At 72.0% G+C, this 57,156-nt stretch carries 52 protein-coding genes and 1 pseudogene (1 of these 53 cut by a window edge); 11 read left to right on the forward strand and 42 right to left on the reverse strand.

Features of this window, described 5'->3' with window-relative positions; translation table 11 throughout:
• Positions 1 to 9: 9 nt before the first annotated feature.
• The 6 genes from FHS34_RS20350 to FHS34_RS20375 form a co-directional block, all read right to left on the reverse strand.
• The gene (locus FHS34_RS20350; protein WP_184967435.1) at positions 10 to 690 is read right to left on the reverse strand and encodes a SigE family RNA polymerase sigma factor; all 681 of its coding nucleotides are present in this window, start codon (positions 688 to 690) and stop codon (positions 10 to 12) included.
• Positions 691 to 1,013: 323 nt separating this feature from the next.
• On the reverse strand, positions 1,014 to 2,084 hold the full coding sequence (locus tag FHS34_RS20355) for an aspartate-semialdehyde dehydrogenase (RefSeq protein ID WP_184967443.1): 1,071 nt from the start codon (positions 2,082 to 2,084) through the stop codon (positions 1,014 to 1,016).
• A gap of 16 nt (positions 2,085 to 2,100) precedes the next feature.
• Entirely contained in the window at positions 2,101 to 3,372 is a 1,272-nt protein-coding gene (locus tag FHS34_RS20360) for an aspartate kinase (RefSeq protein WP_184967445.1), read from the reverse strand.
• Between the two features lie 168 nt (positions 3,373 to 3,540).
• A complete protein-coding gene (locus FHS34_RS20365) occupies positions 3,541 to 4,203 on the reverse strand; it encodes a DUF5063 domain-containing protein (protein ID WP_184967447.1) in 663 nt (220 codons plus the stop codon).
• Entirely contained in the window at positions 4,196 to 4,795 is a 600-nt protein-coding gene (gene recR / locus FHS34_RS20370; RefSeq protein WP_184967449.1) for a recombination mediator RecR, read from the reverse strand. The genes FHS34_RS20365 and recR overlap by 8 nt, the downstream gene beginning before the upstream one ends.
• 73 nt (positions 4,796 to 4,868) lie before the next feature.
• The gene (locus FHS34_RS20375) at positions 4,869 to 5,210 is read right to left on the reverse strand and encodes a YbaB/EbfC family nucleoid-associated protein (protein WP_184967451.1); all 342 of its coding nucleotides are present in this window, start codon (positions 5,208 to 5,210) and stop codon (positions 4,869 to 4,871) included.
• 261 nt (positions 5,211 to 5,471) lie between these two features.
• Between FHS34_RS20375 and FHS34_RS20380 the strand changes: the two genes are divergently transcribed.
• The gene (locus FHS34_RS20380; RefSeq protein WP_184968085.1) at positions 5,472 to 6,221 is read left to right on the forward strand and encodes an SLATT domain-containing protein; all 750 of its coding nucleotides are present in this window, start codon (positions 5,472 to 5,474) and stop codon (positions 6,219 to 6,221) included.
• Positions 6,222 to 6,345: 124 nt separating this feature from the next.
• On the opposite strand, the gene FHS34_RS20385 is transcribed toward FHS34_RS20380, so the two are convergent.
• Positions 6,346 to 7,875, reverse strand: a complete 1,530-nt coding sequence (locus FHS34_RS20385; protein WP_184967453.1) for a substrate-binding domain-containing protein — start codon at positions 7,873 to 7,875, stop codon at positions 6,346 to 6,348.
• Between the two features lie 142 nt (positions 7,876 to 8,017).
• Positions 8,018 to 10,252 (reverse strand): serine/threonine-protein kinase, encoded by a 2,235-nt coding sequence (locus FHS34_RS20390; RefSeq protein ID WP_184967455.1) that lies wholly within the window; start codon positions 10,250 to 10,252, stop codon positions 8,018 to 8,020.
• 232 nt (positions 10,253 to 10,484) lie between these two features.
• Here FHS34_RS20390 and FHS34_RS20395 point away from each other — a divergent pair, with 232 nt between their 5' ends.
• From FHS34_RS20395 to FHS34_RS20405, 3 genes are all read left to right on the forward strand, one after another.
• Positions 10,485 to 11,840 (forward strand): aspartate aminotransferase family protein, encoded by a 1,356-nt coding sequence (locus FHS34_RS20395; protein WP_184967457.1) that lies wholly within the window; start codon positions 10,485 to 10,487, stop codon positions 11,838 to 11,840.
• A gap of 155 nt (positions 11,841 to 11,995) precedes the next feature.
• Positions 11,996 to 12,691: a GntR family transcriptional regulator gene (locus tag FHS34_RS20400; RefSeq protein WP_184967459.1), complete on the forward strand. Its 696-nt coding sequence runs from the start codon at positions 11,996 to 11,998 to the stop codon at positions 12,689 to 12,691.
• A gap of 112 nt (positions 12,692 to 12,803) precedes the next feature.
• Positions 12,804 to 13,454, forward strand: coding sequence for a putative DNA-mimic protein (locus tag FHS34_RS20405; protein WP_184967461.1), 651 nt, complete (start codon positions 12,804 to 12,806; stop codon positions 13,452 to 13,454).
• 131 nt (positions 13,455 to 13,585) lie between these two features.
• Here the strand turns inward: FHS34_RS20405 and FHS34_RS20410 are convergent, their stop codons facing one another.
• The 5 genes from FHS34_RS20410 to FHS34_RS20430 form a co-directional block, all read right to left on the reverse strand.
• On the reverse strand, positions 13,586 to 14,350 hold the full coding sequence (locus FHS34_RS20410) for a hypothetical protein (protein WP_184967463.1): 765 nt from the start codon (positions 14,348 to 14,350) through the stop codon (positions 13,586 to 13,588).
• A gap of 11 nt (positions 14,351 to 14,361) precedes the next feature.
• Positions 14,362 to 15,024 carry a hypothetical protein gene (locus FHS34_RS20415; protein WP_184967466.1) on the reverse strand — a complete coding sequence of 221 codons (663 nt, stop codon included), beginning with the start codon at positions 15,022 to 15,024 and terminating at the stop codon, positions 14,362 to 14,364.
• Positions 15,025 to 15,115: 91 nt separating this feature from the next.
• Entirely contained in the window at positions 15,116 to 15,565 is a 450-nt protein-coding gene (locus tag FHS34_RS20420; RefSeq protein ID WP_184967467.1) for a hypothetical protein, read from the reverse strand.
• 126 nt (positions 15,566 to 15,691) lie between these two features.
• The gene (locus tag FHS34_RS20425) at positions 15,692 to 15,919 is read right to left on the reverse strand and encodes a hypothetical protein (RefSeq protein WP_184967469.1); all 228 of its coding nucleotides are present in this window, start codon (positions 15,917 to 15,919) and stop codon (positions 15,692 to 15,694) included.
• Between the two features lie 84 nt (positions 15,920 to 16,003).
• Positions 16,004 to 17,287 (reverse strand): adenylosuccinate synthase, encoded by a 1,284-nt coding sequence (locus tag FHS34_RS20430; RefSeq protein WP_184967471.1) that lies wholly within the window; start codon positions 17,285 to 17,287, stop codon positions 16,004 to 16,006.
• A gap of 197 nt (positions 17,288 to 17,484) precedes the next feature.
• Here FHS34_RS20430 and FHS34_RS20435 point away from each other — a divergent pair, with 197 nt between their 5' ends.
• The gene (locus FHS34_RS20435; protein WP_184967473.1) at positions 17,485 to 18,324 is read left to right on the forward strand and encodes a diacylglycerol kinase family protein; all 840 of its coding nucleotides are present in this window, start codon (positions 17,485 to 17,487) and stop codon (positions 18,322 to 18,324) included.
• Between the two features lie 126 nt (positions 18,325 to 18,450).
• A complete protein-coding gene (locus tag FHS34_RS20440) occupies positions 18,451 to 19,962 on the forward strand; it encodes an APC family permease (protein WP_184967475.1) in 1,512 nt (503 codons plus the stop codon).
• A gap of 29 nt (positions 19,963 to 19,991) precedes the next feature.
• On the opposite strand, the gene FHS34_RS20445 is transcribed toward FHS34_RS20440, so the two are convergent.
• The 19 genes from FHS34_RS20445 to FHS34_RS20535 form a co-directional block, all read right to left on the reverse strand.
• The gene (locus tag FHS34_RS20445) at positions 19,992 to 20,585 is read right to left on the reverse strand and encodes a Uma2 family endonuclease (protein WP_184967477.1); all 594 of its coding nucleotides are present in this window, start codon (positions 20,583 to 20,585) and stop codon (positions 19,992 to 19,994) included.
• Positions 20,586 to 20,672: 87 nt separating this feature from the next.
• Positions 20,673 to 21,893: a cytochrome P450 gene (locus FHS34_RS20450; protein WP_184967479.1), complete on the reverse strand. Its 1,221-nt coding sequence runs from the start codon at positions 21,891 to 21,893 to the stop codon at positions 20,673 to 20,675.
• Between the two features lie 194 nt (positions 21,894 to 22,087).
• Positions 22,088 to 22,753 carry a response regulator gene (locus FHS34_RS20455; protein WP_184967481.1) on the reverse strand — a complete coding sequence of 222 codons (666 nt, stop codon included), beginning with the start codon at positions 22,751 to 22,753 and terminating at the stop codon, positions 22,088 to 22,090.
• Entirely contained in the window at positions 22,750 to 24,102 is a 1,353-nt protein-coding gene (locus tag FHS34_RS20460) for a sensor histidine kinase (RefSeq protein ID WP_184967483.1), read from the reverse strand. The genes FHS34_RS20455 and FHS34_RS20460 overlap by 4 nt, the downstream gene beginning before the upstream one ends.
• Positions 24,103 to 24,218: 116 nt before the next feature.
• On the reverse strand, positions 24,219 to 24,899 hold the full coding sequence (locus FHS34_RS20465) for a response regulator (protein WP_184967485.1): 681 nt from the start codon (positions 24,897 to 24,899) through the stop codon (positions 24,219 to 24,221).
• Positions 24,896 to 26,272, reverse strand: a complete 1,377-nt coding sequence (locus FHS34_RS20470; protein WP_372478570.1) for a sensor histidine kinase — start codon at positions 26,270 to 26,272, stop codon at positions 24,896 to 24,898. Before FHS34_RS20470 ends, FHS34_RS20465 begins: the two co-directional genes overlap by 4 nt.
• Entirely contained in the window at positions 26,265 to 27,512 is a 1,248-nt protein-coding gene (locus tag FHS34_RS20475; protein ID WP_225817462.1) for an acyltransferase family protein, read from the reverse strand. Before FHS34_RS20475 ends, FHS34_RS20470 begins: the two co-directional genes overlap by 8 nt.
• Positions 27,505 to 28,641: an alpha/beta hydrolase gene (locus FHS34_RS20480; RefSeq protein ID WP_184967487.1), complete on the reverse strand. Its 1,137-nt coding sequence runs from the start codon at positions 28,639 to 28,641 to the stop codon at positions 27,505 to 27,507. The genes FHS34_RS20475 and FHS34_RS20480 overlap by 8 nt, the downstream gene beginning before the upstream one ends.
• A gap of 160 nt (positions 28,642 to 28,801) precedes the next feature.
• Positions 28,802 to 29,734 (reverse strand): alpha/beta hydrolase family protein, encoded by a 933-nt coding sequence (locus FHS34_RS20485; protein WP_184967489.1) that lies wholly within the window; start codon positions 29,732 to 29,734, stop codon positions 28,802 to 28,804.
• Between the two features lie 195 nt (positions 29,735 to 29,929).
• A complete protein-coding gene (gene kynU / locus FHS34_RS20490) occupies positions 29,930 to 31,123 on the reverse strand; it encodes a kynureninase (RefSeq protein ID WP_184967491.1) in 1,194 nt (397 codons plus the stop codon).
• On the reverse strand, positions 31,116 to 31,964 hold the full coding sequence (locus FHS34_RS20495; protein WP_184967493.1) for a tryptophan 2,3-dioxygenase family protein: 849 nt from the start codon (positions 31,962 to 31,964) through the stop codon (positions 31,116 to 31,118). The genes kynU and FHS34_RS20495 overlap by 8 nt, the downstream gene beginning before the upstream one ends.
• 281 nt (positions 31,965 to 32,245) lie before the next feature.
• Entirely contained in the window at positions 32,246 to 32,659 is a 414-nt protein-coding gene (locus FHS34_RS20500) for a DUF3151 domain-containing protein (protein WP_184967495.1), read from the reverse strand.
• Positions 32,660 to 32,900: 241 nt separating this feature from the next.
• A complete protein-coding gene (locus FHS34_RS20505; RefSeq protein ID WP_184967497.1) occupies positions 32,901 to 34,355 on the reverse strand; it encodes an MFS transporter in 1,455 nt (484 codons plus the stop codon).
• Between the two features lie 63 nt (positions 34,356 to 34,418).
• A complete protein-coding gene (gene fbaA / locus FHS34_RS20510; protein ID WP_184967499.1) occupies positions 34,419 to 35,441 on the reverse strand; it encodes a class II fructose-bisphosphate aldolase in 1,023 nt (340 codons plus the stop codon).
• 143 nt (positions 35,442 to 35,584) lie between these two features.
• Positions 35,585 to 36,133 carry an orotate phosphoribosyltransferase gene (gene pyrE, locus FHS34_RS20515; protein ID WP_184967501.1) on the reverse strand — a complete coding sequence of 183 codons (549 nt, stop codon included), beginning with the start codon at positions 36,131 to 36,133 and terminating at the stop codon, positions 35,585 to 35,587.
• 10 nt (positions 36,134 to 36,143) lie between these two features.
• Positions 36,144 to 36,932 carry an aldose epimerase family protein gene (locus FHS34_RS20520; RefSeq protein ID WP_184967503.1) on the reverse strand — a complete coding sequence of 263 codons (789 nt, stop codon included), beginning with the start codon at positions 36,930 to 36,932 and terminating at the stop codon, positions 36,144 to 36,146.
• 25 nt (positions 36,933 to 36,957) lie between these two features.
• The gene (locus tag FHS34_RS20525) at positions 36,958 to 37,821 is read right to left on the reverse strand and encodes an SRPBCC family protein (RefSeq protein WP_184967505.1); all 864 of its coding nucleotides are present in this window, start codon (positions 37,819 to 37,821) and stop codon (positions 36,958 to 36,960) included.
• 59 nt (positions 37,822 to 37,880) lie between these two features.
• Positions 37,881 to 39,497, reverse strand: a complete 1,617-nt coding sequence (locus FHS34_RS20530) for a polyamine aminopropyltransferase (protein WP_184967507.1) — start codon at positions 39,495 to 39,497, stop codon at positions 37,881 to 37,883.
• A gap of 99 nt (positions 39,498 to 39,596) precedes the next feature.
• On the reverse strand, positions 39,597 to 40,121 hold the full coding sequence (locus FHS34_RS20535) for a DUF2617 family protein (RefSeq protein ID WP_184967509.1): 525 nt from the start codon (positions 40,119 to 40,121) through the stop codon (positions 39,597 to 39,599).
• Between the two features lie 1,060 nt (positions 40,122 to 41,181).
• On the opposite strand from FHS34_RS20535, the gene FHS34_RS20540 reads away from it, so the two are divergent.
• Positions 41,182 to 42,366 carry a pyridoxal phosphate-dependent aminotransferase gene (locus tag FHS34_RS20540; RefSeq protein ID WP_184967511.1) on the forward strand — a complete coding sequence of 395 codons (1,185 nt, stop codon included), beginning with the start codon at positions 41,182 to 41,184 and terminating at the stop codon, positions 42,364 to 42,366.
• Positions 42,367 to 42,411: 45 nt separating this feature from the next.
• Here the strand turns inward: FHS34_RS20540 and FHS34_RS20545 are convergent, their stop codons facing one another.
• Together FHS34_RS20545 and clpB are read right to left on the reverse strand one after the other, a co-directional pair.
• Positions 42,412 to 42,945 carry a YbjN domain-containing protein gene (locus tag FHS34_RS20545; RefSeq protein WP_184967513.1) on the reverse strand — a complete coding sequence of 178 codons (534 nt, stop codon included), beginning with the start codon at positions 42,943 to 42,945 and terminating at the stop codon, positions 42,412 to 42,414.
• A 149-nt stretch (positions 42,946 to 43,094) separates the two neighbouring features.
• Entirely contained in the window at positions 43,095 to 45,692 is a 2,598-nt protein-coding gene (gene clpB / locus FHS34_RS20550) for an ATP-dependent chaperone ClpB (protein WP_184967515.1), read from the reverse strand.
• Between the two features lie 114 nt (positions 45,693 to 45,806).
• On the opposite strand from clpB, the gene FHS34_RS20555 reads away from it, so the two are divergent.
• A complete protein-coding gene (locus FHS34_RS20555) occupies positions 45,807 to 46,220 on the forward strand; it encodes a pyridoxamine 5'-phosphate oxidase family protein (protein WP_184967517.1) in 414 nt (137 codons plus the stop codon).
• A gap of 139 nt (positions 46,221 to 46,359) precedes the next feature.
• Here the strand turns inward: FHS34_RS20555 and FHS34_RS20560 are convergent, their stop codons facing one another.
• Positions 46,360 to 46,695 (reverse strand): hypothetical protein, encoded by a 336-nt coding sequence (locus FHS34_RS20560; protein ID WP_184967519.1) that lies wholly within the window; start codon positions 46,693 to 46,695, stop codon positions 46,360 to 46,362.
• A gap of 312 nt (positions 46,696 to 47,007) precedes the next feature.
• On the opposite strand from FHS34_RS20560, the gene FHS34_RS20565 reads away from it, so the two are divergent.
• Both FHS34_RS20565 and FHS34_RS20570 read left to right on the forward strand, forming a co-directional pair.
• Positions 47,008 to 48,018 (forward strand): helix-turn-helix domain-containing protein, encoded by a 1,011-nt coding sequence (locus tag FHS34_RS20565; protein ID WP_184967521.1) that lies wholly within the window; start codon positions 47,008 to 47,010, stop codon positions 48,016 to 48,018.
• Between the two features lie 18 nt (positions 48,019 to 48,036).
• Positions 48,037 to 48,708 (forward strand): annotated as a pseudogene (locus FHS34_RS20570) (helix-turn-helix transcriptional regulator); the annotation flags it as partial.
• Here the strand turns inward: FHS34_RS20570 and FHS34_RS20575 are convergent.
• From FHS34_RS20575 to FHS34_RS20605, 7 genes are all read right to left on the reverse strand, one after another.
• Entirely contained in the window at positions 48,671 to 49,714 is a 1,044-nt protein-coding gene (locus tag FHS34_RS20575) for a helix-turn-helix transcriptional regulator (RefSeq protein ID WP_184967523.1), read from the reverse strand. The pseudogene FHS34_RS20570 and the gene FHS34_RS20575 overlap by 38 nt on opposite strands.
• A 294-nt stretch (positions 49,715 to 50,008) precedes the next feature.
• Entirely contained in the window at positions 50,009 to 51,115 is a 1,107-nt protein-coding gene (locus FHS34_RS20580) for a sugar ABC transporter substrate-binding protein (RefSeq protein WP_184967525.1), read from the reverse strand.
• A 455-nt stretch (positions 51,116 to 51,570) separates the two neighbouring features.
• A complete protein-coding gene (locus FHS34_RS20585; protein ID WP_184967527.1) occupies positions 51,571 to 52,038 on the reverse strand; it encodes a heat shock protein transcriptional repressor HspR in 468 nt (155 codons plus the stop codon).
• 4 nt (positions 52,039 to 52,042) lie between these two features.
• A complete protein-coding gene (gene dnaJ, locus FHS34_RS20590) occupies positions 52,043 to 53,215 on the reverse strand; it encodes a molecular chaperone DnaJ (RefSeq protein WP_184967528.1) in 1,173 nt (390 codons plus the stop codon).
• A gap of 33 nt (positions 53,216 to 53,248) precedes the next feature.
• Positions 53,249 to 53,902: a nucleotide exchange factor GrpE gene (gene grpE, locus FHS34_RS20595; protein ID WP_184967530.1), complete on the reverse strand. Its 654-nt coding sequence runs from the start codon at positions 53,900 to 53,902 to the stop codon at positions 53,249 to 53,251.
• Positions 53,899 to 55,746 (reverse strand): molecular chaperone DnaK, encoded by a 1,848-nt coding sequence (dnaK, locus tag FHS34_RS20600; protein ID WP_184967531.1) that lies wholly within the window; start codon positions 55,744 to 55,746, stop codon positions 53,899 to 53,901. The genes grpE and dnaK overlap by 4 nt, the downstream gene beginning before the upstream one ends.
• 94 nt (positions 55,747 to 55,840) lie before the next feature.
• Positions 55,841 to 56,866, reverse strand: a complete 1,026-nt coding sequence (locus FHS34_RS20605; protein WP_184967533.1) for an MraY family glycosyltransferase — start codon at positions 56,864 to 56,866, stop codon at positions 55,841 to 55,843.
• Between the two features lie 200 nt (positions 56,867 to 57,066).
• On the opposite strand from FHS34_RS20605, the gene FHS34_RS20610 reads away from it, so the two are divergent.
• On the forward strand, positions 57,067 to 57,156 hold the beginning of the coding sequence (locus tag FHS34_RS20610; protein ID WP_184967535.1) for a (Fe-S)-binding protein. Its footprint extends 2,178 nt past the window's final position; only the first 90 of its 2,268 coding nucleotides appear in the window; the start codon lies at positions 57,067 to 57,069; its stop codon lies off the right edge, out of view.

Consider the following 57,156-nt stretch of genomic DNA (forward strand, 5'->3'; position numbering starts at 1 on the left):
CGTCGGTGCTCATGCCGGTGCCTCCATGGCGACCCGCAAGGCGGCGATGCCCCGCGAGCCGTACGCCTTCACCGAGCCCAGGGATATGCCGAGCGTCTCGGCGACCTGAGCCTCGGTCATGTCCGCGAAGTAGCGCAGCACGAGGACCTCGCGCTGGCGGCGCTGCAGGCCCTTCATCGCCTGGATGAGGTCCCGGCGCTCCAGCCGGTCGTAGGCGCCCTCCTCCGCGCTCGCCATGTCGGGCATCGGCTTGGAGAGCAGCTTCAGGCCGAGGATGCGCCGACGGAGCGTGGAGCGGGAGAGGTTGACGACCGTCTGCCGCAGATAGGCGAGGGTCTTCTCGGGGTCACGGACGCGCTTGCGGGCCGAGTGGACGCGGATGAACGCCTCCTGGACGACGTCTTCGCAGGAGGCGGTGTCGTCGAGGAGGAGCGCGGCCAGGCCGAGCAGCGAACGGTAGTGCGCGCGGTAGGTCTCGGTGAGGTGGTCGACGGTGGTTCCGGCGGCCTCGGTCGCCACGCCACCCGCGGGCTCCTCGGCACCGTCACGCTGGCTGGGTATGCGGGCGGGCCGCGCTGCGGGCATGGGCGCGATCACCGGCATGCCGCCGGCCACGCCGGGCCGGCGTGCTGCGCGGGGCCGCAGGGCCGTGCCGCCACGGGCCACACTGAGTTCGAGTACCTCTGCCACGCCAGTTGGACACGTTTCCCCCCTCGGGGGTTGTACGTGCCGGACGTCACATGTGCGACGACCGTCGGTACCTCAAGTGACGACATGCGTCCCGCTCTTCCCTTATGTCCTATTTGAACGGGCGTCCCCACGCCCCGATCACGGCGTCCCCACGCCAGGATCATCACGTCCCCAGGTCACGCAAGGGTGACCGCAAAGACGCTCCCCGCCCTCCGTACGGTTGCGGAGGGCGGGGAGAGAAATCCCCTGCTGCCAAGAGGGACGGTTCAAGAGATCTGGACCATGCTCCCGGCCACACTGCTTACGAAGATCCTACAAAGCCGTCAGGCGCGGCCGGGCGGCTCCGTGGTCTCCGCCGCGATCAGCTCCGCGAGCTGCGCGCAGTTCAGTGCGGCACCCTTGCGCAGGTTGTCGCCGCACACGAAGAGTTCGAGCGCGGTCGGATCGTCCAGCGCCCGGCGCAGCCGGCCGACCCAGGTCGGATCGGTGCCCACCACATCGGCGGGGGTGGGGAACTCGCCGGCCGCCGGATCGTCGCAGAGCACCACGCCCGGCGCGGTGGCGAGGATCTCGCGGGCGCCGTCGACGGCGACCTCGCGCTGGAAGCGGGCGTGGACGGTCAGCGAGTGCGTGGTGATCACCGGCACCCGTACGCAGGTCACGGCGACCGGCAGCCTCGGCAGGCCGAGGACCTTCCGGGACTCGTCGCGGACCTTCATCTCCTCCGACGACCAGCCGTCCTCCCGCAGCGACCCGGCCCACGGCACGACATTGAGCGCGACCGGGTCCGGGAACGGCCCGGTGTCGTCCCCGACGGCCCGCCGCACGTCCCCGGGCTTGGTGCCCAGCTCGGTGCCGGCCACCAGCGACAGCTGGGCCCTGAGCGTCTCCACCCCGGCCCGCCCGGCCCCGCTCACCGCCTGGTACGACGACACCACCAGCTCGCGCAGGCCGAACTCGGCGTGCAGCGCGCCCAGGGCGACGATCATCGTCAGCGTCGTGCAGTGGGGGCTGGCGACGATCCCGCGCGGACGGGACCGCACCGCGTGCGGATTGACCTCGGGCACCACGAGCGGCACCTCCGGGTCCATCCGGAAGGCGCCGGAGTTGTCGACGACGACCGCGCCGCGCGCGGCGGCGACCGGCGCCCACTCGGCGGCGACCTCGTCCGGGACGTCGAACAGCGCGATGTCGACCCCGTCGAAGGCGTCCTCCGCCAGGGCCACCACCTCGATCTCCTCCCCGCGCACGGCCAGCTTGCGCCCGGCCGAGCGGGGGGAGGCGATCAGACGGATCTCACCCCAGATGTCCGCGCGCTGGGACAGGATCTGGAGCATGACCGTGCCGACGGCACCGGTCGCTCCCACGACCGCGAGCGTCGGCTTGCCGGTCATCGGACCGCACCCCGGCTCATCGGCCGGTGCCTCCGTAGACGACCGCCTCGTCGGTGTCGGAGTCGAGCCCGAAGGCGGTGTGCACGGCACGGACGGCCTCCGGCACGTCGTCGGCACGCGTGACGACCGAGATGCGGATCTCGGAGGTCGAGATCAGCTCGATGTTCACGCCGGCGTTGCTGAGCGCCTCGAAGAAGGAGGCGGTGACGCCCGGGTTGGTCTTCATACCGGCGCCGACCAGGGAGATCTTGCCGATCTGGTCGTCGTAGCGCAGCGAGTCGAAGCCGATGCCGGAGCGGTTCTTCTCCAGTGCGTCGATGGCCTTGCGGCCCTCGGTCTTCGGCAGGGTGAAGGAGATGTCCGTCAGACCGGTGGAGGCGGCGGACACGTTCTGCACGACCATGTCGATGTTGATCTCGGCATCGGCGATGGTGCGGAAGATCGCGGCGGCCTCGCCCGGCTTGTCCGGCACGCCGACGACCGTGATCTTGGCCTCGGAGGTGTCGTGCGCGACACCGGAGATGATGGCCTGCTCCACCTTCTGGTCCCCAATCGGCTCACTGCTGACCCACGTGCCCTGCAGTCCGCTGAAGCTGGACCGGACGTGGATCGGGATGTTGTAGCGGCGGGCGTACTCCACACAGCGGTGGAGCAGCACCTTGGAGCCGGAGGCCGCGAGCTCCAGCATGTCCTCGAAGGAGATCCAGTCGATCTTCTTCGCCTTCTTCACCACGCGCGGGTCGGCGGTGAACACGCCGTCGACGTCCGTGTAGATCTCGCAGACCTCGGCGTCGAGGGCGGCGGCGAGTGCCACGGCCGTGGTGTCGGAACCACCGCGTCCCAGCGTGGTGATGTCCTTCTTGTCCTGGCTGACGCCCTGGAACCCGGCGACGATCGCGATGTTGCCCCTGTCCAGGGACTCGCGGATCCGGCCCGGCGTGACGTCGATGATCCGGGCCTTGTTGTGGACCGAGTCGGTGATGACGCCGGCCTGGCTGCCGGTGAAGGACTGGGCCTCGTGGCCCAGGTTTTTGATCGCCATGGCCAGCAGGGCCATGGAGATACGCTCTCCGGCGGTCAGCAGCATGTCGAATTCACGCCCGGCAGGCATCGGAGAAACCTGCTCGGCGAGATCGATCAACTCGTCCGTCGTGTCGCCCATCGCGGAAACGACGACGACAACCTGGTTGCCGTTCTTCTTCGCTTCCACGATCCGCTTGGCGACGCGCTTGATGCCTTCGGCATCGGCTACGGAGGAGCCTCCGTACTTCTGCACGACAAGGCCCACGTGCGCTCCTCGCTCGGTTCGTTTGTGTCGGCTCAGTCTATCGAGCGTCCGAATGCCACCACCGCGCTCCCGCATGGTGAGACGTCGGACGCCCGCGACCGGCACCTGCCCAGCCTTCGGCGGACCACTCGGCAAAGTGCCCCGGCTCACACCGCGCCGGGCCCGGCGCTACTCGCCCTGGCGGATGCCCAGCGGCGCGCCGATCTCCTGGGCCATCACCCGGCCCGCCTCGAACTCCAGGGTCTCGTCGCCTATGGCCGGCTGATCGGTGTCCAGGCCGTCCAGCTCCTCCAGGGGCTGGTTCAGGCGGACGTGGATGAGGACGGACTGGAGGGCGCGCAGCACGGCGGAGGCCGTCGGACCCCAGTTGGAGAAGTAGGAGAACTGCCACCACCACAGCGCCTCGGTGGTGCGGCCCGCGCGGTAGTGGGCCATGCCGTGGCGCAGGTCGGTGATGATGTCGGCCAGGTCGTCCGAGATCCGGGCCGGCACGGGCGCCTTGCGGGGCTCGTAGGGGTCGAAGACCTCGGAGTAGACGTCGACCGGGTCCAGCAGCCGGGCGAAGTTCTCGCGCAGCTGGTCCACGTCCGGCTCGGGACCCGGGTCGGGCTCGTAGCGCTCGTCGGGGACGATGTCCTCGTGGGCGCCGAGCCGGCCGCCGGCCAGCAGCAGCTGGGAGACCTCGAGCAGGAGGAACGGGACCGCCGATTCGGGTTCGTCGCCCCTCGCCACCTCTGTGACCGCCACCAGGAAGCTCTCCACCTGGTCCGCGATCTGGACCACGAAGTCGTCCGGGTTCTGCGTCGTGTCGTGCAGCGTGGCGTCAGACATCTAGCAGTCGTCTCCCCTCGAAGGCGCGGCCGAGGGTCACCTCGTCCGCGTATTCCAGGTCGCCACCCACCGGGAGGCCGCTGGCCAGGCGGGTGACCTTCAGGCCCATGGGCTTGATCATGCGGGCGAGGTACGTCGCCGTCGCCTCGCCTTCCAGATTCGGGTCCGTGGCCAGGATCAGCTCCGTGACGGTCCCGTCGGCCAACCGCGCGAGAAGTTCTCGTATACGCAGGTCGTCGGGTCCCACGCCCTCGATGGGGCTGATCGCGCCCCCGAGCACGTGGTAGCGGCCCCGGAACTCACGGGTCCGCTCGATCGCGACGACGTCCTTCGGCTCCTCCACCACACAGATGACGGCCGGGTCGCGGCGCGGGTCGCGGCAGATGCCGCACAGCTCCTCCTGCGCCACGTTGCCGCAGGTCGCGCAGAAGCGGACCCTGGCCTTCACCTCCAGGAGGGCCTGCGCGAGCCGCTTCACGTCCGTCGGCTCGGCCTGCAGGATGTGGAAGGCGATCCGCTGCGCACTCTTGGGACCGACGCCGGGCAGCCGCCCCAGCTCGTCGATGAGGTCCTGGACCACGCCTTCGTACAACGGACTGCCCTTCCTGGAGACCTTTCGGTACGTACCGTAGTTGTCTTCCGCCTCCGCCCGGAAGCCGGATGCGTCAGAACGGCAGTCCCGGGATGCCGCTGCCGCCGCCCAGGCCCTGGGCCAGCGGGCCGAGCTTCTGCTGCTGCAGCGTCTGCGCGTTCTCGTTGGCCGCCTGTACGGCCGCCACGATCAGGTCGGCGAGGGTCTCGGTGTCCTCCGGGTCCACCGCCTTGGGGTCGATCTTCAGCGCCCGCAGCTCGCCCGAGCCGGTGACGGTGGCCCGCACCAGACCGCCCCCGGCCTGCCCGTCGACCTCCGTGTTCGCCAGTTCCTCCTGCGCCCGCTGCAGGTCCTGCTGCATCTTCTGCGCCTGCTGGAGCAACTGCTGCATGTTGGGCTGGCCACCGGGGATCACGATCAGCTCCTCGCCGTTCTACGCGTCGTCGTCTCGTATGTTTTCTCCGTCGTCAACGAGCCTACGTGGTCCACGCGGCCACTGCCCCGCCACTCTTTCGAGTGAGAATGACGGCTGTCCTATACCTGATCAAGGCCCTCTTCCGAGCGGAAAAGCTGGGAAAGCTTCCTCTTCGCCACCCATTGGGCGGTAGGAAGGTGCCCGCGCGTCGGCATGGAATGTCACGCATCGTGACCGGTCGTGAGCAGTAGGGAGTGCCGGGTGGGTCAGCCGGAGATGCAGCCCGAGGGTCCGCCTCAGGACGGGCGGGGCGAGGGTGCGGCCGGGCTGCGGCCGGGCGATCTGACCGGGCGGGCCTTCCCGCTCGGGGACTGGGGCGAGCCGGCCGAGCGGCTGGACGAGCTGTACCGGTGGGTGGAGCGCCGGGCGCTGGAGACCGCCGACTGGTATCTGCGGGACCGGATCTGGAAGCGGCGCGGGGCGCGCGTGCTGCGGGTCGGGACGGCGGCCGGGGCCGTGGTGGGCGCGGCGCTGCCGCTGCTGGATCTCACCGGGGCGGCCGGCCCGGTGGCGCCCTGGGGCTGCCTGGCGCTGCTGCTCGCGGCGTCCTGCGTCGGCGTCGACCGCTTCTTCGGGGTGACGTCCGGCTGGATAAGGGACGTGGCCACGGCGCAGGCGGTGCAGCGGCGGCTGCAGGCTCTGCAGTTCGAGTGGGCGTCGGAGAGCGTGCGGGAGGTGCTGGGGCCGGCGGAGGGCACGGCGAGCGAGGCGGCCGAGCGGTGCCTGTCCGTGCTGCGGCGCTTCTCGGAGGACGTCACGGAGCTGGTGCGCACGGAGACGACGGACTGGATGGTGGAGTTCCGCACGGGTTCGGCGCCGCTGGGGATCCAGACGGCGGTGGCGGCGGTGCCGCGGCAGGAGGCCGGGGGTGCGGGTGGGCGGTTTCCGCTGCCGCCGGCGAACGGGAGCCGGCCGAACATGCCGCGGCAGCGGCCGCCGGAGCCGCGCTAGCGGTGTGCGGTGCGCGGTGCGCCTGGAGGCCGAGGTCGCTGCCGTGATGCTGTCGGGTGCGGGTGCGTTGTGGCTGGTCGCGCAGTTCCCCGGGCCCCTTTGGGGCGCCTCGTGTGTGGGGAGTTCAGGCGCACAGCTTCATGCCTTCCGGGGTCCAGCACGGTACGTGGCCGTGGGTGCGGATGATGCTCTGGCCGTTGCCCCGGGAGAGGTAGGTCAGGAAGCTGGAGGCCAGGGAGTCGGCGGGCGGGCTGCCGTAGGTGTACGCGTACTCGATCTCCCGGTACGGATATCCGCTGCGGCCGTGCTCGATGGCGTCCACGGACGGGGCGTCGCCGTCGAGGTTCAGCACCCGGACCCCCTTCGCCCGCGTGGCCAGGTTGAGCTCGCTGTAGCCGACCGCACCGGGCAGCTCGGCCACCTCCGCCAGCACCTGGTCGGTGGAGTCCAGCTCGCAGCGCGTCACCGGCGCCGACGGATAGTCCTTGCCGACGCAGTCGACGGACGAGTTCGCCATCTCGCCCTCCCTCAGCACCCGCCGCTGGAAGACCTGCCGGGTACCGGAGTTGGCGTCCCGGCTGACCAGATGGACCGGCACCGGACGCCCGCCCAGCTCGCTCCAGTCGGCGACGCGCCCCTGGTACAGCTCGCGCACATCGGCGGTGGACAGGTTCCGTACCCCCACATCGTCGTTGACGACGAGTGCGAACACGGACAACGCGACCCGGGTCTCCCGCAGTTCGGGCAGGTCACCGGGCTTGGGCCCGTCCGAGAAGGCGACGACGGCCGGTGCCCCCTTCCCCTTCGCTGCGACGCCGGCCACCGCCAGCTCCCGGATGCCGGCCGTGGATCCGTGCACGTCGACCTCGACGGCCGCCCCCGCACAGTCCTGCGCGTACTCCGCCGCCACCTCCCGGAGCACCGGCGCGAACGCCGTCGACCCGATCAGCTTCAGCCGGCCCTGCTCGCAGCCGACCGGCGGCGGACTGTCGTCACGGACCACGACGATGCCGGCGAGCGTCATCACGCACACCGTCAGCATGATGGTGATGAGCCGGGAGGCGCGGCTGAACAGGGGCGGCTTGTCGTCCGGCGTGGCACTGCGGTTGGGGTGCACCTCGCCCTCCCGGATCCCGCCGATCAGCCGGATCTCCCGGCCCACGTCACCGCCGGACAGCAGGACCAGCAGCTTGAAGTGGTCGCCGCGGTTGAGCGGGACGCGCGGGATGCGCAGGGTGTTGCCCTCGTAGCCGAAGCCGCGCTCGGCGGTGAAGTGGTCCATCAGATGGTCGGTGTCGGTCGGCTGGGTGACCGACACCCCTCGGATGGTCCGGTCGGCGAACACCGCGGTGAGACCGTGCCGTTCGGGGCTCGTGTAGTCGTCCCGGTCGATGCCCTGCGAGCCGTCGTTCTCGATGCGCAGCAGGACGAGCGTGGCGTCCTCCATGCCGGGCGCCTCCAGGAAGAGCCCGAGGCGCCGGTTGACGCGCCCCGACCGCACGTCGTCGCCTATCGGGTTGTCCGTCTGCACCCGATAGCCGATCCGCTTGCGCCGTGGCACCCGGCGCTCGTACCAGACCATGCCCGCGGACGCGGCGATACCCAGCACCGCGGTACCGACGGCGACGACGTTCTCCGCGCTCAGCCACTCCATGTGGGTGCCCCCGCCACTCCCCGGAGCCGGATGATGGTGGAGTCACGGTACGCGCGCGGAGGTGCGCCGGCGTGCGCCGCCCCCGAACGTTCGCCCGCCGTTCAACAACCTCATGTGCACCGGGAGCCGGACCCCGCCCCGGTCACTGCTTGTTGTACGTCAGGCTCTCCCCGCCGCTCGCCTTCGCCCGCTTCAGCCGCCCGTCCGGCAGCAGGGTGACCTCGGTGGCCTCGCCCGGGGTGCAGGAGGAGGCGGGTTCGCCGGTGGTGACGGTGGACGGCCCGATCTCCAGCGGGCCGTTCCCCGTGGGCTGTTCGGCCAGGTCCGCCTCGAAGACGCAGTGGTACGACCCGCCGCCCTCGGCCGGCCCGTCCGCGACCAGCGTCAGGACGCTGTCACCCACCTCGCCCTGCCGGATGGTCAGTTCGCGGGTGTTGTATCCGCCCGCGTTGTCGATGGTCGTCCGCCAGGTGCCCAGATAGGCGTCCGGGACCGCCCCGGCCCCGGTGGTGGAGGCGGACGGGGACGGCGCGGAGCCGGTCGGCGTGGGCTCGCCGGAGCCGGACGGCTGCCCGGAGGTGGCGGTGGGCGCGGGGCCGACGGTGCCGCCGCCCTTGTCGTCGGTGCCGCCGTTCCTCATCAGCGCGTAGACGGAGCCGCCGGCACCCAGCGCCACGATCAGGGCGATCACGATGAGCAGCGCGGTGGACCGGCCGCGCCGCTCGGGCTCCGCCGGCATCCCGGCGGCCGGCGGCCCGTACGGCGGGGTGGAGCCGAGCCCGCCGCCCGCGTAGGGGTTGTACGCCGGCTGTCCCGCGCCCCAGGCCCCGGGACCGGGCTGCTGCGGATACGCGTAGGCGGCGGCCTGAGGGGGCTGCTGGGGGTGCGGCGTCCCGTACGCCGCCCCCGGCACGGCCCCGTACCCGGGAGTCGCCGGCGGCACGCCGGGCGGCGGCGGAGCCTGTGCGGAAGCGACGGTGGGCAGACGGTCGACTCCACCGTCGGAAACGGCGGCATGCTCAGGAGACCCACCCAGCCCTCCGGCACCACCGGCAGCCCTCCCCCCACCGGCAGCCATCCCGCCACCCCCGGCACCACCGGGCACCCCGGCGGGCATCCCGGCACCCTCGGAGGACACCCCGGCACCCCCGGCCGGCACCCCCGCACCCCCGGAGCGCACCCCGCCCCCGGCACCACCCGCACCCGCCGGGCCACCGGCACCGGCCCCCGCCGAGACCCCCGCGGACGCACCCGCACCCGCACCCGCCGACGGCGCATGCCCCCCACCAGGGCCACCCGCACCCGACGACGCTTCCCGCACGGGTGGTGCGGGCGGGAGACCCTCCCCCGACGCACCCGCACCCGAAAACGCACCCGCACCCCCGGACACACCCTCACCCGAAGACGACGCCCCCTCACCCGCACCCGAGGCCCCGGCCCCCACCCCCCGCTCCGGGTCCTCCACCTCCAGCAACTGCACGGCATGCCGCCCCAGCTGCGCGACCAGCGAACTCGGCAGCCAGGGATCCCGCGACCGCCCCCCGGCCACGGTGTCCTCCACCCCCGTCCGCTCCAGGATCACGTCCAGCGAAGGCCGGCCCTCCGGGTCCTTGCGCAGGCACTCCCGCACCAGGTCGGCGATCCCCTCCGGCACCCCCGTCAGATCCGGCTCCTCCTGGGCGATCCGGAACATCAGCGCGTGGACGCCGCTGTGCGAGGTCCCGAACGGCAGCGCCCCGGTCGCCGCGTAGGCGAGGAGGGAGCCGAGGCAGAACACGTCGCACGCCGGCGTGATCCGGTCCCCGCGCACCTGCTCGGGCGCCATGAACCCGGGCGACCCGACGAGCGACCCGGTCCGCGTGAGCCCCTCCCCGCCGGAGGTCGCCGTCTGGCGTGCCCGCGCGATCCCGAAGTCGATCACGCGCGGCCCGTCGATGGTCACCAGCACGTTCGACGGTTTGAGATCCCGGTGCACGATCCCGGCCGCGTGGATGTCCTTCAGCGCGTGCGCGAGCCCCGCCGCCAAAATCCGTACCGACCGCTCGGGCAGCGCCCCGTGATCGTGCCCGACGACCTGTTGCAGACTCGGCCCAGCCACATACCCGGTCGCCACCCACGGCACGGCCGCCTCGGTGTCCGCGTCCAGCACGGGCGCGGTCCAGTACCCGCCGACCCGTCGCGCGGCCTGCACCTCCTGCCGGAAGCGGGCCCGGAACTCCTCCTGCTGGGCCAGCTCCTCGCGGACGAGCTTCACGGCGACGGTCCGCCCCCGGTCCGACCGGGCCAGATACACATGCCCCATGCCGCCGGCGCCGAGCCGCGCGAGCAGCCGGTAGGCCCCGATGCGCTGAGGGTCCCCCGGTCCCAGCTTCTCCATCCCCGTGCCGCCTTCCGCCCCCATAGTTCCGCGACGATCGAGGATAGTGGGCTGGTACGACCACCGCCCCGGGGCCGTGGTCTACGGTTCCGTAACAGGCCGGCCCGGGCCGCCGGCGCTGCCGCACGACCGGGCCCCGCCGCCCGCGTCGACAACCTGTCGCGGTTTACCCCCGTCCAGGGAACAAGACGCCGATGTCGCTTCCGCATCGCGGACATTTACCCTCACCGGCATGACCCCTCAGCCCAGCCCCGAAGCCGGCGCCGCAGTGAAGGCCGCGGACCGTGCGCACGTGTTCCACTCCTGGTCCGCCCAGGACCTCATCGACCCGCTCGCCGTCGCCGGCGCCGAGGGGTCGTACTTCTGGGACTACGACGGCACGCGGTACCTGGACTTCACCAGCGGGCTCGTCTACACGAACATCGGCTACCAGCACCCCAAGGTCGTCGCGGCGATCCAGGAGCAGGCCGCGAGGATGACGACCTTCGCGCCCGCCTTCGCCATCGAGGCGCGCTCGGAGGCGGCCCGGCTGATCGCCGAGCGGACCCCCGGCGACCTGAACAAGATCTTCTTCACCAACGGCGGCGCGGACGCCGTCGAGCACGCGGTGCGCATGGCCCGGCTGCACACGGGCCGCCCGAAGGTACTCTCGGCCTACCGCTCGTACCACGGCGGCACCCAGCAGGCGATCAACCTCACCGGCGACCCGCGCCGCTGGGCCTCCGACGGCGCCGCCGCCGGTGTCGTCCACTTCTGGGCGCCGTTCCTCTACCGTTCCCGCTTCTACGCCGAGACCGAGGAGCAGGAGTGTGCCCGGGCGCTGGAGCACCTGGAGACGACGATCGCCTTCGAGGGTCCGGCGACGATCGCCGCGATCGTCCTGGAGACCGTCCCCGGCACCGCCGGGATCATGGTCCCGCCGCCCGGCTATCTGGCCGGCGTCCGTGAGCTGTGCGACAAGTACGGCATCGTCTTCGTCCTGGACGAGGTCATGGCCGGGTTCGGCCGGACCGGCGAGTGGTTCGCGGCCGATCTGTCCGGTGTGATCCCCGACCTGATGACCTTCGCCAAGGGCGTGAACTCGGGCTACGTCCCGCTCGGCGGCGTCGCCGTCTCGGGCGAGATCGCGGAGACCTTCGGCAAGCGGCCGTACCCCGGCGGGCTCACCTACTCCGGCCACCCTCTGGCCTGCGCCGCCGCCGTCGCCACGATCAACGTGATGGCGCAGGAGGGCGTCGTCGAGAACGCCAGGCGGCTCGGCGAGAGCGTCGTCGGCCCGGCCCTCGCCGAGCTGGCCGCGCGGCACCCGAGCATCGGCGAGGTGCGCGGTGTCGGCATGTTCTGGGCGCTGGAACTGGTGCGGAACCGGGAGACCCGCGAGCCGCTGGTGCCGTACAACGCGACCGGCGAGGCGAACGCCCCGATGGCCGCGTTCGCGGCGGCCGCCAAGAAGCACGGCGTGTGGCCCTTCGTGAACATGAACCGCACGCACGTCGTCCCGCCGTGCAACGTGTCCGAGGCCGAGCTGAAGGAGGGCCTGGCAGCGCTCGACGCCGCGCTGACCGTGGCGGACGAGTACACCGTGTGACGACCGCCGCACGGCGTCACCGAGGGTGCCGGGGCCGAGCCTGCCGCCGGGCCCGTCCGAACGCGTAAGGTGACGTGCTCGTAAGCAAGAGGGCCCGCGGGAATCGCGAGTCCGTACGAGTACGTCCCCCGGACGTGTGAGGAGAGGCACGGACCATGCCCGGCAACGGCACCGTGACGCGCAGCACCCTGCGCCAGCAGATCGCGGACGCGCTCCGTGACGAGGTGCTGGCGGGACGGCTGCGCCCGGGCCGGGCGTTCACCGTCAAGGAGATCGCCGACCAGTACGGCGTCTCCGCCACCCCTGTCCGCGAGGCGCTGGTCGACCTGTCCGCGCAGGGCATCCTGGAGGCCGACCAGCACCGCGGCTTCCGGGTGCCCGAGTACTCGGTCACCGACTACCGGAACATGATCGAGGCCCGCAGTCTGGTCACCGACGGCATGTTCCAGGCCCTCACCTCCGGCCACCCCGCCTTCCGGACCTCGCCGGAGGACCCGCGCACGGCCGCGGCCCTGGCCACCGTGCGCCGCCGCGGCGAGGAGGCCCAGCGGGCCGCGGCCGCCGGCGACCTCACCATCCTGATCGGCTACGACCTCCGGTTCTGGCGCGAGCTGAGCGCCCTGTTCGGCAACCCCTACCTCGGCGACTTCCTGCACCGCCTGCGCGTGCAGTCCTGGGTCTGCGCCGTGCAGTACCTGCTGCGCCTGCCCGACCTGCGCGGCCGGCTCTGGGCCGGGCACACCGAGCTGGTCGACGCGCTGGCCCGGCGCGAGGCCGAGGCCGCCCGCGCGATCATCGCCACCGCCAACGCCCACTCGCTGGCGCTGCTGGAACACCTGTCGGGCGGGTAGACGACCGATACGGCCCGTACGGGGGAGCCGTCCCGAGGCCGCACCGACTACCCTGCCCTGACCGACCGCTGCCGTGCGTGACCACGCGCCTGCCGATGCGAGGAGCCCTCTTTTGGCCTGTGACCTGTGGCTGGTACCGCTCGTGGACGTGTTGTGCCACACCCCGGACAACCCCTTCGCCGAGGAACTCGCGCAGTACAACAAGGCGCTGGCCGAGGCCGGCCTGCCGCCGGTGCCGGTGTACCAGTACATGCCGGGCCTGTCCGGTGACGTCGCCCCGGTCGCCGGCTTCGACTACGACGCCCTGCACTTCCTGCGCCGGGCGTACCTGCTCCAGGTCTGCGGGCTGCCGGTGACCCCGGTGGACGAACTGGGCGGCGACTACGAGCAGTTGCTGGAGATGTTCGAGTCCACGGCCCAGCAGTCCCACCTGGTCTGGCACTACGACCACGCGGGCGCGTACGTCCCGGTGGACTTCCCGCACCCGCTGTCGAACGACGAACTCCTCGCGGGCGGCGGCCCGTTGGGCTCAGCGCAGACGCTGCTCCGGGAACTGCAGTACGTCGCCCCGGCCATCGGCATCGACCCGGCGAACCCGCCGGCGGCCCCGGCCGCTCCGACGGCCCCCACCGAACTGGAGGAGCCGGCCGTCCCGGCGCCGTACGACCCCAGCCCCTTCGCCCGCGAACGCCACGTGTGGCTCGGCCTGCACGCGGCGGCGACGCGGTCCCTGGCCCAGGGCTCGATGATCGTGTTCAGCTGAGCTGCGGCCCCGCCCCCCGCCACCCCCGCGCGCGGCAGGGCCTGCGGGGACGCCTGCCGGTCACCTCTGCCGCGGGGGTGGGCCGCTCTCGTCGCCCACGCGGTTCCCGGCGACCGACAGGCAGGGTGACGTCAGGTGCAGGCGTCCGCCGGCTCCCCGGCCGTCTCCGGCGTGCCCGGCTGCGTCTCGCCCAGCTTCGCGGCGAGGTCCTCGGCGTTCCGGCCGACGAGTTCGTCACGGAGGCCGAAGTTCGGGTCGGCCGAGGGCAGGGCCGATTCCTCGGCGGCGGGTGCCGTCCGCGTCCGGCCCTCGAACTCGCCCTGTCCGAGGACGCCCTGATCGTAGGGGATGGTGGATTCGTCGCCGAGTCCGCGCCATTGGCCCGGGACCGGGTCGTCCCCGGGCGGACACTGCGGCGCCTGCCACTGCAGGGCCATGACGTAGCTGTGCCCGGGCTCGATGCGCGGCTCGTGTGCGCCGGACATCTCGATCCGCTCGCCGTCCTCGTCCTGGTGCCAGCCGAAGGCGTTCCAGTCGAACGCCGCCGGCGGCTCGTGGGCCGGCTTCTCCTTGGACCAGAGGATCTTGTCGACGCGCAGCCTGACTTTGCGCATGACCGGGCCCGAGTCGCCCACGGGGTTGTCGGGGTCGTCGGCGTCCGGCTCGATCGCCGAGTCGTCCAGGGCCGTGACGACCACCGCGTAGTCCGCGTACGTCACCCAGTCCCGGGCGGTCCGGGACGGGTGACGGTCGTTGCCCTCCGCGAGGATGACCCCCTTGTCCTGCGCGTGCGTGTCCCCGGCGGGGCGGCTGTGCGCCACGGCGGCCAGGGCGCACACGCTCACGGCGAGTGCGGCTCCCGCACCGATCGCCGCCGTACGTGTTCTTCTGCTCATCCGGGCCCCCGTCAGTACACGCTGTTGATGTTGCGCCGGTTGTTGTCGCCGAGCCCTTCCGAGCCGACGTTCTTCTTCATGCAGCCCAGACGGGAGTCCTGCATCCCCACCACGGGAGAGGCGTCCTCGCCGTGCACGAAGCCGACGGCGTGCCCGGTCTCGTGGCAGACCAGGCCGGAGGACCAGTGGCCCGGCTCGATCTTCACGTACTGCTGGTCGCACTTGTACATGCCCGGGGCGGCGTTCTCGCAGTAGGTGTAGCCGTTGTCGCTGCCGGAGACCGTCCCCTCGCTGTAGTAGATGTCCGTCTCGGAGTCGCCCGACCAGGATGGGGTCGAGTCGTAGCTGACGGAGAAGTCGGTGGAGCCGTACTCGTGGGAGAGCACGGACCGGACGGTGGCCTTGTCGTCGGACTCCAGCGCGTTGCTGCCGCCGGAGTCCATGTAGTAGGTGAGCTGCGCGTTGTCGGTCTGGCAGAGGATGCCCTTACGGCAGGGCGTGTCGTAGTGGCTGGTCGGGATGATGTTGTCAATGGTCCGCGCCGCTTCGACGTCGGAGCCGTCCGTGGGGACGTCGTCCGCGGGGCTGGGCTGGGCCGTGGCGAGCAGGGCCCCGAAGGCGAGGGCGATCACGCCGGCTGCCCGGCCGGCGTGGCGCAGTGAGGCACGCGTCAAGGTTCCCCCGTGTTTGAAAGTTGCCAGGTGCATGTCCATTGCGCACCACAGGGGCCACTTACGCAACACACATTCACATGCGGAACAGGTATCAACTCTTCCACGGCGAAGGGCAGTTGACCTTTCCCGCCGCGTGCAGCGCCTTCTTGATCCGGTCCCGCTCGAGCCGCAGCCCCTCGCCCCTGAAGACACCGGGCTCCACGCCGTCGCGTTCGGGTACGGCGATAAGCAGGTGCTGCCCGGCCTTTACGGCGCGCCGGGCGTCCGTCGCACCCGGGTCGACGACGTCGAGGGTGACCCGGCGCTGCCCCCGGGCCGGTTTCAGCCACTGGGTGGCATCGAGCGTCACCGAAATGCGCCCCTTGCGTCCCGGGGAGGCGGCCACCGACGCCACGTCGCCGACGACCATCGTCGTCGAGCAGGCGACCCACTCGGGGGCGGACTGGCCACGGTCCCCCCGGGCCGGTCCGCCGCCGCCACAGGCGACGAGGGCCGACGCCGCTACGGCCATTCCCACGGCTGCGCTTCTGATACGGGTCACCGGAACGCTCTCCTCCCTGGTCCTGCGGCACAGCGCGCACCGCACCACTCCGACGCAGCAGGCCGGTCGAACGTTCAGTCGTCCTGCGGCGGTCGCCCGGGAGGGCGGTTCGGTCAGCCGGCCGCCCTACGGGCGCAGGCCGGGGACCCGGCCGATGAGTCTGATCTCCGGGGGCCACAGCACCCCGCTCGCCAGGAGCAGGGCGGGGCCGAGGTGCACGGGGCACACGAGCAGCGGCGGCTTGTTGTGCCGGACGACCTCGAAGACCGCCGGGTCGGAGCAGTCCGTGCCGCCGGCCTGGTGGCCCTCACCGCCGTACGGCCCCCGGCACAGCGCGCTCCGGTGGACGCCCATACGTCCATTGTCCACCGGGCACGACGACGGACCGCCCGCCGTCGCGCCCGGGGAGGGCGGACGGCGGGCGGTGCCGCGGGGTGCCTACAGGAACGAGTTGATCTCGATCGTCTCGTCCCGGCCCGGGCCCACGCCGATCGCGGAGATCGGGGCGCCGGACATCTCCTCCAGCGCCTTCACGTAGTTCTGGGCGTTCTTCGGCAGGTCGGAGAAGGACTTCGCCTTGCTGATGTCCTCGGACCAGCCGGGCAGCGTCTCGTAGACCGGCTTCGCGTGGTGGAAGTCGGTCTGGGAGTACGGGAGCTCCTCGACGCGCTTGCCGTCGATCTCGTAGGCCACACAGACCGGGATCTGCTCCCAGCCGGTCAGCACGTCCAGCTTGGTGAGGAAGAAGTCGGTCAGGCCGTTCACACGGGTCGCGTAGCGGGCGATGACGGCGTCGAACCAGCCGCAGCGGCGGTCACGGCCCGTGGTCACGCCCCGCTCGCCGCCGATGCGGCGCAGCGCCTCGCCGTCCTCGTCGAACAGCTCGGTCGGGAACGGACCGGCGCCGACGCGGGTCGTGTAGGCCTTGAGGATGCCGATGACACGGCTGATCTTCGTCGGGCCCACGCCGGCGCCGGTGCACGCGCCGCCCGCGGTCGGGTTCGAGGAGGTCACGAAGGGGTACGTGCCGTGGTCGATGTCCAGCAGCGTGCCCTGGCCGCCCTCGAAGAGCACGACCTTGTCGTCCTCCAGGGCCTGGTTGAGGATCAGGACCGTGTCGGCGACGTACGGCTTGATCTGCTCGGCGTAGCCCAGCAGCTCCTCGACCACCTGGTCGGCGGTGATGGCCCGCCGGTTGTAGAGCTTGGTGAGGACCTGGTTCTTGACGTCGAGGGCCGCCTCCACCTTCTGGTGCAGGATCGACTCGTCGTACAGGTCCTGGACCCGGATGCCGACGCGGTTGATCTTGTCCGCGTAGGTCGGGCCGATGCCGCGGCCGGTCGTACCGATCTTGCGCTTGCCGAGGAAGCGTTCCGTCACCTTGTCGACGGTCACGTTGTACGGCGTGATGATGTGCGCGTTTCCGCTGATCAGGAGCTTGGACGTGTCGACGCCACGCTCGTTCAGACCGCTCAGCTCGGAGAGCAGGACCGACGGGTCGACGACGACGCCGTTACCGATGACCGGCGTACAGCCGGGGGACAGGATTCCGGAAGGGAGAAGGTGCAGGGCGTACTTCTGATCGCCGACGACCACCGTGTGGCCGGCGTTGTTACCGCCCTGGTAACGCACCACATAGTCGACGGAGCCGCCGAGCAGGTCCGTCGCCTTTCCCTTGCCTTCGTCACCCCACTGAGCACCGAGCAGCACAAGTGCGGGCACGCGCGTACACCCCTTCCGGGCGGGGCATGTCCAAGGTCGGGGGCGTGGGCGTAAGGTTCACCGCCGCGTACCACCGCGACCGCCTTTGGTCGCACAACCGTCGGACCGGATGCCCCGGAATAGACGAAGCCCCTGGCGCAATAGCGCAAGGGGCTCTTGCACAAAGATGCTACCCGAGGAAGCGAGGCAGGACCGAGGTGGCGACTTTCGCGACGTCCGATCAGCTGCTGGTGATCATCGATCCGGCGGCACGGCAGACGGACGGAGAGTCCGTACGAATCGCGAAAGACGTGCTCAGCGCGGGTGCGGCGGCCAAGCTGTGCCTCCCTGAGGGACCGGAGGAATTCGCCCGCGCATTGGACCGCAGGGGGTCCCGGCGGCCGGTCGTGATCGGTGACGGCCGGGCCCTGGTCCGCGCCGTCACCCTGCTGCACCGGCAGCGGGAGCTGGCCGGGTGCGCGCTGTCGGTGGTGCCGGTGGGGGACACCGCGCTCGCGGAGTCGCTCGGGGTGCCCGGCGGGGCGGTGGCGGCGGCGCGGGCGGTCCTGGACGGTGCCGAGCGGCGCCTGGACCTGCTGGTCGACGACAGCGACGGGGTGGTGCTGGGGGCGCTGGGCATTCCACCGGCGCCGGGGCGTGCGGTCGCCGCCCGGCCCGTGCCGATCGCCTCGGGCCGGCCCTGGTACCGCTCCCTGGTCCGCACCCTGGCCTCCCGTCCCGCCCGGCTGCCCGCCGTGCCCTCCCCGTGCGCGGCCCGGCTGCGGGTGGAGGTCGACGGGCGGACGGTGGTCGATCTGGACCAGCCGGTGGTGACGGTGTCGGTGACGCCGGGCACGGACGGGGTGGCCTCGGTGGAGGTACGGCCGCTGTCGGTGGGCGCGGAGGCGACCCCGCTGCTGGCCTCCGGCCGCTCGGTGACGGTCACCGGGGCGGACTTCCGCTACCGGGCGGACGCGGCGGTCTCCGGCCCGGTGCGCAGACGGACCTGGCGGGTGGCGGAGGGGGCCTGGGGGCTCGTCCTGCCCGCCGGCCGATGACCCGCACATCCCGCCTAAAGGTCTGGTGACAAATATTTAACCTGGCCGACCCCTTCCCGAGGGCACCCTTCGTCCACCATCCTGCTCCATCAGTACGTATGGACGGGACACGGAGGGGGCCACCCCATGGCTGTGGACGAGGGCGTCGCCCCGGCGACCGAGAGCGGCGACGACACAACGGTTCACCGGCTGAAACCCAATGCCGTAGGACTGCTGGGCGTGGTGTTCATGGCGGTCGCCACCGCCGCGCCGATCACCGCGATGACCGGCAACGTGCCCTTCATGGTGTCGTCCGGCAATGGCGTCGGGGCACCCGCGAGCTATCTCGTGGCAATGGTCGTACTGGCAATCTTTTCCGTGGGTTTCACGTCGATGGCGAAGCACATCACGTCCACGGGCGCCTTCTACGGATTCATCTCGTACGGGCTCGGCCGCACCGTCGGCCTCGCCTCCGGTCTGCTCGCGACCTTCGCCTACGCCGTCTTCGAACCGGCGCTGATCGGGATCTTCTCCACCTTCGCCACCACCACCCTCAAGGACCAGACGGGTGTGCACGTGCCCTGGTGGGCCTTCGCCGTGCTGATGCTGGCGATCAATGCCACCGGCACCTGGTTCGGGGTCAGCGTCGCCGAGAAGCTGCTGGTGGCGCTGCTCGCGACCGAGGTCACCGTGCTGGCGGCCATGGCGGTGTCCGTCGCCCTGCACGGGGGCGGGCCGCACGGGTTCACCTTCGCACCGGTCGACCCGGTCAACGCCTTCAAGGGCACCTCCGCGGGACTCGGGCTCTTCTTCGCCTTCTGGTCCTGGGTCGGCTTCGAGTCGACGGCGATGTACGGCGAGGAGTCCCGCGACCCGAAGAAGATCATCCCGAAGGCGACGATGATCAGCGTGCTGGGCGTCGGCGTCTTCTACGTCCTCGTCTCCTGGATGGCCATCACCGGCAACGGCGAGGCGGAGGCCGTGCGGGCCGCGTCCTCCGCCAACCCGCTCGCGATGTTCTTCGGCCCCACCGAGCGCTACGTCGGCCACTGGGCGGTCGACGTCATGCAGTGGCTGATGATCAGCGGCTCACTGGCCTGCGGCATGGCCTTCCACAACTGCGCCGCCCGCTATCTGTACGCGCTGGGGCGGGAGGGCGTCCTGCCGTCGCTCCGCGGCACCATCGGCCGCACCCACGCCCGGCACGGCTCCCCGCACATCGCCGGGCTGGTGCAGACGGCCGTCAGCGCGGTGCTGATCGGCGCGTTCTGGGCCGCGGGCAAGGATCCCTACACCGGTACGTACGTCCTGCTCGCCATCCTCGGCACCATGGCGATCCTCGTCGTCCAGGCCGTGTGCTCCTTCGCGGTGCTGGTGTACTTCCGCTCCCACCACCCCGAGAGCCGGCACTGGTTCCGCACCTTCACCGCACCGCTCGTCGGCGGTGTCGCGATGCTCGCCGTGGTCGTGCTGCTGGTGTCCAACATGGGGGCGGCGGCCGGGCCGGAGTCGGGCTCGCTGGTGCTGAAGGCGACCCCGTGGCTGGTGGCACTGGTGGCGGCCACCGGCATCGGCTGTGCCCAGTACCTCAAGCGCCGCTCCCCCGACCGCTACGCCCTGCTGGGCCGGACGGTCCTGGAGGAGACAAAGGAAAGATGACGCTCCGCCGCGCGGCGGGATGCCTGGCGTCAGTCCGCGTAGGGCTTCAGATCCTCGGTGTCGAGTTCGATGCCGACGGGGTCGGGGAGGGTGATCGTGCCGCCGAGTCTGGCCACATGGACGTCCCGGTACCCGACCTCCAGGTCCGGATTGCTGTGCACGAGGATCGAGAGATTCTCACGGTCGATCAGCAGGTGTACGGGGATACCTGCTTCGGCGTAAGCCCGTGGCTTCTCGACTCGATCACGACTGTGGGTGTCCGAATCGTGCGATGTGATCTCGACCGTCATCAGTACGCCTTGAGGATCCGCCCAGTTGCCCTTTCCCGTGAAGTGACCCGCCGGTGCAAGCACCCCGTCCGGCCTGGCGCGACCGTTGCGGTACGCCCCCACCTTCAACCCACGGTCCGGGTACAGGGTGAGCTCGGGCCGCGCGTGCTTGCACCGGAAGACCAACCACATCGTGATCTCGTCGTGGTTGCCGTTCGTCACCTTCTTGACCCCGATCCGTCCGTCGATGAACTCGAAACCGACGGTCTCGTCCTCACGAGCGGCGAACTCGGCGATCCGCTCGAACATGTCCACCGACATCTGAGATGACACGCGCTCTGCCATAACCGTCATGGTGCCTCCCTTCTCAGGCGGGCACCAGCGTGGCAAGGCCCCGACGGGAATCGGCCGAGAGCGTCCGGTGATCAGCCGAACGGGTGATCACCTCAGTTCGACCGGCAGACCCTCCAGGCCGCGGATCACGAAATTGGGCTTGCGGCGGGGGTCGGCGGCCGGGGTCAGGGTCGGGGCCCGTTCCAACAGGGCCGTCATCGAGGCCGCCAGCTCGATGCGGGCCAGCGGTGCTCCGATGCAGTAGTGGATGCCGGCGCTGAAGGAGATGTGCGGGTTGTCCTCGCGGGTGAGATCGAGCCGCCCGGGGTCCCGGAAGACTGCCGGGTCGTGGTTGGCGGAGCCGAAGAGCATGGCGATCTCCGCGCCCCGGGGGATCGTCGTACCGTCGATCTCGATGTCGTCCAGGACCCAGCGTTCGAAGAGCTGGAGCGGGGTGTCGTACCGCATCAGCTCCTCGATCGCGGAGGGGACCAGGGAGTGGTCGGCGCGCAGGGCCGCGAGCTGGCCGGGGTTGCGGAACAGGGCGTACCAGCCGTTCACCGTGGCGTTGACGGTCGCCTCGTGACCGGCGTTCAGGAGCAGCACCGCCGTGGAGATCATCTCCTGCTCCGTGAGGCGGTCCCCCTCGTCGTGCGCCGCGATCAGCCCGGAGATCAGGTCCTCCCCCGGCTCCTTGCGGCGCTCGGCGATCAGTTCGCGCAGATAGTCCGAGAACTCCACCGACGCCCGCACCGCCCGGGCCGCCGTGTCCTCGGACGGGTTCAGCTCGTACATCCCGCAGATGGCCGCCGACCACGGGCGCAGCGGCCCCCGGTCCGCCTCCGGGATGCCCAGCATCTCGGCGATCACGGCCACCGGCAGCGGTTCGGCCACGTCGGTCAGCAGATCACCGCCGCCGGCCTCCACCAGCTTGCCCACCAGCTCGTTCGCCAGGCCGTGCACATACGGCTTCAGCCGCTCCACCGTGCGCGGGGTGAACGCCTTCGACACCAGGCGCCGGATCCGGGTGTGGTCCGGCGGCTCCAGGTCGAGTATGCCGTGGTCGTTGAGGGTGTGGAACGGCTCGTGCGCCGGCGACGGCGCCGTCCGGCCGAACTCCTCGTGCGTGAACCGGTGCTGGTACGTCCGCCCGAGCCGGCGGTCCCGCAGCAGCGCCGAGACGTCCGCGTGGTGCGGGACCAGCCACTGGTCCGTCGGCTCGTACCGGACCACCCGTCCGCGCGCCCGCAGCCCGGCGTAGGCGGGGTACGGGTCCGCGAGGAACTCCGGGTCCCAGGGATCGAAAGCGAGGTCGATGGGGCCTGCCATGCGGGGACGCTAACCCGTACGCCCGCGTCTGACCAGGGGCGGGTTTCCGCGTCCTTCGGACTGCGGTCTTCAGGGTGCGATCTTGTCGGCGACCAGCCCGCGTCGAAGCCCGTACCGAGCCGGAACGGGCCCGTACCGACGTGCGGCGTGATCTCAATGTCCGTCCGTGATCCTTCTGGGAAGGTGACGTTGCCTCAGCCGGGCGTCACCAGGCGGGCCTCGTAGGCGAAGACCGCCGCCTGGGTGCGGTCGCGCAGGCCGAGTTTGACCAGGACGCGGCTCACGTGGGTTTTGATCGTCGACTCCGCGACGACCAGGCGGCCGGCGATCTCCGCGTTGGACAGGCCCTGCGCGATGAGGACCAGCACCTCCGTCTCCCGTTCCGTCAGCTCGCCGTACGCCGCCCGGGCCGCCGGCAGCAGGCGGGGCGTGTCCGCCAGCCGGGAGAACTCCGTGATCAGGCGCTTCGTGACCGAGGGCGCCAGGAGGGCCTCGCCCGCCGCCACCACCCGCACACCGTCGGCCAGTTGGCGTGCCGAGGCGTCCTTGAGGAGGAAGCCGGAGGCTCCCGCGCGCAGGGCCTGGTAGACGTACTCGTCGAGGTCGAACGTGGTCAGCACCAGCACCTTCGCCGTCTCGTCCGCGGCGACGATCTCCCGGGTCGCCTCGATCCCGTTCAGCTCCGGCATGCGGATGTCCATCAGGACGACGTCCGGGGCGAGTTCCCGCACCCGTTCGACCGCCTCCCGGCCGTTGACGGCCTCGCCGACGACCTCGATGCCCGGCATCGCGTTCAGCAGCACCGAGAAGCCCTCGCGGACCATCATCTGGTCGTCCGCGATCAGTACCCGGATCGTCATGCCTCGTCCTCGGTGCCCGTGGCCGTCGGCACCGGCAGGAACACCGTCACCTCATAGCCTCCCTCGGCCGTCGGGGCCGCCGTCATCTCGCCGTTCAGCATCGAGACGCGCTCCCGCATGCCCGTGACGCCGTGCCCGGCGCCGGGCGACGCCTTGATCAGGTGCGGGGCCGGCGGCGGCCCGTTGACCACGCGCAGGCCCAGACCGCCGAGGACGTAGCCGATCTCGACCCGGGCGCTCGCGCCCGGGGCGTGCCGCAGGGTGTTGCTCAGCGCCTCCTGCGCGATCCGGTACGCCGACAGCTCGACCCCCTGCGGCAGCTCCCGCACCGCCCCGGTCACCGCCTTCTCCACCTCCAGGCCGGCCCCGCGCACATTGGCGAGCAGGCCGTCCAGGTCGGCCAGGGTGGGCTGCGGGGCGTCCGGGGCCTCGTAGTTCTCCGCGCGGACCACCCCGAGCACCCGGCGCAGCTCGGTCAGGGCCGCCACCGCGTTCTCCCGGATGGTGGCGAACGCCTTCTCCAGCTCCGGCGGCGGATTCTCCACCCGGTACGGTGCGGCCTCGGCCTGGATCGCGACCACCGACATGTGGTGGGCGACCACGTCGTGCAGCTCCCGGGCGATCGTCGTGCGCTCCTCCAGCAGGGTGCGGCGCGACCGCTCGTGCTCGGTCACGGTCTGCTGGGCGGTCACCTCCTGCCGGGCCTCCCGGCGGGTGTGCCGGACGGTGACGGCCAGCAGGATCAGCGCCGAGAGGATGCTCATCGGCGCCGCGTCGGTGTCGTAGTGGTCCCCGCCGAACACGGTCACCGACCAGACGCCGTACAGCGTGGTCAGCAGCCACATCCAGGCGGCGGTGCGCGGCCGGGTGCGTATCGCCACGACCGTGAGCACCACCAGGTGGGAGACGAAGCTCCCCGGCAGCCACGGCCAGCTGGACCAGCTGTCACCGACCGCCGAGGTGACCGCCGTCGCCGCGAGTGACAGCCAGAACGCGCCGACCGGACGCGCCAGGGTCAGCAGCACCGGGACCAGCACGAGGAACGCGGACACCAGCTGGGTCGCCCTGCCCTCGGAGAGGCTGGCCGCCTCGGCGAGCACCGCCACCACGCCGGCGGCGGCCACCAGCGCGTGCGGGGTCCAGGACGCGTACTCCCGCGCGCGGCCGGTCAGATGGCGGGTGAGCGGGCCGTCGACGGCCATGCGGGGCATCGGGCGGTAGGCGAACGCGCCGTGGAACAGGTCCTGCCGCAGCCCCCGCAAGGCGTCGACGACCAGCCGGAACTCCGGGCTGCGCGGCCTGCCGGCCGCCTCCGGCGGGGTCGTCTGCGTGTGCGTCGTCTCGGTCACAGGGGCAACGGTAGGCGCGGGCGGGATCAGGGTCGTCCCCTTGGAGAGGGGTCCTGCGGGGTCCCCCTCAGGTACTACGGGCGGCGCGGGACCCCGGACGCGGGAGGGAGCCGGGGTCAGCGGCCGCCGGGGCGGACCAGGCCGGACTCGTAGGCGAAGACCGCCGCCTGGGTGCGGTCGCGCAGACCCAGTTTCACCAGGATCCGGCCCACGTGCGTCTTCACGGTCTGCTCGGCCACCACCAGCCGCCCGGCGATCTCCGCGTTCGACAGGCCCTGCGCTATCAGCGCCAGCACCTCCGTCTCCCGCTCCGTGAGATCGCCGACGCGCCGCTTGAGCGGGGCCCGGCCGCCGCCGTCCAGGCGGGAGAACTCCGCGATGAGGCGCCGGGTGATGCCCGGGGCCAGCAGGGCGTCGCCCGCGGCCACGACGCGCACCGCCTCGGCCAGCTGGTCCGCGGAGGCGTCCTTGAGCAGGAAGCCGGCGGCCCCCGCCCGCAGCGCCTCGTACACGTACTCGTCCAGGTCGAACGTGGTCAGCACCAGCACCCTGACGGCGGTGTGTTCCGCGGTGATCCGGCGGGTCGCCTCGATGCCGCCCAGCTCCGGCATCCGGATGTCCATCAGCACCACGTCCGGGGCCAGTTCCGCGGTCCGGGCGATCGCGTCCAGGCCGTCCACCGCCTGTCCGGCCACCTCGATGCCGGGCTGGGCGTTGAGCAGCACGGTGAAGCCCTGCCGGACCATCTGCTGGTCGTCGGCGATGAGTACGCGGATGCCGCCGCTGCCGCTCGTCATGGGGTCTTCGCTCCTGTCGGGGGGTGGTCGGGCGGGGGCGGGGTGAGGTCGCCGGGGAGGAACGCCGTGACGCTGAAGCCACCGCCCGCGGTGCCGTTCGCGACGAGCCGGCCGCCGAGCATCACCGCCCGCTCGCGCATGCCGAGCAGCCCGTGTCCGGCTCCCGGCGAGGGCGGGACGGGGTGCCGCGGCGGGGAGTTCTCCACCGTCAGGTGCAGCCCGTCCGGGAAGTGCCCGACCTCGACGCGCACCCGGGAGTCCGGCGCGTGCCGCAGGGCGTTGCTCAGCGCCTCCTGCACGATCCGGTACGCCGACAGCTCCACGCCCGGGGCGTACGGCCGCACCTCGCCCACGGCCTCGGCGGTCACGTCCAGCCCGGCCGCGCGGGTGTTCTCGATCAGCGCGTCGAGCCGGTCGAGGGTGGGCTGGGGGGCGTCCGGGGCCGCTCCGGTGCCAGGGGCTCCCAGCCCGTAGGGGTCCTCAGGGTTCTCGGAGCGCAGCACGCCGAGCACCCGGCGCAGCTCGGTGAGCGCCTCCAGCGCGTTGTCGCGGATGCCGGTGAGGTTCTCCAGCAGTTCCCCGGAGGGGTTCTCCACGAGGTGGGGGGCCACCTGGGCCTGGATGGAGATCACCGACATGTGGTGGGCGACCACGTCGTGCAGTTCCCGCGCGATACGGCTGCGCTCCTCCAGCAGGGTGCGGCGGTCGCGCTCCTCGGCGGTGAGGGTCGCCTGCTCGACGAGTTCGGCACGCGCCTCCCGCCGGCCGCGCAGGGCGAAGCCGAGCAGCACGACGACCGCGGACAGCACCACCGCGACGACACCGGTCGGGTCGTAGCGCAGCCCGCCCCACACGCCCTGCAGGAGGTAGGTGACCAGCGCGGTCAGGGCCAGCGCCTCGACCGACACCCGGGTGCGCCTGCGCAGCGCCAGCAGCAGCAGGACGAGCAGGTGCGCGATGATGCCGGCCGGGCTCCAGGGCCAGGTGAACGTGTGCCCGGTCGTGCCCATCCGCTCGTGGACCGCGACGGCGCCCACGACGGTGCCCGCCATGGACAGCCACCAGCCCGGGACGGGCCGCCTCAGCGCGAGGACGACAGCGCCGCCCTGCGCGAGACCGACCAGGAAGGCCGGCTCGGAGTCGACGTGCGCCTCGCCGGTGAGCTGCGCCACGGCACCAAAGGTGATCGCGAACGCGGCCACACACAGCAGACCGTGCGGCACCCGGCGCAGCCACCGGAAGGCGGGCAGCGGATCCACCTCGGCGTTCCACAGGTCGTCGCGCAGGACCCGCAGCCAGCGCCGGGCCCGGTCCCCGAGCGGCATGAACACCTGGCGGCCCCCCGTTCCCGTCACCCGGACCACCCTAGACAACACGGCGGGCCGCCCGCCCGGTGCCCGGGTCCGCGGTCCGGTGCACGCGCACCACCCGCGACCGCCCCCCGCCGGTGCCGCGGGTACCGCGGCGGCGCCCCTGTTCGGCGGAGCGGAACGCCGTCCGGCACACCGCCAGGACCAGGCCGAACACCGGCAGCCAGAGGAGCCGGGCCGCGACCCAGCCCGGGCCGTCGGGGAGGGTGTGCAGTCCGGGGAGGCGGCCGGCCGTGAGGGCGGTGGTCGTCGTGGCCATCAGGGCCGTCTGGTGCCAGAGGTAGATCGTCATGGCGGAGAGATTGACGAGGGTCACGGCCGCCCAGACGAGGGGGCGGGCCGCCGTACGGCGCAGCCGGTCGCGCAGCAGGAGCGCCAGGCCGCACTGGGCCAGTCCGAAGGTGACGGCCGCCAGCGTCGGCGGGTTCAGGTTGGAGACGGCGCTGCCGGGGACGCCGACCATGGACACCGGGTAGCCCGCGCAGCCGACGAGGAGCGCGGTGGCCGCCGTACCGCCGACGAGGAGGACCAGGGCCGAGCGGCGGCTGCGCAGTTCGCCCCGGGCCCAGGCCGCTCCCAGGGTGTAGGGGACCAGCCAGCCGGCGGCCAGATTGATCCAGCCGAGCCAGGACGGGCCGAGGTGCAGGCCGAAACGGAACAGGTCCACGTGGAGGACGACGGCGAGCGGCCAGAGCGGGTTGAGCCGGGCGACGAGCGGGGTGGCGGCGGTCAGCACGGCGAAGACCAGCAGGAACCACAGCGGGGACAGCGCGAGTTTCACCAGGGTGTGGACGGTCGCCAGGGGTGCGCCGGTGAGGAGCAGGGCGGTGGCGGTCACCGACCACAGGGCCACGAGCGCCGCGGCCGGGCGGAGCAGCCGGGCCAGCCGGGCCCGCAGCCAGCGGGCGTAGGAGTCGCCCCGCGTGCGGGCCGTGGCCAGGCCGCGGACCGCCACATGGCCGCCGACCAGGAAGAACACGGCCAGGGTCTGGAAGAGCCAGGAGACCGGGGCCAGCCGGGGCAGGTGCCGCAGCGGGCTGTCCGTGTGGAGGGCGCCGTCCTGCGCGACCAGGGCGGTGACCAGCCAGTGGCCGAGGACGACACCGAGGACCGCGAGGGCCCGCAGGGCGTCGACGGCACGGTCGCGGGAGGCGGGGGTGGCGGCGTCCACGCGATGGGCGCCCTGCCGGATCGCGTGCAGTGCGCGGCGCGGGGCGCGGGTGACCGGGGTCCGCTCAGGCACGGGTCACCTCCGACGGCTCGTCGAGGGTGATCCGGGCGAGGTTGGCGAGCGAGGCCGAGCCCGGGGTGAAGTAGCCGCTGTGGCCGGCGCCGGCCGCGTCGAAGACCCGGGCGCCGAAGGCGGCGGAGACGGGGTCGGCACCGAAGCCGACGGTGGTGCCGAAGAGGCCGGTACGGACGTGCGGGACGTGCCCGACCCAGTCGTCGCTGCCGCGGGCGGCCCATACGCGGGCGCGGGTGTGCAGGGCGGCGGCGCAGTCCGCTCCGCTGCCCGGGCTGCCGATCAGGGCGATGTCGTCCGCGGCCAGGCCGGGGGCGGCGCGGCCGCAGACCACGGAGCCGTAGGAGTGGCAGAGCAGGGAGACGTGGGCCGTGGCGGGGGCCGCGGCGCGCAGGTGGCGTACGAAGGCGCGCAGGCGGGGGGCGGCTTCGTCGGCGCGGGTGGTGGTGGTCACCGTGGTGCTGACCGTGGCCGGCGTCTCGTAGCCGAGCCAGGCGACGACGGCGACGGGGGTGCCGGGGGCGGCGCGGTGGGTGAGGTCCGCGTACAGGGACGCGGCGGTGCGGTGGAAACGGGCGTAGGTGTCCAGGGAGGTGTCCGAGCCGGGGACCAGCACCGCGATGTGGTGCGCGTGGGCGAGGTCGCCGAGGACCTCCGTGGCCCGGCCGGCGCCCCGGCCGTCGAAGGCGAGGAGGTGGCGGGACGGGGCGGCGAGGGCGCGGTCCGCGGCGGAGCGGTGCGGGGCGGCGTGTGCGGCGGCCATGTGGGCGGCCCGGGCGGCGTTGGCGCGGTTCGCCGCGTACACGGTGTGCAGGGTCGAGGAGGACAGAGTGGGAAGGGCGGGGGGTGGTGGGGCCGGGATCGGGGGGCGGGCGGCGCCGGCGAGGGGGACGACGACGGCGGCGGTGAGGAGGGCGGCGAGGAGGAGGCGGAGGGGGTGGCGCCGGGGGTGGGGGTGCGTCTGCGGGTGCGGGCCGGTGCGTGGATGTCCGGCCCTCGGCCGGATCCGGTCTCCCACCCGCACCACCCGTGCGGCTTTCGTCGTCGGGTGCGGGTGGCCCCCGCGGGGCGCGGCCGCCGCCGGAGGCCGGGACTGGGCGGTCTCGTTGAGTGGTGGGACTTGCCCCATGGTGGCTTCCTTTCGGTGGGCCCGGTCATCGGGCGTGTCCGAGAAGGAAGTTAGGAACGGGCGCCTGTCGTCGGCGTCCCGCCAGGGAGCTGTCCTGGCGCGTAGCTCTCAGGTACTACGGGTATCACCGGGCTCCGCCCGGGCGGCCGGACCCGGTTGCTCACCAGGCCAGTTGGGCGATCTCCTCGGCCACCACCGCGCAGGCGTCCGCCGCCGGGTCGATCAGCGGGAAGTGGCCGACGTCCTCCAGGAGCGTCAGCCCGACCATCTCCCCCGCCTTCGCCGCCGCCTCCGCGTACGCCTCGGCCACCTGATGCGGCACGTCCAGGTCGTCACGGCCCTGGACGAGGGTCGTGGCGATGCCCGTCGGCAGCAGCAGCGCGGGGTCCGCGTACGGCCGGCGTTCGGCGAAGCGGTCCTGCCCGCCGAGGAGTTGCAGGGACGCGTTCGCGCAGACGTCCAGCTTCTCCGCCACCACGAGGTCCGCGATCGGGGCGAGCGCCACGACACCGCGCAGCGGCGCCGGGCCGTCGGTGCGCCAGGGGGCGTCCACGGGCAGGACGTGCCGGGCCGCCGCCCACAGGGCCAGGTGACCGCCGGCCGAGTGGCCGGTCAGCACCGTACGGCGGGGATCCGCCTGCGGGAGCGCCTCACGGACCAGCGCCGGAAGGGCGTCCAGGGCCGCCGCGACGTCGTCGAAGGTGTCGGGCCAGCGCCCGGCGGGCGGTGTGCCGCCGGCGCCCCCGCAGCCGTCGGACTCCGGTCCCGCCTGCTGTCCCGGGATCAGCGGCTCGCCACCCCGTCTGTACTCGACGTTGGCCACCGCGAAGCCCCTGCGGGCCAGGTAGTCCGCGAACGGGGTGATGTGCCGGCGGTCGTAGCGGGCGCGCCACGCGCCGCCGTGCAGGACGACGACCAGCGGGGCGAAGGAGGCGGGGGCGGCGGACTCCGGGCCGGATCGGGGGGCGTAGAAGTCGATCACCTGGTCGGGGTGGTCACCGTACGCGGCGGTGGCATCGGGGTCGACCGGGGAGTGCGAGAAGGCCGACTCCTCTTCAGCGGCGGCGCGGGCAGCCGCGGCGTCGTCCGGCATGCTCCAACCTCTCAGCGAAGGAACGGGTTTGACGGACCAGGTGACGATTCGGCCGTTGGCGGGGACGGTATCAGGCCGGTGACGTGCGGGGACACGCGGATGTCACGCACGGTGAGGTCAGACGGTGCCGTGGGCCGCGGGGGCCGGTGCGGGGGCCGGGACGCCCGGCCCGGCTCCCCGGCCCCCGCACTCCCGCTAGAGCAGCTCGTCCCGCAGGATCCGGGCCGCCCGCTCCACGTCACGGAATCCCACGTACAGCGGGGTGAAGCCGAAGCGGAGGACGTCGGGACTGCGGAAGTCACCCACCACGCCCCGGGCGATCAGGCGCTTCATCACCTCGCCGGCGTCCGGGCAGCGCAGGGCGATCTGGCTGCCCCGCTCCTCGTGCCGTGCGGGGGTCAGGCACTCCACCCGGCCCGGCTCGGTGTACGCCTCGACGCACTCCAGGAAGAAGTCCGTCAGCGCGAGGGACTTGGCCCGCACGGCGTCGACGGACACCCCGTCCCAGACCTCCAGCGCCGCCTCCAGGGCCAGCAGGGAGAGGATGTCCGGCGTGCCGACCCGGCCGCGCAGGGCGCCCGGTGCCGGGGTGTAGGCGGGGGTCATGCCGAAGGGCTCGGCGTGGGAGTTCCAGCCGGGCAGCGGCGAGTCGAAGCGGTCCTGGTGCTCCCTGCGCACGTACAGGAACGCCGGCGAACCCGGGCCGCCGTTGAGGTACTTGTAGGTGCAGCCGACGGCGAGGTCGACGCCGTGCTCGTCCAGGCCGACCGGCAGGGCGCCCGCGCTGTGGCACAGGTCCCAGACCGCGAGGGCGCCGCGGGCCCGGATCGCGGCGGTGAGCGCCGGGAGGTCGTGCAGCCGGCCGGTGCGGTAGTCGACGTGGTTGAGCAGCACCGCGGCCGTGCGCTCGCCCAGCGCCTGAGGCACCTCGGCCGGGGTCACCGCGCGCAGGGTGCGGCCGGTGAGCCGGGCCGCCGACTCGGCGATGTAGCCGTCCGTGGGGAAGGTCGTCGCGTCCACCAGGATCTCGTCACGGCTCCCGTCCGCCATGCGGACCGCCGCCACGAGTGCCTTGAAGACGTTGACGCTCGTCGAGTCGCCGACGACGATCTGGCCGGGTGCCGCGCCCACCAACGGGGCGATCCGGTCGCCGATCCGCTCGGGCGCCGTCCACCAGCCGCTCTCGTCCCAGGAACGGATGCGCAGCTCGCCCCACTGGCGGCGGACGACGTCCGCCACCCGGTCGGGGACGTTCGCGGGGAGGGCGCCCAGGGAGTTGCCGTCCAGATAGACCACGTCGTCGAGGACGAAGCGCTCCCGCAGGGCCGCCAGCTCGTCCGCCTCGTCCAGTTTCCCGGCCTTCTCGGCCCGCAGGGTGGTCTCAGACATGGGACCTCGCCGTCCACAGCTCCGGGAAGACGTTCTTGCGGGCGCGCTTCTCCAGCCAGGCGACGCCGGCGGAGCCGCCCGTGCCGGCCTTCGCGCCCATCGCGCGCCGGGTGGCGACCAGGTGGTCGTTGCGCCAGCGCCACACCAGCTCGCCCACGTCCGTCAACGCCTCGCCGAGCCGGGCGAGTTCGTCGCTCTCGTCGCCGGCGTAGACCGCGGTCCAGGCGGCCTCCACCGCCTCCGCCGGCTCGTACCGCAGCGAGACGTCCCGCTGCAGCACGGACGCGGGGATGTCGTGGCCGCGGCGCGCGAGGAGCCGTACCACCTCGTCATACAGGCTGGGCTCGTGCAGTGCCTTCTCCAGTTCCGCGTGGACGCGCGGGGCGCCGCGGTGCGGCACCAGCATCGACGCGGATTTCTCCCCGAGCAGGAACTCCAGCCGCCGGTACATCGCCGACTGGAAGCCGGAGCCCTCGCCGAGCGCGCTCCGGTAGGCGTTGAACTGGGCCGGGGTGAGCTGGCCGAGCGGCTTCCACGAGGCGTTCAGCGCCTCCAGCTCCCGCACGGACCGCTTCAGCGCGGCGATCGCGGCCGGCACCCGGTCCGAGCGGAGCGCCTGCGCGGCCGTCTCCCACTCGTGCACGATCACCGTGAACCACAGCTCCATGACCTGGGTGGTCACCAGGAAGACCATCTCTCCGGGGTCGTCGGAGAGGGTGTGCTGGAGGTGGGTGAGCACGTCCGCCTTGACGTAGTCCTCGTACGGCGTCGTCCCCGCGAAGTCCAGGTTCGGGGTCTCGGGCTCAGCGGCCTCGAAAGGGGGGTGAGCCTGTTGGGACATCGCTGTCTCCTGTGTTGCTACGGGTAGCGGTCCGCCCCTGCCGATGCCGGCACGGGGGCCCCGGTCCCCACCCCGCATCCTCCGCAATGCCCCCGGATACGGCAAGGCCCGCCCGTCCGCGGACGGGCCGTTGCGGTGAAATCTCACACCCCGGCCGAGCGGGACCGAGGACGGACGCCGACGCACCGCCGGGGCCGTCACGAGCAGCGCGCGGCGGCTGTCGTCACCGGCCCGGCCCGCCTGTCGCCGGGCGGGCCGGGCCGGGGGGACAGCCCTCCGGGTCAGCCCAGGGTCTGGGCGGCCGTCGGGGAGGAGTCCTTCAGGAACTGCGCGCAGCGCTCGTACTCCGCCTGCTCGCCGATCGCCTGCGCGGCGCGGGCGAGGGCGTGCAGGGCGCGCAGGAAGCCGCGGTTCGGCTCGTGCTCCCACGGCACCGGGCCGTGGCCCTTCCAGCCGTTGCGGCGCAGGGCGTCCAGGCCCCGGTGGTAGCCCGTACGGGCATAGGCGTACGACTCCACGGCCGCGCCCCGCTCGAACGCCTCGTCGGCCAGCTGGGCCCAGGCGAGGGAGGAGGTGGGGTACTTGGCGGCGACGTCCGCCGGCGCCGTGCCCTGGGCGAGCAGCTCGCGGGGCTCCGGTTCGTCGGGGAGGTGGGTCGGGGGCGGACCGCCGAGGAGGTTCTCATGCATCGTCATGACTTCAGTCTGGCGCACGGCCCCACAACTCGATCAGCCACGGGGCCCCACACCACACAGCCGACGCCACCACACCCACCCAGGGGCGCGGGGAACTGCGCGACCGGCCACGACCCACCCGCACCCGGGCACGGCGCCCGGACACCCACGACGAACCCCACGCACCCCGGACACGGCGCCCGGCAACCCACGACGAACCCCACGCACACCCCGGCCCCCACCCGGCCCACCGGCGGAGCCCCTAGCCGCGCCCCCCGGCCTCCAGCGGCGGAGCCGTCACGCAGCCGTGCTGCCTGCACTCGGGCCGCCGGCAGCCCGGTGCGGGCCGGCGGACCAGCGCGAAGGCCAGTGCCGAGCCCAGCACCAGCACCCCCGCGCAGATCGGCATGGCCCGGTCGAACGCCGCGTCGAACGCCGTGGGCGACCGGTACGCCTCCGGCCCCATCCCCGTCAGCAGCGGCAGCGCCGCCACGGCCACCAGACCCGCGGCCCGCGCCGCCGCGTTGTTGATGCCGCTGGCCAGACCCGCCCGGGTGGCGTCCACCGAGGCCAGGACCGTGGCCGTCAGGGGCGCGACCAGGGTGACCATGCCGGCGCCCATGATCAGCAGGGCGGGCAGGACGTCCGTGAGGTAGTCGGCGCCGGGCCCCACCCGCAGCATCAGCAGCATCGCCGCCGCGCAGAGCAGAGGGCCGGCCGTGAGCGGCAGCCGCGGGCCGGTGCGGTCCGCCAGGGCGCCCGAGCGGGACGAGAACAGCAGCATCAGGACCGTGGTGGGAAGCAGGGCCGTACCCGCGGCGAGCGGCGAGTACCCGGCCACCACCTGCAGCTGGAGCGCGGTGAGGAAGAAGAAGCCGCCGAAGGCCGCGTAGACACACAGCGTGACCAGGTTGACCGCGGTGAACTGGCGCGAGGCGAAGATGTCCGGCGGCAGCATCGGGTCCGGGCGGTGCCGCTCCACGAAGACGAAGGCCACGGCCGCCGCCACCCCCGCCGCCCCGGTCAGGGGCACCGCCGGGCTTCCGCCGCGTGCCTCGATGAGCGCGTACGTCAGCAGGGCGAGGGACAGCGCACCGAGCGCCGCACCCAGGATGTCGAAGCGGCCGTGGGCGCGGGTGTCGGCGGACTCCGGCACATGCCGCAGGGCGACCGGCACGCACAGCAGCGCCAGCGGCACGTTGAGCAGGAACACCCACCGCCAGCCGGGCCCGGCCACCAGCCAGCCGCCGAGGAACGGGCCGACCGCCGCGCCGATCCCCCCGAAGCCGGACCAGAAGCCGACGGCCCGGCTGCGGTCGTCGGGGTGGAAGGACGCCTGGATGAGGGCGAGGGAGCCGGGGGTGAGGAGGGCCCCGCCGATGCCCTGCAGCGCCCGCGCCGCGATCAGTACGACGGAGTTCGGGGCGAGGCCGCACAACAGGGAGGCCGCCGCGAACCAGACGACCCCGATCACGAAGATCTTCCGGCGGCCGTAGCGGTCCCCCAGCGAGCCGCCCAGCAGGATCAGGCCGGCCAGCGTGACCATGTACGCGTTGACCGTCCACTGCAGGGCGGCCAGGCTCGCGTCCAGGTCCTGGCCGATGCGCGGAAGGGCGACGTTGACGACGGTGGAGTCCAGCAGGGCCATGCTGGAGCCGAGGACCGTCGTGAGGAGGATCCACCTGCCCTGGCGCGAGGCCAGCCGGACATCGGGCATGCCCCCAGGTATACAGCGGGCCCGGCGGCCTGGACAGCCGCCGGGCCCGCCGTGGGGCACCGCTTACTTGATCTTGTTGCCCGCCGAGCGCAGGTTCTGCGTGGCGAGCACGACACGCTCGGCCATGGAGGCCTCGGCCAGCTTGCCCCAGGTGCGCGGGTCGTACGTCTTCTTGTCGCCGACCTCGCCGTCGACCTTCAGGACGCCGTCGTAGTTCTTGAACATGTGGGCGGCGACCGGACGGGTGAAGGCGTACTGGGTGTCCGTGTCGATGTTCATCTTCACGACGCCGTTCTCCAGCGCGGTGAGGATCTCCTGCTCGGTGGAGCCGGAGCCGCCGTGGAAGACGAAGTCGAACGGAGCGGCCTTGCCGAACTTGGCGGCGACGCCGTCGGCCAGCTCCTTCAGCAGCTCGGGACGGAGGACGACGTTGCCCGGCTTGTACACGCCGTGCACGTTGCCGAAGGAGGCGGCCAGCAGGTAGCGGCCCTTCTCACCGAGGCCGAGGGCCTCGGCGGTGCGGATCGCGTCCTCGACCGTGGTGTAGAGGGAGTCGTTGATCTCGTGCGAGACGCCGTCCTCCTCGCCGCCGGTCGGGGTGATCTCCACCTCGAGGATGATCTTCGCGGCGCGGGCCTGCTCCAGCAGCTCCTGCGCGATCTCCAGGTTGTCGGCGAGGGTCTCGGCGGAGCCGTCCCACATGTGGGACTGGAACAGCGGGGGGAGACCGGCCTCGACGCGCTTCTTGGAGAGCGCGATCAGCGGCCGGACGTACCCGTCGAGCTTGTCCTTCGGGCAGTGGTCGGTGTGCAGGGCGATGTTGACCGGGTACTTCTCGGCGATGATGTGCGCGAACTCGGCGAGCGCGACCGCGCCGGTCACCATGTCCTTGCTGTACTGGCCGCCGAGGAACTCGGCACCACCCGTCGAGATCTGGACGATGCCGTCGCTCTCCGCCTCCGCGAAGCCGCGCAGGGCCGCGTTCAGGGTCTGCGAGGACGTGACGTTGATGGCCGGGTAGGCGAACTTGCCTGCCTTCGCCCGGTCGAGCATCTCGTTGTAGACCTCGGGGGTTGCGATGGGCATGTGTCCGCTCCTTGAGTGTGCGGGTTGACGTGCTGCGTTACGGCCCTGACCTAGACCTTGGGGGTGACGTCATCGTCGGCCCCATCTTTCCAGACCTGGGGCGCAGGTCCACGCCCCCGCCAAGTCCAGGTCAAACGAGCGTGTCAGTCCAGACCCAGTTCATCCTTCGAGAAGGCGAACCGGTAGGGCACGCCCGCGCCGGCCTCGATCTTCTCGGCGGCGCCGGTCGCCCGGTCGACGATCGTCGCGACGGCGACGACCTCGGCCCCGGCCTCCCGCACGGCCTCCACGGCGGTCAGCGGGGAACCGCCGGTGGTGGAGGTGTCCTCCACCACCAGGACCCGGCGGCCCGCGATGTCCGGGCCCTCGACGCGCCGCTGCAGGCCGTGCGCCTTGGCCGCCTTGCGGACGACGAAGGCGTCCAGGCGCCGCCCGCGCGCGGCGGCGGCGTGCAGCATGGCGGCGGCGACCGGGTCGGCGCCCATGGTGAGCCCGCCGACGGCGTCGAACTCCAGGTCCTCGGTCAGGTCCAGCAGCACCTGGCCGACGAGCGGGGCGGCCTCGCCGTCGAGGGTGATGCGGCGCAGGTCGACGTAGTAGTCGGCCTCCAGACCCGAGGAGAGCGTCACCTTGCCGTGCACCACGGCCTTGTCCTTGATCTGCTGCAGCAGCGCGCCACGTGCTTCCGTCATGCCGACAAGCTTAGAGCCGACGCCAGGTCCAGGTCGTCGTCGCCTCCAGCGGGTCCAGCGGGGTGACCAGGCGCGGAAGGGTGTTCAGGCCGTTGGGCGGCCCGGTCTGCGGCTCCACGCAGACGGCCTCCGTCTGCTCGTCGTAGACGACCACCCACTCCTCGCGGCTGGTCACCTTCAGCTCCAGCCGGTCCGGCCAGGTGAGGGTGACGTCGACTCCGCCGGGCATGCCGAAGCAGTCGTCCCAGGGCCCCGGTTTCCGGTCGGTCCGGTTGCCGGTGGGCAGGTGGTCGTCGCCGCGTTCCTCCTGCCAGGCGGGCTCGAAGTCCAGCCGCGCGTCGACTCCGTCGAGGGTGCGGTTGAACCAGGGGTGCCAGCCGAGCTGCGCCGGGAAGGAGTCGTCGTACGTCTCCACCGACATCGTCAGCGTCAGGGCGTCCTCGGCGAGGGAGACGACCTGGGTGACGCGCGCGGGGTGCGGCCAGGGGTCGGTCAGCTCGCACGTGATCACCGCCTCGTCCGCCGAGACGCGCGCGATGCGCCAGGCGCCGTCGCGTGCGGTGCCGTGGATGGCGTGCGGCGGGGAGTTGAGCGGCATCTGCCGGACGGTGCCGCCGTCCAGGAAGCGACCGTCGCGGATCCGGCCGCACCAGGGCACCATCGGGAAGCAGCCGAAGCGCGGGCCCTGCCGCAGCAGCTCCAGGGAGTCGACCTTGAGGCCACTGAGACGGCCGCCGTTGCCGGGGCTGACGCGTACCTCTGCGTTGCCTGCTGTCAGCGTGATGTCTTCGTTACTCACAGGATGACAGTACTGGGGTGGCCGCTCAGCGGCGTTTGCGCAGTGCCCTGCTCACGACGATCGCCGATGCCACCGCCAGCGCCGCCGCGGGTGCCGCCCAGCGCAGTGCCGACACCGCCGTCACCGTCTGGGGGGCCGGCACGGGAGCGTAGCGGCCCCTCGGCGGGGCGTGGTCGACCTCCTCGGCGCTGCGGCCGATCATCGTGCGGCGGGCGTGCGCGGCCTCGGCCGGCGGCTCACCGGTGTCGGCGAAGTCATCGGCGAGCCGGTCGGGGTGGTCGGCGCCGGTGCCGTCGTCGTCCGCGTCCGGGTCCAGGGAGGGCGGCGGGACCTCGGTGTCGAAGACGGAGGCGCGGGCGGGCTCGGCGTCGGAGGGCTCCGGCCCCTCCGTTCCGGCCGGCCCCTCCTGTTCGTCCCCGGGCCGCTCCGCGCTCCCGTCGCTGTCGTCCGGCCGGTCCTGCCGCTCGTCCCGGCCGGCGGCCAGGCCCTCCACGCACCGGTTCAGCAGGCGGGTCGCCGCCGAGGTCACCGTCTCCGCCGGCAGTTCGCCGATGCGGCCGTCCGCGTCCGCCGTGCCCTCGACCGTGACCGTGCAGCCGCCGTCGGTGTCCGCGAGGCGCAGGGTGAGGGCGATCTTGACCGAGCCGGTGCCGCGGGCCTCGGTGGCGTCGCCCTCGACGGCGTACGTACCGTCCTGGCGGGCGGTCACCCGCAGGGCGCCCCGGTAGGTGACGGAGTGGCCGCCGACGCGCAGCTTCAGCCGGCCGGTGATCGGTTCGGCACCGGCGTCCTGTTGCAGACCGGGCACCGCCCGGGCGACACGTGCCGGGTCGGCCAGCGCGGCGCCGAGCCTCTCGGCGGGGACCGGGACGAAGACCTGGTGCTCCATGTCCGCTGAGCCTACCCAGTAGTGACCGGAACTCACCCCGCCGTGAAGGCGACAAACGTTCAGTACCGCGGATGCACCAGCGTCGACGCGGGCAGCCCCGCGATCCGGGTCCGCCGTGCCGCTTCCCCGTCCGCCGCCAGCCCGGCCCGCGTCAGGGTGCGCGGACGGTCGGCGCCGATCCGCAGGGGCGGCGGGGTGCGGCCCGGAGCCGCGAGCAGGAAGCCCCAGTCGCGCGGCGCCCGGGACGCGCCCGTCCCGCGGCCGGGGTCGTGGCCGAGCACCCGGTAGGGGGAGACGGCGAGGCCGGCCGTGCGCAGGGTCGCGGCGACGGTCCAGTAGGCACGGGGGCGGGTGGTGACGGGGCCGGCGTGCACCACCAGGCGGCCGTCCGGGGCCAGCGCCCGGCGGGCGAGGCCGTAGAACTCCTGGGAGTACAGCTTGGTGCTGGTGGTGATGCCGGGGTCGGGGAGGTCGGCGATCACGACGTCGTACGTCGGCCCGCGCACCCCGCGCAGCCAGGCGAGCGCGTCGCCGGTGCCGGCGTGGACGCGCCGGTCGGCGAAGGCGTGCCCGTTGGCGGCGGCCAGGCCGGGGTCCCGGCGGGCGAGGCGGACCAGGCCCGGGTCGAGGGCGACGACGTCGACGCGGCGCACCCCCCGGTGCCGCAGCACCTCACGGGCGGCCAGGCCGTCGCCGCCGCCGAGGATCAGGACGCGCGCGTGCGGGCCGGCCAGGGCCGGGGCGACCAGGGCCTCGTGGTAGCGGTCCTCGCCCCGGCCGCCGGCGCGGAGGCGGCCGTCGAGGAAGAGGTCGAGGGGCCGGCCGTGGGTGCCGCCGGCCAGGACGACCTCCTGGACGCCGGTCTGCACGGCCACCCGGACGTCCCTGCCGTACACGGCGCGCCGGGCGGCCCGCTCGAAGTCGTCGGCGAGGGCGGCGGCGCAGGCGAGGACGCCGAGGACGACGAGCCCGGTCAGCAGGAGGGTCCAGCGGGCGCGGCGGGTGAGGTCGCGGCGGAAGAGGCCGAGCACCAGGGCGCCGCCCGCGACCACGTTGACCGTGCCGGTCAGCAGCGCTCCGGTCAGCTGGCCCAGCAGCGGCAGCAGCAGGAAGGGAAAGGCGAGGCCGCCGACCAGGGCGCCCACGTAGTCCGCGGCGAACAGGTCGGCCACCGCGCCGCCCGCGTCCTGCCGGCGGATGCGCTGGATCAGCTCCATCAGCAGCGGGACCTCGGCGCCGATGAGCAGTCCGATGGCGAGCGAGAAGGCGACCAGGAGGCAGCGTGGGCCCTCGGCCCACATCCCGCCCCAGCCGGCGGTCCAGGCGAACACGGCGTACAGCGCCATCGCGCTGCAGCCGCCGATCAGCGCCAGGGCCGACTCGACCGCGCCGAAGCCGGCCGCGGCGTGCCAGCGCAGCCGCTTGGCGCCGAGGGAGCCGATGCCCATCGCGAACACCATCACGGACAGCACCACGGACGCCTGGGTGACCGGGTCGCCGATCAAGTACGAGGCCAACGCGACGAGTTCCAGTTCGTACACGAGTCCGCAGGCCGCACAGACGAAGACGCAGACGAGGACCAGGAACCGCCCTGTGCCGGGCCGGACGGGCAGCCGCGCGGGGCCTGTCCAGGAGGGCGGGGCGCCCGGCGGCGCGGGCGCGTGCGGTTCGATCACGCTGCGACGTTACGTCACGCACTCGGCACGCCTCGTCACCCACACGTGTGGATCTGGAGGCGGTTGACGGGGGACGGGTTTACGCCGCCCCGGGGGCGGTCAGCCGGGCCGGGCCACCCGGGCCCGCACCCCGACCCTGGTCCGGGTGGCCACCAACTGCCCGTCCTGCGGGTAGGCGTGCCAGGTGCGCCAGTGCACCTGCCCCTCGTGCTGCTGGGCCAGCAGCGCGGTGAAGGCGTGCGGGCTGCCGGGGAAGACGCCGGCGAGGCCGTGCGGGTGGTCGGAGACGAGGGCCAGCAACTCCTGGGCCCGTCCGGCGAACGAGCCGGGAGTGAGCACCTCCACGCGGGCGGCGAACTCGTACTCCCAGTCGCCGACCCGTTTGGCGACGCCCAGGGGCAGCGGGGTGCTGGAGCCGGGGATGCAGGCGACCGTCTCCGAACAGCGTCCTCGCTCCTCGTCCAGGAGCACCTGGTGGGACGCGCCGAGCAGCCTTAACTGCAGTTTGGCGCCCGTCAGTTCGAGATCGAGGGTGGCCAGGGCGGGCAGCGGTTCGCGGCCCAGGGCCCAGGCGAGGTCGGCAGCCCGCGTATCGGTGTAGGAGGTGTTCAGGGTCGTGAGCATGGATCGGCTCCGCTAACACGCAAGGAGGGGGAGATCGGCCATGTCAGCCCAGCCGGCCCGGCCGGGATGGGGAGTCGAGGGGGCGTCAGAGGGGCTGCGTTGGCGATTTAGAGGGAATCATGAACAGAGGCGACGCCACAGCGTTTTTACCCAACTTCGTGCGGTTTCCATCCCTCAGAGGGCTCCACAGCTCAACTGTTCAACCATGGCGTACGCCGGGCGCGGGACCGGACGCGGCGGGCGCCCGCCGGAAGTCGTCTCCGACGGGCGCCCGAACGGGTGCGTCCGGATGCGGTTCCCCCTGTTCCCGCACGCTCGGCCGCCCCGTGTCAGCTGCCTCCCCCGCATCCGCCCCCGCCGCCGCACGACGAGCCCCCGCCGCAGGACGAACCCCCGCCGCACGAGGAGGAGCCACCGCAGGACGAGGAACCGCCGCAGGAGTGGCCCCCGTGGTGCCCGCCGTGGTGCCCGTGGCCCCCCGAAGAACCGGAGTCACCGCCACCGACCCACCAGCTGCTCGCACCCGCGTCACCCGGGTAGGCCGACGAGGACGACCCGCGGTACGCCCTGTTCCGCCCGCGGGCCTTGCCGAACGACACCCTGGTCCGCCGGTTCCGGCGGGCCTGGGCCGCCGCGATGAGCATGACCACGGCCACCGCCAGGATGATGCCTTCGATCGCGGTGTCACTCATGGCGTCACCCTCCTTCCGTTCCCCCGAAGCGGCCCCCCGTGGGCGCCTCGCCTGGCACCGCGTCTGGCGCGGTGCCGGGGGGATGCCCGCCCGCCACGACGCGCAAAGCAGAGTTGAGGAACTTCTGAGGGTCAACTGCCAGAAAAGACCCCTGACCTGCACAGACACACAGATCGGGGACAGTGCGGGAGGGGTTCGGCGAGCCGGTCCCGGGCGCGGGGGCACTGCGGAGACGGGCAGGTCCGGGACCCGCCGGACACGCCCGGCGGCCGGCGGCGGTCTCCGTGGCCCGGAGCAGGCGCTCCGGGCGTCAACGGCCGCGCCCGCCGGCGGGCACGGGTTGAGGAAGGCCGGAGCCTGCGCGCAGGATGGCCGGCATGACCTCCAGCGCACGCCCTCACCTCAACCGCCGGCTCGCCGAGTTCGGGACGACGATCTTCGCCGAGATGTCGGCGCTCGCCACCGCGACCGGGTCGATCAACCTGGGCCAGGGTTTCCCGGACACCGACGGCCCCGAGGAGATCCGGGAGGCCGCCGTCCGGGCACTGCGCGACGGCCGCGGCAACCAGTACCCGCCGGGCCCCGGTGTCCCCGAGCTGCGCACCGCGATCGCCGCGCACCAGCGGCGCCGCTACGGGCTGGCCTACGACCCCGACACCGAGGTGCTGGTCACGGCGGGCGCGACGGAGGCCATCGCGGCCGCGCTGCTGGCGCTGGTCGAGCCGGGGGACGAGGTGGTGGCCCTGGAGCCGTACTACGACTCGTACGCGGCGAGCATCGCGATGGCGGGCGGCACGCGGGTGCCGGTGACCCTCAGGCCGCACGAGGGAAGCTTCCGCCTGGACCTGGACGAGCTGCGCGCGGCGGTCACCGGCCGCACCCGGCTGCTGCTGATCAACACCCCGCACAATCCGACCGGTACGGTCCTCACCCGCGAGGAGCTGGCCGCGATCGCCGAGCTGGCGGTGGAGCGGGATCTGCTGGTGGTGACCGACGAGGTCTACGAGCACCTGGTCTTCGACGGTGCCGAGCACCTGCCGCTCGCCACGTTCCCCGGGATGCGCGAGCGCACGGTGAGCATCGGCTCGGCGGGCAAGACGTACTCGTTCACGGGCTGGAAGGTCGGCTGGGTCACCGGGTCGCGGGAGCTGGTGGGCGCGGTCCGTGCGGTGAAACAGTTCCTGACGTACGTCTCCTCGGGCCCGTTCCAGTACGCGGTGGCCGAGGCCCTGTCCCTGCCCGACGCCTACTTCGAGGAGTTCCGCGCGGGCATGCGGGCCCGGCGGGACATCCTGGCGGAGGGGCTGACGGCGGCGGGCTTCGAGGTGTTCCGGCCGGCCGGCACGTACTTCGTCACCACCGACATCCGCCCCCTCGGTGAGAAGGACGGTTTCGCCTTCTGCCGCGCCCTGCCCGAGCGGGCGGGCGTGGTGGCCATCCCCAACGCGGTCTTCTACGACGACCGGGAGGCGGGGGCGCCGTTCGTGCGGTTCGCCTTCTGCAAGCGGGAAGAGGTGCTCCGGGAGGCCGCGGAGCGGCTTCGGGGCATGTGACACCGTGGTCCGGGGGCTCGCCGCCCCCGGACCGGCCGGGACCGTCTACTCCCCGTCGTCGCCCTCGGGCTCCTCGGAGTCGTCGACCTCCTCCTCCAGGCCGAGCTGCTCGATCAGCCACTTGTCGAACTCGATCGCGGCCCGCACCCAGCTGACCGTGGAGGAGACGAAGTGGTTGATGTCGACGCCCGTGCCGATCAGCATCTGGGCCTCGCCGATCAGGCGGACGGTGCCGTCGTCGTGGGTGTGGGTGTACACCTTGGGCCACAGGGTGCGGCGGTTCCAGTCGTCGATGGACTCCAGCAGCCGCGGCTTCTCGTCGATCTTGTGGGGGCGGTCGTAGAAGGTCCGCACCGAGAAGATCGCCTGCTCCTCCTCACCACGGAACATGAAGTAGGTGCGGAACTGCTCCCACGGCGCGGCGAGGTCACCCTCCTCGTCGACGACGTACTTCAGCTCCATCTGGTCGAGAAGCTGCTTCACCAGGTCCTGATCCGGGAGGACGGGGCCCGCCGGTCCTTGGGGCTGCGGTTCGGGCTGGCCCCCGAAATTCGGAATCGAGGACGGGTCGATGCTCACCGTGTTTTTCCCTTCATGCGGATGCCGCCATCCTCCCCCATGCGGGGAGGGGGGTGGCAAGCCCCGGCGGGGCCTGTCAGCCCACGGCTGACATGATCCGTCCGGTCGGTCGAAGGCGGCCGGGGCGGCGCCGGTTCAGCGGGCGGGTGTCACAGCGTCTTGCCGGTCGCCGGGCCGACCAGCAGGCCCCCGCCGAAGCGGTCGACGCGGACCGTGTCGCCGTCCTTGATCTCGCCGGACAGGATCTCCCTGGCGAGCCGGTCGCCGATGGCGGTCTGGACGAGGCGGCGCAGCGGCCGGGCGCCGTAGGCAGGGTCCAGGCCCTCCTCCGCCAGCCAGGCCAGCGCCTCGGGGGTGATCTCCAGGCTGAGCCGGCGCTCGGCCAGCCGCCTGCCCAGGCGTTCGATCTGGAGCTGTGCGATCCGCTCCAGCTCGGGCTTGGTCAGCGCCGAGAAGACCACCAGGTCGTCCAGCCGGTTGAGGAACTCCGGCTTGAAGGAGGTCCGGACGACCTCCAGCACCTGCTCCTTCTTCTCCGCCTCGGTGGTGAGCGGGTCGACCAGGAACTGGCTGCCCAGGTTGGAGGTGAGCACCAGGATGGTGTTGCGGAAGTCGACCGTGCGGCCCTGGCCGTCGGTCAGCCGTCCGTCGTCGAGCACCTGCAGCAGGACGTCGAAGACCTCGGGGTGGGCCTTCTCCACCTCGTCCAGCAGCACCACGCTGTACGGGCGCCGCCGCACGGCCTCCGTCAGCTGGCCGCCCTCCTCGTAGCCGACGTAGCCGGGGGGCGCGCCGACCAGCCGGGCCACGCTGTGCTTCTCGCCGTACTCCGACATGTCGATGCGGACCATGGCCCGCTCGTCGTCGAAGAGGAAGTCCGCGAGCGCCTTGGCGAGTTCGGTCTTGCCGACGCCGGTCGGGCCGAGGAAGAGGAAGGATCCGGTGGGCCGGTCGGGGTCGGCGATCCCGGCCCGCGACCGCCGTACGGCGTCGCTCACGGCCCGGACGGCCTCGCCCTGCCCGATGAGCCGCCGGCCGAGCTCCTCCTCCATCCGCAGCAGCTTCTGCGTCTCGCCCTCCATCAGGCGGCCGGCCGGGATGCCGGTCCAGGCGGCGACGACGTCGGCGATGTCGTCAGAGCCCACCTCGTCCTTGACCATGGTGTCCCTGGCGGCCTCCTCCTCGGCCGCCGAGGCGGCCTCCAGCTCCTTCTCCAGCTGCGGGATCTCGCCGTAGAGCAGCTTGGCCGCGGTGTCGAAGTCGCCGTCGCGCTGGGCGCGTTCGGCCTGGCCGCGCAGGTCGTCCAGCTTCTCCTTCAGCTCGCCGACCCGGTTGAGGGACTGCTTCTCCTTCTCCCAGCGGGCGGTGAGGCCGCGCAGCTCCTCCTCCTTGTCGGCGAGGTCGCGGCGCAGCTTCTCCAGGCGGGCGAGCGAGGCCGGATCGGTCTCCTTGCCGATCGCCAGCTCCTCCATCCTCAGCCGGTCGACGGCGCGCTGGAGCTCGTCGATCTCGACGGGGGAGGAGTCGATCTCCATGCGCAGCCGGGAGGCGGCCTCGTCCACCAGGTCGATGGCCTTGTCCGGCAGGAAGCGGGAGGTGATGTACCGGTCGGAGAGGGTGGCCGCGGCCACCAGCGCGCTGTCGGCGATCTGCACCTTGTGGTGGGCCTCGTACCGGCCCTTCAGACCGCGCAGGATCGCGACGGTGTCCTCGACGGTCGGCTCGGCGACCAGCACCTGCTGGAAGCGGCGCTCCAGCGCCGGGTCCTTCTCGATCCGCTCCCGGTACTCGTCCAGCGTGGTGGCGCCGACCATGCGCAGCTCACCGCGGGCGAGCATGGGCTTGAGCATGTTGCCCGCGTCCATGGCCGAGTCCCCGCCGGCGCCGGCCCCGACCACCGTGTGCAGCTCGTCGATGAAGGTGATGATCTGCCCGTCGGAGTCCTTGATCTCGGCGAGGACGGCCTTCAGCCGCTCCTCGAACTCGCCGCGGTACTTGGCGCCGGCGACCATGGCGCCGAGGTCGAGCGCGACGAGCCGCTTGTCCTTCAGCGACTCGGGCACGTCCCCCTTCACGATCCGCTGGGCGAGCCCCTCCACGACGGCGGTCTTGCCGACCCCGGGCTCACCGATGAGCACGGGGTTGTTCTTGGTACGACGGCTCAGCACCTGCACGACCCGCCGGATCTCCTGGTCCCGCCCGATGACCGGATCCAGCCGGCCCTCGCGCGCGGCGGCGGTGAAGTCGGTGCCGAACTTCTCCAGGGCCTTGTACTGGCCCTCGGGATCGGCGGTGGTCACGCGGCGTCCTCCCCTGGCCTTCCGGAAGGCCTCCAGCAGCTTCTTCGCATCGGCGCCCTGCGCCTTGAGCAGGTCCCCGGCCGCGCCGCCCTTCGCGGCGAGACCGATCAGCAGGTGCTCGGTGGACAGATAGTCGTCACCGAGGTCCTTCGCGCGCTCATCGGCGTCGGCGATCACGGCCAGCAGCTCACGGTTGGGCTGCGGGGGCGCCACGGTGGAGCCGGTCACGCTGGGCAGCGAGGCCATGATCCGCTCCGCGCCCGCGCGCACGGCGGCCTGGTCGGCCTCGACGGCGGCCAGCAGGTCGGTGATGTTCTCGTTGTCCTGCCCCTGGAGCAGAGCCAGCAGCAGGTGAACGGGGGTGAGGTCCGGGTGCCCCTCGGTCACGGCCCGACTGCTCGCCGCGTTGATCGCGTCCCGGCTCCTGTTGGTCAGCTCGGCGTCCACGTTGTCCGTTCTCCTCCTCGACCGCACTCACTGCTGACTTCACCAGCGTACACAAAGTTGAGTCTATTCCACTCAAGGTTCGGAAGAGAGTGCTTCGGGGCTAGGTTGCAGCGCATGACGAGGCACTCCGTGGACCCGGTTTCCCCCGACGAGGCGTATCTCGCCTTCTGGCGCGAACGGCACCTGTGCACCCTGACGACCCTGCGCCCCGACGGCAGCCCGCACGTGGTGCCGGTGGGGGTGACGTACGACGCCGGGGCCCGGCTGGCCCGGGTGATCACCAGTGGCACCAGCGCGAAGGCGCGGCACGTGAGCGCGGCGGGGCCCGAGGGCGCCCGGGTCGCGGTCTGCCAGGTGGCCGGCCGGCGCTGGGCGACGCTGGAGGGACGGGCGAGGGTGCGGACCGAGCCGGAACGGGTGGCGGAGGCGGTACGGCGCTACGCCGAGCGCTACGAGCGGACGCCCGGCCCGAATCCGGCACGTGTGGTGATCGAGATCGAGGTCGATCGGGCCCTGGGGCACGGCTGAACATTTTCAGCCACCCTGACAGCGCGCCGATAGCGGGAAATGTCCCCGCAAAAGTGCAGCGGCGTCACCGTGTTCAGGTCACGGTGACGCCGCTGCGGGGGGAAGCACCTGAGCGATGTGTTACGACGGGGGAATCGCGTCAGGCACTGCGGGGGGTGGCCGAGATGGTCCTCAGGTCGGATTCCGCCGGCTCACACAGCCGGTGGTCCCGCTGGTCCAGGTTCACAAAGATCATTCCGTACCGGATGGCACAGCGCACCGGCTGCGGCGCGCCGCGCGGCTTGCGCAGGCACCGGAACGCCCGTACGTCATCGTCGTCGTCCCGCGTGACGACGACCGGCTCACCGAACACGGTCACCATCAACGAGTCACCGCTGTGGGGGATGGCGGTGACCAGATCGATGAAGTGCCAGCCGGAGCGGTAGGCGGTGGCCATTTCACGACGGAAGGAGCGGTCGTCGGGTGGAGTGGTCACATCAGCTCCCAGCCACGTTCGCCGTCGACTCCGCCGCCGCTGCCGCCGGCCAGACACTGTCTGCCAGCACATGCCCCTTCGGAGCCAGCGGCCAGACACTGTCGCCCGCGTCATCATCCCTGCCGCCGGAGCCTCCAGCGAGAACCCCGACGGTGGCAACGGCGGCGAAGGTGGCGACAAGCACCGAGCGAAGCATTCTGTTACGCATAGTCGGCTTCGTCCTCACTTGAAGGTCCCCTCTTCCCCCGTCGAGTACGACGATGGCTCATTCGGGCACATCATTGCCACACGATCGGTGCATCATGTTCCTGCATGTTCAGGACCCTGGGGGGTGGAGATTTGGTAGCGAATCAGACTAAGGCGACACATCCCCATGCGGTGACCGAGATGTGCGACGAAGGCGGCCAACTTTATGCTGCCGCCCTGCGTACCGGGCGTGTTGCGAGAGAAGACGCGGTGGCCGCTCCCTGCCTGATGGAGTTCGCCCTCCTCCACCCCGATCCCGACGATCCGGATTGGCTGCGTCCGGTCCCGCCTGCCGTTGCCCTGGCTCAGCGGCTCAACCCCCTCGAGCATGAGATCACCGAGCGCAGACGGCAATCGATCGAACTTTCCGACGCCTTCGCGCCCTTCATGGTGCTGGGCGCTCAGATGTCGACCACGAGCGACTCCATCACTGTGCTCGAGGGCAGCGAGCGGATCAACGCAGCGCTCAATCTGGCCACCTCCCAGTGCCAGACCGAAATGCTCACGGTGCAGCCGAGCGGCTACCGGCCCGAGCACAGCCTCAAGCAGGGGCTGGAGCGCGACCGCCCGCTGATCGAACGCGGAGTGCGCATCAGAACGCTCTACCCACACACCGCCCGGTACAGCTCGGAACGGCTGGATTACGCTGCTCGGCTCTCCGACGGCAAGGTGGAGCAGCGCACGATCGACGGACTGGTCGAGCGGCTCATCATTTGCGACCAGACCGTCGCTTTCATCCCGACCCGTGACGATCAGAAGGTCGCCCTGGAGGTTCGGCAGCCGGGCCTCGTCCGCTACCTGATCAAGGTGTTCGAGTTCATGTGGGACCACGCCGTGCCACTGAGCGCCGGAGCCCCGTACGAAACCGCCCCCGACGGAATCACCGAAGTCCAGCACTCCATCGCCAAACTCCTCGTCGAGGGCCACGTGGACGAGGCCATAGCCCGGCGTCTCGGCATGAACGTCCGCACCTGCCGCGCCCACATCGCCAAGCTGGCCACCGCCCTCGGCAGCGGCAGCCGCGCCCAGCTCGGGTACCTCATCGCCCAGTCCGGCATCCTGGACCGGGAGCAGTGACGCGATGAGCGGATTACCGCGCCCGTCGTGGCCCTGCACCGTCTGCTGCGCTCGGCGGAGGGCCGGATCGCCGAGGAACGCCGTGGCGAGACCCGGCTGACCGAGATGTTCGAGCCGCTCATTCACCTCGACGGGCGACGGACCGAGAGCGCGGCTGGCACCCCCGGATTACGGCTGCTCGACGGCAACCAGCGCATCGACTCGGCCATTACGGACGCGATGGCCGAGGCGAGCAAGGAAGTGCTGTGCATCCAGCCGCCTACCAGGAGCAGCTGAACGGCGACCACGAGGTCCGCACCCTGGACCAGGTCACCGACCGCCTGATCCTCGTGGACGGCAGGATCGCCTTCCTTCCGGCGAACGCGGACGGCACCCTCGCCCTGGAGGTACGCCAGCCGGCGCTGCTGCGCCACTTCGTCACCACCTCCGACCGTCTCTGGCACCTCGCCACCCCCATGTACCCCAAGGCGGTCCAGACGCCGTCGCTGGGCGGTGTCACACCGCGCCAACGCGCCATCGCCGCCCTGCTCACCGAGGGCCACACCGACGCCGTCATAGCCGAACGGCTCGGGATGAGCGTCCGTACCGCGCGGCTGCACATCGCCAAGCCGGCCGCCACGCTCGGCAGTGAGAGCCGGGCGCAGCTCGGTTGTCATCGCACGGTCGGGGGTTCTTGATCCGGACCGGTGAGCGCTGCGCCGGGCAGGGACGGCCGGTGGCCGTCCAGGCCGACCTGGGCGATGCGGACGCCGAGTTGGGTGCGGCTGGCCGCGCCCAGCGTCTCCGACAGACGGGCGATATGGGCCCGGCAGGTGCGCACGCTGATGCCCAGCCGCTCGGCGATCACCGCGTCCTGGTGGCCCTCGGCGAGCAGCGCGGCGATGGACTGCTCGCGGTGCGAGATGCCCTCGATGCCGGTGTCGGGCAGGGCGGCCGTCAGCGGGATGGCGAGGCGCCAGAGGCGCTCGAACACCGTCACCAGGTATTCGACCAGCGCCGGGTGGCGCAGTTCCAGGGCCATCGTGCGGTCGGCGTTGGCGGGGATGAAGGCGACCGTGCGGTCGAAGAGGATGAGCCGGTCGATGACCTCGTCCAGGGTGCGGGCCTCGACCGTGTCACCCATCAGCTCGAGATAGTTGAGCAGTCCCTGCCCGTGCCGGGCCACATGGGTGTACAGGTCGCGCATGCGCACGCCGCGTCCGCGCAGGGCGAGGGCCCGGTGCAGCCCCTCGGTCAGCTCGGCCTCCCGCCGGATGCCGCCGGGCTGCACGGTGAGCACCTCGGTGGTGCACGCCTCGGTCGCCTCGTCCATCGCCGCCTGGATGCGGGAGAGCCCGTCCAGGACCCGGATGGCGCTGCCCTCGACCGGTGCGGCCAGGGCGTTCAGCTGCCGGCCCAGACCCGCGTACCACTCGAAGGCGGCCACCGCCGAGCCCACCCGCCGCTGACTCGCGCTGACCTCGTCGTAGACCCCGCGCAGCAGCCGGGTCATGACCTCCTGCGGGGAGGTCGGCACCAGCCAGTCCATGTCGTCGGGATCCGGGTGCAGGAGGGCCAGCTCCAGCAGGCAGGGCACCGCCTCGGCGTCCGTGCGCGGCACCCGGCCCCGGCGTACGGCGCGCGAGTACACCCGGTCCCCGGCCCCGCACAGCCGGTCGGCACCGTGAGGATGCTCCTCCGCCCCGCGCCCGGCCATCGCCCATTCCACCCCCGGTGTGCTGCCACTTCCGCAGCGCAACTATGCGCGGAGCCGACCGGGTCCGCAACACGGCTCCCCACACCGGGGCGCCCGGAACGCCCTGCTGCGCCCGGGTTTGACGAGGGTCCGCCCCGCGCATTGCAACAAGATGAAGGTGGTGGCGCCGGCGTCACTTCGGCATCGTGGGTGTCGCTTCCCCCGGGCGCCCACGGCACCCGGAACGGTCCCGGCCGGGGTACCCCCACTCCGGCCGGGCCACCCGACCGGGCCCCGGGAACGCGGCGCCGGGGCCTACTTCAGGCCGAGCGCCGAGCAGGCCGGCTTGTACTTGGCGGTGCAGATGTCGTCGACCGAGTAGATGCCGTCGGAGACGACCGTGTCCTTGATGGTGTGCTTGGTCAGCGCGCTCACCTGGACCAGCCTGGACGGGATGTCCTTGAGGGTGGGGCTGTCCACGCGGTCCTGGGTGAGGGCGTCGAACTGGATGTCCTTGCCCTGGATCTTGGTGACGGCCATCTGCGCGGCGGCCTCGGCCTCGTCCGGGTAGGACTTGTAGACGCTCATGTACTGCTCGCCGTCCACGATCCGCTGGACCGCGTCCAGTTCGGCGTCCTGGCCGGTGATCGGGGGCAGCGTGGTGACGCCGGCGTTCTTGAGGGCCTTGATGACACCGCCCGCCATGCCGTCGTTGGCGGCGTAGACGGCGGCGATGTTGTTCTTGCCGATCTTGGTGATCGCCTCGGCCATCTCGGTCTCGGCGATCTCCGGCTTCCACTCCTTGGTGTCGTAGGAGTCCGCGATCGTCACCTTGCCGGACAGCTCCGACAGCGCGCCCTGCTTGAACTGCTTGGCGTTCGGGTCGGTGGGCGAGCCGTTCACCATGACGATCTTGTCGGAGGTGTCGGCGCCCGAGCCGAGCGCCTCCAGCAGGGTGCGGGCCTGCACCTCGCCGACGAGCTCGTTGTCGAAGGAGATGTAGGCGTCGATCGGGCCCTCGGCGAGACGGTCGTAGGCGATGACCGGGATGCCCGCGTCCTTGGCCTTCTTCACGTCGCCGGCGATGGCGTGCGAGTCCACCGCGTCGAGCAGGATGACGTCGACCTTGGCGTCGATCATGTTCTGCATCTGCTCGGACTGCCGGGCGGCGCTCGCGTCGGCGTTGGCGTACTCGACCTTGCCCTGCTTCTTGGTGAGTTCGGCGACCTTGTCCTTGATGATGGGGTAGTCGAACTTGTCGTAGCGGGAGTTCGCCTTCTCCGGCAGCAGCAGGCCCACCGTGACGTCGTTGCCCTTGGTCGGGCTCGCGCTCGCGTCGTCCCCCGTCACGTTCAGCACGCCACAGCCGGCGAGCGAGAGGGTCATCGTGGACGCGGCCACGGATATGGCGATACGGCGCATTCGGGGGCTCACTTCAGGTGCGTTCCGGACGTGGGCGCTGCTATACGACCCAGGTGTCTGAAAAGACAACGCGGAGGCCGCACCCGGCGTCAAGAAGAATCACTTAACGAGTGCGCAACACCACGCACAGCTGCATCTGTGGAGGTCGCGCGAAATCACCTTCAAAGACCCTTTACCGGCCGTCCACCCAAAGGGAGTTCACGCGTCGGCGAACACCCCTGCGACCCACCCGTCCGTCACGCGCTGTGATCACCGACGGCCCCGAGCCGCACTCGCATTCGATCGGACTCGATCCGCCTCGATTCGACTCGATCACAGGACCGAACGAACTCGGCCAGATCCATGACCGCGACAGCTGTCGTCGGCGGCCGGTGGCGGCCCGGCGGCCGTCGCGCCCCGGGCATGCGGAAGGGGCCCGGAGTCCGGGCCCCTTCCGCCGAGGTGCGGGTCGGTCGTCAGTCCGAGGACTGCTGCCGCTTCGGCCGCCACACCACCAGCGCGCTGGTCTGCTGGACCTCCTGGTACGGAACCAGGTCGCGCCGGTAGGAGGCGTGCACGGCGGCCTCGCGCTGCCGCATCGCCGCCGCCGCGCCGTCCAGGGCCGCCTCCATCTCCGCGAGACGGGACTGGAGCGCGGCGACCTGGTTCTCCAGTTCGATGATCCGCTTGATGCCGGCCAGGTTGATGCCCTCGTCCTGCGACAGCTGCTGCACCTGGCGGAGCAGTTCGATGTCGCGGGCCGAGTAGCGGCGGCCCCGGCCCGCGGTGCGGTCCGGGGAGACCAGACCCAACCGGTCGTACTGGCGCAGCGTCTGCGGGTGGAGTCCGGAGAGCTGGGCCGCCACCGAGATGACGTAGACCGGGGTCTCCTCGGTCAGTTCATACGGCCCACGAAAATTGTCACCGCGCCGACGGCCGTCCATACCCTCAAGCTCCCTTCGCGGCCTCGAACAGCTCCGCACGCGGGTCCTCCCCCGCGGTCGCCTCGCGATACGCCTCCAGCGCGTCACGAGCCTTCCCCGACAGGTCCGCGGGGACACGCACCTCGACGGTGACCAGCAGATCGCCGCGGGTGCCGTCCTTGCGGACCGCGCCCTTGCCCCGCGCCCGCATCGTCCGGCCGTTCGGAGTCCCGGGCGGCAGCTTCAGGGTGACGGCCGGGCCGCCGAGGGTCGGCACCCGCACCTCGCCGCCGAGGGCCGCCTCGGCGAACGTCACCGGCACGGTGACGGTGAGGTTGTCGTCCTTGCGGCCGAACACCGGGTGCTCCCCGACGTGGACGACCACGTACAGGTCGCCCGCCGGGCCGCCCCGCTCGCCGGGCGCCCCCTTGCCGCGCAGCCGGATGCGCTGGCCGTCGGTCACCCCCGCGGGGATGCGGACCTGCATGGTCCGCGACGACTTGGCGCGCCCGCTGCCCTTGCACTCCATGCAGGGGTGCTCGGCGATCAGACCGCGGCCCTTGCAGTCGGGGCAGGGGTCGGTGAGCGAGAAACCGCCGCCGGAGCCCCGCGCGACCTGCCCGGTGCCGACGCAGGTCGGGCACACGCGCGGTGTGCCGTTCTTGTCGCCGGTGCCCGAACAGGCCTTGCAGGGCGCCTGGGAGGACATCCGCAGGGGCACCGTGGCGCCCTCGATGGCCTCCGTGAAGCTCAGCGTGACCTCGGACTCGATGTCCTGGCCGCGCCGGGGCTGGGTACGCGTGCCCGCGGCGCCGCCACGGTTGAACAGGCCCCCGAAGACGTCACCGAGTCCGCCGCCGAAGCCTCCGCTTCCGGCCTGGGCGCCGCCTCCGAAGAGGTCGCCCAGGTCGAAGTTGAAGGAGCCGCCGGCCCCGCCCGGTCCGGGGCGGAAGCCGCCGTTGCCGAACAGGGCGCGCGCCTCGTCGTACTCCTTGCGCTTCTTGGGGTCGCCGAGGATGTCATTGGCCTCGGAGATCTCCTTGAAGCGCTCCTCGGCCTTGACGTTGCCCTTGTTGGCGTCCGGGTGGAACTCGCGGGCGAGCTTCCGGTACGCCTTCTTGATCTCGGCCTCGGTGGCGTCCTTGGGGACGCCGAGGACCTTGTAGTAGTCCTTCTCGATGAAGTCCTTGGTGCTCATCCCCGACGTCCCTCCTTCCACTCGGTTACCGCGTCAGCCCTCCTCAGGGCCGTTGTCCTTCTCGTCGCCGGCCGCGGAGTCCTCGTCGGCCCCCTCGGCCTTGACGGCCTGCGCGCCGGGCTGCGGCTCGGCGACGGCCACCCGCGCGGGGCGGATGGTGCGCTCGCCGATGCGATACCCCGGCTGCAGGATCGCCACGCAGGTCGTCTCGGTGACGTCCGGCGCGTAACTGTGCATCAGGGCCTCGTGGATGGTCGGGTCGAAGGGCTCGCCCTCCTTGCCGAACTGCTGCAGGCCCATCTTGGCCGCGACGGTCTCCAGCGATTCGGCCACCGACTTGAAGCCGCCGACCAGTTCGCCGTGTTCCCGCGCGCGGCCGATGTCGTCGAGCACGGGCAGGAGCTCGGTCAGGAGATTCGCGATGGCGATCTCCTTGACCGCGATCCGGTCGCGCTCGACGCGGCGGCGGTAGTTCTGGTACTCGGCCTGGAGCCGCTGGAGGTCCGCGGTGCGCTCGCCGAGCGCGGTGCGCACCTGGTCCAGCTGGGCGACCAGACCGGCGTTTTCGGTCGCGTCCCCGGCCGGGGCCGCCCCCTCCTCGGGGGCGGCCTTCGGCTCGGCGTCGTCGGAGGTGGCGCCGGAGGGGACGTCGGGCTTCTCGTCAAAGCCCGGGGTCTCCTCCGTCACGCGGCACCGTCCTTGCGCTCGTCGTCCACGATCTCGGCGTCGACGACGTCGTCGTCGGCCTTGGCCTGGCCGGCACCGGCGTCACCGGCACCACCCGCGGCCTGCGCCGCCTGGGCGTCGGCGTACATGGCCTGGCCCAGCTTCTGCGAGACGGCCGCGACCTTCTCGGTGGCGGTGCGGATCTCGGCGGTGTCCTCGCCCTTGAGGGCTTCCTTCAGCTCGCCGACCGCGGCCTCGACCTCGGTCTTGACCTCGCCGGGGACCTTGTCCTCGTTGTCCTTGAGGAACTTCTCGGTCTGGTAGACCAGCTGCTCGCCCTGGTTGCGGGTCTCGGCGGCCTCGCGGCGGGCGTGGTCCTCCTCCGCGTACTTCTCGGCCTCCTGGCGCATCCGGTCGACCTCGTCCTTCGGCAGCGAGGAGCCGCCGGTGACGGTCATCTTCTGCTCCTTGCCCGTGCCCAGGTCCTTGGCGGTCACGTGCATGATGCCGTTGGCGTCGATGTCGAAGGCGACCTCGATCTGCGGGACGCCACGCGGCGCCGGCGGCAGACCGGTCAGCTCGAACATGCCGAGCTTCTTGTTGTACGCCGCGATCTCGCGCTCGCCCTGGTAGACCTGGATCTGCACGGACGGCTGGTTGTCCTCGGCCGTCGTGAAGATCTCGGACCGCTTGGTCGGGATCGTGGTGTTGCGCTCGATCAGCTTGGTCATGATGCCGCCCTTGGTCTCGATACCGAGGGACAGCGGGGTGACGTCGAGCAGCAGGACGTCCTTGACCTCACCCTTGAGGACACCGGCCTGGAGGGCGGCGCCGATGGCGACGACCTCGTCCGGGTTCACGCCCTTGTTGGCCTCGTTGCCGCCGGTCAGCTCCTTGACGAGCTCGGCGACGGCGGGCATGCGGGTGGAGCCGCCGACGAGGACGACGTGGTCGATCTCGCCGAGCTGGATGCCGGCGTCCTTGATGACGTTGTGGAACGGCGTCTTGCAGCGCTCCAGCAGGTCGGCCGTCAGCTGCTGGAACTGGGCGCGGGTGAGCTTCTCGTCCAGGTGCAGCGGGCCCTCGGCGGACGCCGTGATGTAGGGCAGGTTGATCGAGGTCTCGGTGGAGGAGGACAGCTCGATCTTGGCCTTCTCGGCGGCCTCACGGAGGCGCTGGAGGGCCATCTTGTCCTTGGACAGGTCCACGCCGTGACCGGACTGGAACTGCTTGACCAGGTAGTCGACGACGCGCTGGTCCCAGTCGTCACCACCGAGGTGGTTGTCGCCGTTGGTGGCCTTCACCTCGACGACGCCGTCGCCGATCTCCAGCAGCGAGACGTCGAAGGTGCCGCCACCGAGGTCGAAGACGAGGATCGTCTGGTCGTCCTTGTCGAGGCCGTACGCCAGCGCGGCGGCGGTGGGCTCGTTGACGATGCGCAGGACGTTCAGACCGGCGATCTCACCGGCCTCCTTGGTCGCCTGGCGCTCGGAGTCGTTGAAGTAGGCCGGGACGGTGATGACCGCGTCGGTCACCTTCTCGCCCAGGTACGCCTCGGCGTCCCGCTTCAGCTTCTGCAGGATGAACGCGGAGATCTGCTGCGGGTTGAAGGGCTTCCCGTCCAGCTCGATCTTCCAGTCGGTGCCCATGTGGCGCTTGACCGAGCGGATGGTCCGGTCCACGTTCGTGACCGCCTGGCGCTTGGCGACCTCGCCGACGAGCACCTCACCGTTCTTGGCGAAGGCGACGACGGACGGCGTGGTCCTGGCGCCCTCGGCGTTGGTGATGACGGTGGGCTCGCCGCCCTCCAGAACGCTGACGACGGAGTTAGTCGTGCCCAGGTCGATGCCGACCGCACGTGCCATGGTTGATTCCTCCAGCTGACTTGAGTGGAACAGGCTCAAGTGTGCATGAGGAGATGCGCGGGGTCAACAGACCTGAGTCATGCGGGCTCAACTCTTATCCGTTCCTTACGCGCAAGTGCCCGCTGACCTGCGTGGACGTCGTAGGCCGGGGCTGCTGGACAGGATTCCGAAGGAGTACGAGGACCAGCACGACGAGGCCGACCGCGCCCGCCACCCAGAGCGCGGCGCCGCCTCCGGTCCACCCCGCGTGCACCAGTACCCCCACGAGGACCGAGGAGAAGGAGGCCGCCCCCAGCAGCACGGCCGACGCCTGGGGAGCGAGCCCCAGCCGCCGCAGCCGGTGCCCGAGGTGGTCCGGGCCGCGCCTGAGCAGCGGGCGCCGGGCCACCCCGCGGGCGAGGACCACCAGCAGGGCGTCGGCGACGGCGACGGCACTGAGGCAGAACACCACCGCCACGCTCGGCCCCAGCTCGTACCCCGCGCGCGTGAAGACGACGGCCGAGGACAGCACGAACCCGGTGAACAGCGAGCCGCACGCGCCGAGACCGATCCGGGCCGGATGCCAGTTGTGCATCAGGAATCCGGTGAGGGCGGCGGCGACCACACTGAGCAGCACGGCCAGTCCGTCCATCACCTCCGCGGCCGCACAGGCGCCCACACCGAAGGCGGTGACCACCCCGACCGTGCCGGCCAGCCCGTCGGCATGGTCGAGCCCCTTGAAGGCGAGGGAGGCGAGGGCGATCCAGCCGACCGCGAGCACCCCGCCCAGCAGGCCCGTCTCGTCGTACGGCACCACCCAGGCGGCCGCCGCGACCGTACCGGCGACGAGCACCCGGGTGCGCAGCCGCCACAGGTCGGCCACCAGGCCGAGGCCGGCGACCGCGGCGGCGGCCGCCAGCAGATCACCGACGCCCTGACCGAGCGGGGCGACCCGGGTCCACTCGCCCACCCCGGCGACCAGGCACGTGACGGCCACGACGGCCAGCCCGCCGAGGAGCGGCAGGGGCCGCTGCCGGCGGCGGTCGAGGATCCCGGCCCGCAGGGCGGGCGCCCGGAACGCCGCCGCGAGCACGGCGGCGAGGAGGAGGGCGGCGGTGGCGGCGGCGATCCCGTAGAGCACGGCTCTAAGGTAGGGGCGAATGTAGCAATTCGGTATGAATAACACGATCTGATTGCCTGGCGGCGACCCATATCACCCCGCGCTCGGCTGCATCCGGACGGAAGATGGGGGTAGTCTCAGACGGACTGCATAAGTTACCGCTTAGTAATGTCGATCAGCTCAGACAGCTCGTTCAGACCGAGGCCGCCTCAGGAGCCCCAATGCAACTCGCCGCGATCATCGTGTCGCTGGTCCTGATCGTGGTCGGCGTGGCACTGTTCGGCCGCGCCCTCCTGCAGATCTACAACTTC

This window comes from Streptomyces echinatus (assembly GCF_014203595.1).
Taxonomy (GTDB): Bacteria; Actinomycetota; Actinomycetes; order Streptomycetales; family Streptomycetaceae; genus Streptomyces; species Streptomyces echinatus.

Excerpts from the sequence above, each read along its gene's own strand:
- FHS34_RS20355 (WP_184967443.1), bottom strand. The coding sequence starts at position 2,084 with ATGACCGGCAAGCCGACGCTCGCGGTCGTGGGAGCGACCGGTGCCGTC.
- FHS34_RS20365 (WP_184967447.1), bottom strand. The coding sequence starts at position 4,203 with ATGTCTGACGCCACGCTGCACGACACGACGCAGAACCCGGACGACTTC.
- FHS34_RS20385 (WP_184967453.1), bottom strand. The coding sequence starts at position 7,875 with ATGGAGTGGCTGAGCGCGGAGAACGTCGTCGCCGTCGGTACCGCGGTG.
- FHS34_RS20390 (WP_184967455.1), bottom strand. The coding sequence starts at position 10,252 with ATGGAGAAGCTGGGACCGGGGGACCCTCAGCGCATCGGGGCCTACCGG.
- FHS34_RS20395 (WP_184967457.1), top strand. The coding sequence starts at position 10,485 with ATGACCCCTCAGCCCAGCCCCGAAGCCGGCGCCGCAGTGAAGGCCGCG.
- FHS34_RS20400 (WP_184967459.1), top strand. The coding sequence starts at position 11,996 with ATGCCCGGCAACGGCACCGTGACGCGCAGCACCCTGCGCCAGCAGATC.
- FHS34_RS20410 (WP_184967463.1), bottom strand. The coding sequence starts at position 14,350 with ATGAGCAGAAGAACACGTACGGCGGCGATCGGTGCGGGAGCCGCACTC.
- FHS34_RS20425 (WP_184967469.1), bottom strand. The coding sequence starts at position 15,919 with ATGGGCGTCCACCGGAGCGCGCTGTGCCGGGGGCCGTACGGCGGTGAG.
- FHS34_RS20440 (WP_184967475.1), top strand. The coding sequence starts at position 18,451 with ATGGCTGTGGACGAGGGCGTCGCCCCGGCGACCGAGAGCGGCGACGAC.
- FHS34_RS20445 (WP_184967477.1), bottom strand. The coding sequence starts at position 20,585 with ATGACGGTTATGGCAGAGCGCGTGTCATCTCAGATGTCGGTGGACATG.
- FHS34_RS20450 (WP_184967479.1), bottom strand. The coding sequence starts at position 21,893 with ATGGCAGGCCCCATCGACCTCGCTTTCGATCCCTGGGACCCGGAGTTC.
- FHS34_RS20455 (WP_184967481.1), bottom strand. The coding sequence starts at position 22,753 with ATGACGATCCGGGTACTGATCGCGGACGACCAGATGATGGTCCGCGAG.
- FHS34_RS20465 (WP_184967485.1), bottom strand. The coding sequence starts at position 24,899 with ATGACGAGCGGCAGCGGCGGCATCCGCGTACTCATCGCCGACGACCAG.
- FHS34_RS20480 (WP_184967487.1), bottom strand. The coding sequence starts at position 28,641 with ATGGGGCAAGTCCCACCACTCAACGAGACCGCCCAGTCCCGGCCTCCG.
- FHS34_RS20485 (WP_184967489.1), bottom strand. The coding sequence starts at position 29,734 with ATGCCGGACGACGCCGCGGCTGCCCGCGCCGCCGCTGAAGAGGAGTCG.
- kynU (WP_184967491.1), bottom strand. The coding sequence starts at position 31,123 with ATGTCTGAGACCACCCTGCGGGCCGAGAAGGCCGGGAAACTGGACGAG.
- FHS34_RS20495 (WP_184967493.1), bottom strand. The coding sequence starts at position 31,964 with ATGTCCCAACAGGCTCACCCCCCTTTCGAGGCCGCTGAGCCCGAGACC.
- FHS34_RS20500 (WP_184967495.1), bottom strand. The coding sequence starts at position 32,659 with ATGACGATGCATGAGAACCTCCTCGGCGGTCCGCCCCCGACCCACCTC.
- FHS34_RS20505 (WP_184967497.1), bottom strand. The coding sequence starts at position 34,355 with ATGCCCGATGTCCGGCTGGCCTCGCGCCAGGGCAGGTGGATCCTCCTC.
- fbaA (WP_184967499.1), bottom strand. The coding sequence starts at position 35,441 with ATGCCCATCGCAACCCCCGAGGTCTACAACGAGATGCTCGACCGGGCG.
- pyrE (WP_184967501.1), bottom strand. The coding sequence starts at position 36,133 with ATGACGGAAGCACGTGGCGCGCTGCTGCAGCAGATCAAGGACAAGGCC.
- FHS34_RS20525 (WP_184967505.1), bottom strand. The coding sequence starts at position 37,821 with ATGGAGCACCAGGTCTTCGTCCCGGTCCCCGCCGAGAGGCTCGGCGCC.
- FHS34_RS20535 (WP_184967509.1), bottom strand. The coding sequence starts at position 40,121 with ATGCTCACGACCCTGAACACCTCCTACACCGATACGCGGGCTGCCGAC.
- FHS34_RS20540 (WP_184967511.1), top strand. The coding sequence starts at position 41,182 with ATGGCCGGCATGACCTCCAGCGCACGCCCTCACCTCAACCGCCGGCTC.
- FHS34_RS20555 (WP_184967517.1), top strand. The coding sequence starts at position 45,807 with ATGACGAGGCACTCCGTGGACCCGGTTTCCCCCGACGAGGCGTATCTC.
- FHS34_RS20565 (WP_184967521.1), top strand. The coding sequence starts at position 47,008 with ATGTTCAGGACCCTGGGGGGTGGAGATTTGGTAGCGAATCAGACTAAG.
- FHS34_RS20575 (WP_184967523.1), bottom strand. The coding sequence starts at position 49,714 with ATGGCCGGGCGCGGGGCGGAGGAGCATCCTCACGGTGCCGACCGGCTG.
- FHS34_RS20580 (WP_184967525.1), bottom strand. The coding sequence starts at position 51,115 with ATGCGCCGTATCGCCATATCCGTGGCCGCGTCCACGATGACCCTCTCG.
- FHS34_RS20585 (WP_184967527.1), bottom strand. The coding sequence starts at position 52,038 with ATGGACGGCCGTCGGCGCGGTGACAATTTTCGTGGGCCGTATGAACTG.
- dnaJ (WP_184967528.1), bottom strand. The coding sequence starts at position 53,215 with ATGAGCACCAAGGACTTCATCGAGAAGGACTACTACAAGGTCCTCGGC.
- dnaK (WP_184967531.1), bottom strand. The coding sequence starts at position 55,746 with ATGGCACGTGCGGTCGGCATCGACCTGGGCACGACTAACTCCGTCGTC.